We start from the raw sequence: 42,771 nt of genomic DNA, 5'->3' as shown, positions 1-42,771 counted from the left end.
TTGGTGCGCCGTCTACTGATGAATTCAATCGCGAGGATTCCGATTTCGTTATGGGCCTTCAGGTTCTGCTCAAGAGGGTCTCCTGGGACCGGTAATGCATCTATCAGAAGTGTTCGTTCATCAATCGCACGAACGAACCCTTCGGGTCCGGTAAGTAAAGAGGCCCACGAGCGGTCTTTCGAGTCTAAGGTGGCGGCAACAATCAATCGCTGAACGGATAAGAACTGCTGTGCAATTTGTGGAATTGTCGAACGCATGACTCCAGACACGCGGTCAGCCATGTCCTGGACGCCTGCCCGCCTCTGTACTTCCAGTTCTCCTGAATGATATTTCAAATCAGAAAAATCCACACGAAGGTGCAACCGGTTTAGCAGCAGGATGAGAATCTGCGCCAGTGGGACTAAAGATTTCCAGACGGATTCCGTCTGGATCCTGAAAGAAAACTCCTCCAGACTTCGATCCTTCCAGATGAGCCACAATCCCATCATATAAAAACCGAACTTTCATTTCCCGTAGTTTCCGTTCAACTGCTTTGACTTCTTCGATGCTGTCCACTTGAAAAGGAAAGATGATGAAGGCCGGGTTTCTCTTTTTCAAAATGCTCCGGACTCTGACGCTGTTGCCATAAAGTCAGAACCGTACGAGGGCCAAGGCCCAGAAATGCAAATCGCCGTCCCTCCTCACTAGATTTGCGTAGAATTTCAAATCCGAATACATCCCGGTAAATCTCTTTGGACCGCTCGAGGTCTGTAACATTCAAACCGATATGTCCTGACTGAAAAGCCATGAACTCCTACTCTGTCGAAATTTTATGATATGGATCACATTAATCAAATGATTTATTTTTACGTGATCAATGAAAATCATTCATGCATTCAGGGATCAGGAATGGATTGCAAGCTTCTCACCTTAACGAGCTGTTCGGCGGCATCTCTTAGTATGGAATTACTAAAGGGATATCTGTCCGGAAATCTAACGTCTGACCCGTAGACCGGTTATGTATAGTTACCCTGGCGGTCTTCGCTGCGATTTGGAACGTTTGCGACACTGTGCGAATCAGCAGCCAGCATCATGGGTATGCTTTTCGAAATGCGTTCTTTCGTCTGATCTTGTCGCCGTCGAATTCGAACAAATCGCAACCACGAATTTCCACCTTACGTCCATCGGGCCGGGTGATTATATACGACCATTCCGCGACAGCGCGACTTCCTAAAACCCACACCGGTCCGGCTTTCGGCTCTCCCCCTGACTCATAAGCGAGTACCTCAGCGAAGCCCTTCCTTACTGCTTCTCTTCCCACATAGGTTGTCCCAGGATCAGGGCCAACGGAGGCCTTATAGACACAATCATCGGTCATGAACTCCATCAACGCGTCAATATCAGCTCTTCCCCATGCCTCACCAAACTGTTTCAGGCGCTCCGGCGACATTGCTCGTACTCGTGTTTTCCGCGCCTTGCGCTTTAGTCCTTTCATAATGTAACCTCCAATGGCCATGACTTCGCGGGATACCGATAATGCGCCTCCCATAAAAGGAAACAGTTTCCGACTGCCTTATTCTAATCGGCAGTCCTGGACAGGACCAATTAATTCTCTTCATTACTTCGATGAACTTCGTGCTGTTCAATTCGAAGATCGCGCTCTTCAATAAACATTCTAAATTAGAAGTATTTATTATTAACATGACGATAGTTCATTTGCGCTGTCGAGGTTGTCACTTTAATAACTTGAACCGCGTGCTGGCAACCTAAAACATGAAGCCGAAGCAAAGTGTATCGCCGTGGATTTGGAGGCCGATTTTTATCGCCGCTGGATTGTTTACATTAGCCTTATTCGTGTCAGCCATTTTCGATCCACGAATCCGGGTTTTGCATGCGCTGCATGGTTGCGCGAGCACATCCATTAGTCCTTTACAAATTCCGCAAGCTTACGCAAACGCAAAGTTGGATCGTTGGCCACCTGTTGTCGCAACCATCCAAGATGTCCAGCTCCATAGATTACAAGCACCCGCTCTTTGGGAGAATCTATGATTCGAGTGATGTTGCTATAGATCCGGATATTTCGGCGGAACCAATCCGAGACCAGATCGGCTCCCGCCCAATCGCCGGGCTCGCCGAAATGCACCTGGCGAAAGTAGAAGCCAACATCCTCAGCCACCTTATGCTCCTCGTTCATGTAGAGAAGCGTTTCTAATATGGTGTGCGTTTGCAAAAACGCATTCTGTTCCTTCACCATCGTTTCGATTTCGCTCATCAGATTTTCCAGTTCTTTCGAACGGCCGCTGGCTTTGGCATGATTAACGAGACGTTGGAACGGAAACTCACTATCCACATCTACGGCATACACCTTTTTATGTCCAAGTTCCTTTGCGAAGCGATATCCGATTTGATCCACTTCGTTACGCGACAAGGTATATTTCCCTGCAAGGTAATCAGAATACTCCTGGGTTACCCTGTCCCTGTACACATCGGCTTCTACCGCGATCTTCGTTGGTAAGAATCTTTTCAAGACTTGTAGAAGCTCCGCCATTTCCCTCTGCCGTTTGGGTGCAAAGACATCATCAGCCTGTGAATTGAAAATATCCCGGCCAGGGTTAGCCATGTGATAAACACCCAGGACCAGGACCTCGGCCCTTTCGTCGGGTGCTTTGGCTGTAGGCGACTCATCAACCGCAGACGCATGGATTCCATTCAGTGCTATCAAGACCAGGATCCCGAGAATCATCATCGCTCGATTCACCATACTTTATTTTTCTCTTCTTTTTTACCCCGCCAATCACGGCGGAAATTTCGTACTCAACACAGACTCGAATTAGCATCAGATGGTTGCGTAGTCCTGCAGAAACCACGACAGACATGTCCGCTGAAGCTTACCGGCCTTGAGACTTTCTCATCGGAATATTGAAAACAGCTAATTGGACAAATTGTGACAAATAGGACTAATCTGTTTCCTCATGAAGCTGTCTCCTTTCAAATTGGAGCACTATTTTGCCAAATACGAGTTTACAGCTCCCTATTTTCTTTGCGGTTCCGACTGCGAGACCTTGTCGATCTCCGACCTTATGAAAATGGACCCGGAGGCGGGAAAAGATTTTGGAAACGTCCGGCTCGGTTATACAGAAACCCTGGGGAATCCGATCCTCAGGAAAGAGATCGCACAACTCTATACCTCAATAACTCCGGATCAGATTCTCGTTCACGCTGGAGCGGAAGAAGCGATATTCAACTTCATGAATTCGACTGTAGGTCCCGGCGATCATATGATCATCCACTGGCCCTGTTACCAGTCACTATTTGAAGTGGCTCGAAGCATTGGGTGCAATGTAACCAAATGGGAGTCGCGCCATGAGCAGGAATGGGAGCTTGACCTGAGTTTTTTGAAAAAAAATCTTCAGCCAGGGACCAAAGTGGTGGCCGTGAACTGCCCTCATAACCCTACTGGCTACTTAATGTCGCGCGAGAATTTTCTGGAGCTGGATCGGCTATCGCAGCAGCATGGGTTCATTCTTTTTTCCGATGAGGTGTACCGCTATCTCGAATACGACGAGAAGGACAGACTGCCGGCAGCTTGTGATCTCAACGAAAACGCCGTATCGCTCTGTGTCATGTCAAAATCTTTTGGTCTTGCTGGGCTCCGTATCGGCTGGATCGCAACTCGCAATAGACGTGTTTACGAATCCATGAACTCTTTCAAACACTATACGACAATCTGCAATAGCGCGCCGAGCGAGTTTCTCGCTGCAGTGGCTTTGCGCAACAAGAATCGAATACTCAGCCGAAATCGGGAGATTATCGCTTACAATCTTGAAATTTTGAGCCTCTTCTTTGAAACGCACTCGCGTCTGTTCTCATGGCATAAACCGAAAGCAGGTCCAATTGCATTTCCATTGATTCTCGATACGGATACAGACCAATTTTGCTTTGACCTGGTGAATCAAGCTGGGGTGCTGCTGTTACCAGGTAGCATCTATGACATTCCGGGAGGGCATTTTAGGATCGGCTTTGGTCGAAAAAACATGCCGGAGGCGATCGAGCGCCTTCAGGAGTACCTTCGACTCCGAAACATTCCAGCACGATTTTCGCGAGAATCCCCGAAGTTCTATTAATCCGCTTGCTAGTAATCATTTGGCTCAACAAGAGCGCAGCCTCGCATGCCAATTTATGCTGGAAAAACAACATGGCCGGTTTCAAAAGGTTCTTCTTTTAATCGAGGTCATTCTCTTCGGGCCCAGAACGTTTAACGCGGGTTTTAAAAGGTTCTTCTTTCATTGGGGTCTTGCGCTTCGAGTCCACAACCGAACTGAGCCAGATGATGACACAAACCAATCCTCCGACGATGATCGCCATCAATGTGAGAGCATAATCTTGCATCGAAGAATTCTCCGCAGGTCACGGTCTTTTTAGGGAGTCAGAAACGAAAAGTCCAGGCACGGAACTCTCAACCACATCGCCGATAATGGCGGCATCACGAACTCCTCTTTCACACAGCAAAGAGACCAGATCATCGGCCTTTTCTGCTGCGACAGAAATGGCGAGTGGGCCTGAGGTTTGTGGATCGTAAAGAATCATTTCTCTTTCCCGCGGCAATTCTTTTTCCAGAGAAACGCATCCAGCGGCAGACTGTTTATTAAATAAAGTGACTCCTGTTCTTAAGCCCCTGCCGAACAGCTCAATGCTCACGGGGTAAACCGGCACCGCGCTAAGATTCAACTGTATGCCGACTTTGCTACCCACGGCCATTTCGCAAACATGACCGGCGAGTCCGAATCCGGAAACATCCGTACACGCGTGAACGCCAATTTCGAGCATTGCTTCGCACGCCACCTTATTCAAAGTGGCCATGCTCGCCATCGCTTCCTCTGCCTGCTCCCAGGGAATCAGATCGTTTTTTACACCTGTTATGATCACGCCAGTGCCCATTTTCTTCGTCAGAACAATTTTATCTCCCGGCCTGGCTGTGCTGTTTCGCAGAATTTTTTCTGGATGAATCAGTCCGGTAACCGACAAACCATATTTCAGCTCTTGATCCTTTACGGTATGTCCGCCTACGAGTGTCGCTCCCGCCTCCAGAATCTTAGAATGCCCGCCTTTCAAAATCTCTGCGAGTATGGCGTCATCCACACCTTCTTGCGGGAAACAACAGATATTCAAGGCATTGACCGGACGACCGCCCATTGCAAAAACATCGCTTAACGAGTTGGCTGCAGCAATTTGCCCAAACAGGAATGGATCGTCACAAGTAGGTGTAACGAAATCGACTGTTTGTACAAGCGCTAGCTCGTCAGTCAATTTGAACACACCTGCGTCGTCTGAAGTCTCAAATCCAACGAGCAAATCAGGATTTTGACTTCGCGCGCCCAAGTGTTTCAGTATTTCGGCCAGGTCCAACGGACTGAGCTTACCTGCTCAACCGCCCGATTTCGCAAGCCTCGTCAGCCTGAACTTTTCCTGTTCCATCCGACACTCCAAAATTTCTTGATAGATCTGATTGGACGTAAGAAATCACTTTAATACTTGTTATACGGTCATTTTAGAGATCCATTGATAATGTCACAAATTGATTGTTTGCATAGCAACCATTAGGAGCAGTCATGGAACGCATTTCGCGTTCTTGCGCCCAACGAAATAAATGTTAATTGATTTATCCTGACTAGCGCAGAGTTGGAAGCTGTTTCTCCCGCTTCCTAACAGTAATTGCAGATCATTTCAGCGATCTATCGCACGAACGGCCGTTTGAACAAGCGTTACCTGTTCTCCCCAAATAGATCCGCTGAGTTTCCCAGCTTTCCAGGAGACGAACTCAGTCGTAGTAACCTTTGCGGTGGCGCAGTTTCAACCCTGAACGGGCCGTTTTGACCTGAATCTTGTGATACCCTTCTTTGGAATGCTCCTGCGGTTTGTAGCAAAGCATGTATTGGTGGTTGAGATCCTGCAGAATTGCATCGTATCCCCTTTTGAAGTTCAGCGAGTTTTCAAAATGGGTGCCTCCGCTATCCTCGGCCATTAGAACCAAAAAATCTTGATAATCTTTCAAAAAATGCAGATCGCTCATCTTGAACTGGCGATCCGATTCTCGAACCGTTTCGAGCAGATCGTTCAGCGGCCCTCGTGAATTAATTGTATAGAACGTGATGTTGTTAGCATTCAATTTACCAACCAGCTTTTCAAAATCTTGATTTAAACTGGAATCGTACCGAATTCGGCATTCCGGAAACGCAGCAAAGAATTCGAGTTCATCAGCGAACATCGCCCGAATCAAGTCAGAGTTTTGTATCACATCGTAATACTGCTTTCCAGGAGTCGATGAAATGCCGCCTGAAAGAAAAAGGACGACCGTATGAGCGCTCTCTTCCTGCCGCCGGACGTATTTGTCGAACTGCCGTAGGGAGTTTAGCCACATTCGCGATTCAGCTCTTTCCAGTTGAGCAAATTCTTCCGCAAGTGCGCAAGCTTCGTTCACTACTCGCTCTTGCTGCTCCCTGCGCCCTCCTGCTGTTCGCAATACACTTGCTACCTGCCTGCGACGGTTCAGTAAATCGATGTCGCGCCTGTTGTTCGCCTTAATTTTTTCGAATGCAGTTTGCCAGACATCCGCGTTCTTTGTACCCTCCACGTTGATTTCGACGATCCCATTAAACAGACTCAGTAGACTGACTTCCCAGCTTCTCGATAATTCCGACAGGAACTCCGTCGTCTTTTGTTTAAGATGTAAGAATTCGCTTTGCGATGTGTTGCTCAAGTCCATAAGCAATACAACTCTCTTTTGTGGAGGATCACTCAGCGTTTTCGCGTTCGGTGCAATTTCCAAAGGCGTAGTTTGAGCAATTTCCTGAGGGTCGATGCGTATTTCTTCGAAACAAGTAAGATTCATTCGCCGGCCGTCTTCATACAGCTCAAAGTCCTTTTCTGTGAGCCCGGCTACCGGCTTGCCGGATTTTTCGGTGGCCTTCACCCATACAGTAACTCTCGTAACAGTTACTTCTTCCTGTGACTTCACGGAAGTAAAGAAACTGCAAGCAACCAACAAGGAGCCGCCAACTTTGAGAAACGCGATTCGCGTGCATTTTGACACTTCTGCTCCGGTTATTTATTGAAACCGACAAATGCATCCCGGTAGAACCTTTTGGACCCTTTGAAGTCAATAAGATTCAGACCAGTATGTCCCTGTTGAAAAGCGATCACACCTCTGTTGCCGAAATTTCATAATACGTATCGCTGGGCTCGATAATCAAATGATTTGTTTTCAGTAGATTGATGATCACAGTTCATGAAAATAACATGGAGAATTCCGAACCCTGATCGAACTGCTGAATACCTGCGAAAAAGGAGGCTTCACCTCGTCGGGGACTATTATGTGCAGCGCTTATGTGGCGTCTTAAACTCAACGAACAAAATGGCCTCGGCGATGTTCATTGCAACACAGTGGAGGACAGACCGTAACCTGGACTGCCTGAAACAACCTCCCTTATTGACGTTGCTCTGCCATAAACCAATCTCATCACTTCAATGAGATTCTTTCATTTGACCGATCCCCTTTCTAAAATCTAGCATCTTGAAATGAATCCTTTCAGCAATTCGAAACTGATGAGAAACGCTACGATGGCGTTTCTCTTTTCGTCATTCGCGCTGGCTGCACAAGATTACAAGGTTACAGTCAGTCAGGTTACAATCTGGGTTAAAGCCATTGATAACTCCGGCATTCCTGTTAGGGGATTAACCCAGGCAGACTTTGAAGTCTTCGAAGATAGAACAAAACAAATGTTGACCTGCTTTGAAGAAATCAAGACCGCGCCGCCAGATACTGCAACAGAAAAGACATCTTCTGGATCTATCTCCGGGAAAAAATTCGTGTTGTTTCTGGATCTTTACAACATGGCGCCGCAGGAGTATTCCCTGATAAAGCCGAAGGCAAAAGAGTTTTTAAAACAACTTTCAGACAGGAATAATGAAGTAATGCTGGCCGCAATGGTTCCTTCGGCAAAACTGGGCGTCGTGGCTCCCTTTACGAAAGATATCCAGCGTGTGATCGGCTTGCTTGAGATGGCAAAGGGCAATCCAAATCGCGATGCGTCATTAAGAGGGAATGAAGCACAGATTATTTCAATTCTGCAGGATCTCCGTCCGGAGGGAGAGAATACCGTAGATTCTCTGGATGATTTAACCGCCCACAATCCCGACCGGGATGTTAACACGAAGATATTAAGAAACGCTTATCAGCTTGCTATGAGTTATTCCAAAGAGGAAAACTCCGTTTCCACACTGTCCTTAAAAGCACTCGAGAGTTTTGGTTCTTATCTCAACAAACTCAATCAGCAGGACCACGCCATAATCCTGTATTTATCCGGAGGCTTCAACGCGGATCCTGGTAGACGCTACTATGAATTGATAGAGAATGTTGCGCAGGCAAAAGGTTTGAGCCCGGAATCCTTTGCCTACACTATCCGGGTCTCATCCCGCAAAAGGGAGAATGTGTTTGACCTGCAACGAATGGTGCGGGAAACGGTTGGCAGGCTAAACCGGCTGAATGTAACCATCTACTCCATTAGTACAAGAGGGCTCGGTTTGATGAGCAGCAACACAGCTCAAGATTCCTCCTACAATATTGATGAAACAAAAATCCTACCCGATTTTGTTGATTCGTTGCGCCGGATTGCTGATGAAACGGGAGGCCTTAGTTTTCAAAACTCCCAGAATTTTAAGGTTGGCTTTGATCGTGTTTTAAATGATTTAGAGCATCAATATGTGCTTTGTTATTCGCCACCAGTTCATTCAGAAAAAGGCAAGTACCATGAAATAAAAGTCACGACAAAACGGCCAAATGTTAATCTTCGTCACCGCACAGGATATATGGAATAGAACTGGAAATCTGGACTCTTCGCACCCTGCGCGGAACCCTTGCCGAAACCCCGATGATAAGGCCACTTAAAACTCTCCTCTATATTCCCGGTGGCCGTTTGGTTTGATCGCGATTGTGCTGATTATCTGGTCGGTGATGTACCCGGTGGAGTTTCTCCGCCAGGATCATAGCTTGACGGGATGCCGATGTTTATGGCTGTCAGAAGTTCCCCGCGCGGAAGTTTCTGGCCAGTAAAAGCCTTTCTACTTCCAGCAGCCCAACGATCGTTAATCAGCAGGGAGCCGAGGTGTTGGAAAGCGTTTTCCTGCAATGATGTCTTGGGGGAAGATCTGAATACATTTCTGGCGGCAAGTGGAACCCAGGCATTCATCGTAATCCGCGACGATGTAATTCTGTATGAGTGTTACTTGAATGGCGCACAGCGAAATTCCGTCGTAACCTCGTTTTCTGTAGCCAAGACATTTGTCTCAGGGGCTTAGGTGCCACCGCGCGATGACACACTACTTCCTTGATCTGCGCGCATTGGCGCTGGAACGTACTGCGTATACAAGAGGAACCCGGCAAGACGTGGCTGTATAACAACTATAATCCGCTGCTGCTCGGCGCTCTATCTCCATGGGAGAAAACTGGGAGGGCGAGCAGATCGTGCCTGAAAGATTGCCATTACATCGGATCTGGGGAGTGTAACCAAGAAAAGCTAAGTTGCTGATATGGCGAGGACGAGAGGCAGTGGTCTCTGTGAAAGCATTTTCTTGAATCTTACAAAGTGCTTATCGCCATTTTGCGACAGAAGGAAGTCTTTTTCCACGAAACGCGCCGGTCCGTTTCGTTTCCCGTTAGTGAAAAGCAGTTCTAAAAAACTCGTCGATGATCTGATCGAGATCATGTGATCAAAGTGCCGGGGCGTTTCTGGCGCGGAGGTAGTACAGTGCGCCGACTACACCAATCAAGAAGGCCGTGTAAAATGGAATCGTGGGGTCAAGTGTCCAAAGCCATCCTCCCAGTAGAGACGCGGGAAAAACGATCAGTCCGCGAATTAAATAGTACAGACCTACCGTTCTTCCACGCAGGTGAGCCGCAGCCAGATCCACAATCACCGCTTTTCGCGCCGGTTCTCCCACTTCACGAAGTCCTCCAATCACAAAAGCGAGAATTAACCAGAAGAAGGAGTTCGATAAGACTACGGACAGCGGAAAGAGCGCAAAGAATACAAAGGTTAGAAAAACAAGCGGCTTGCGTTCGAACCGGTCCGCAACTCGGCTCAGGGGAAGATAAAACAGGATCGACGCAATCATTTGAATGCTGGTCAACCATCCAAACTGAAACGCATCGAGTTTCAGGATATTCATCACATAAAGCACAATGAAAACTTTTGGGATTCCTTCCGCCCATCTTGCGAGGATGTCCGAAACCAAAAGCTGCTTCAGTCTGGGATGAAGCTGACGCCATACATCCACAATCCGAATCCCTTCCGTCCGTTCCCGTAACGGTTCATTGTAAAAACTTCTAATAATGTAGAGTGCCAGGAGAGCAAGTGAGATCGCAACCATCAGTCCGCTTTTCATGCCCTCCGATAAACCATTACGGGCGATCCACCATCCGCCGATTGCCGGAGCGATGATGATGGGAATCCGCTTGATGATGGATTGCACGCCGAAGCCCGTTGCGCGGCTTGTTTCCGGAAGATGGTCTCCAATGATCGCAAACAGGGCGGGCAGAGTGAGACTGCTCCAGGCCATAACAAGAAATGTGCCGATGAGGACCCAGAGCCAGGATCCGGCCAGCAGATAAACCAAGTAGCCCGTCATCGAAAGGAAGGTGAACAGCAGCAGTGAATTTTTCCGTCCTATCCTGTCCGCCAGCCAGCCGCCTGGATACTGATAAACGGCATCCAGTAAATCTTTCAACGTTCCATAAATTGCGATGATCCATGCCGTGGCGCCAAGCAATTCCAGATATTTTGGAACGAAGCGGCTCCAGAGCTCTTCAGCCATTCCAAGAACAAGCACAGAGGCGAGCATCACCAGGATGTTTCGTTTCGATTCAACCCAGGTTAGGAATGGCATAAAGATCATTTCATTTTAAAGTGGCGGGCAGGTTAGTCTCCTTAGAAAATCTGAACTAAAGTAAAGAACCGGTGCCGTTTCCCAACATCACTTTGCGAACCAGGGGGACAGGAGGGCCGCCATACGAGAGGAACCTGTCGTGGAACTCGGGCCAGGCCTTCCTTCCGCCGCGCGAAGCACACCAGTCATCACGAAGTTTTCTGATCATTAGCTTTCCCAAAGTGTAGTTCAGATATGCCGGATCAAACGTTCCACGATTCGCCTGCTGCCTTGAGTTGCCCGTGTCTTTGAATGCCTTTTCGCGGAAAATTTTAGCCGACTCATCAACGCTCATGCTTTTCGCATGTAAACCGATTGCAGAAACGTAGCGGACGTTTCGCATCAGTGCATTGATGAGTTGTCCGATCCGCACTTCCGGATTCCCTCCTCCAAGCCCCGCTTCCAACATCATTTCTTCGGTGTAATGCGCCCATCCTTCCGAAAAGGCGTACCCTACAAAGATTTGTCCAAGCCTGGATTTCGAACGGTTAGCGTGAAGAAACTGCAAGAAATGTCCGGGCCATACCTCATGAACCGAAGTTGCGAGTAATTCATTCTCTGAAGGGATGTATGCAGCCTGTTCCTGCTCCGACCAGGCAGGATCCGGAGGAGCAATGTAGTAGATTGAAGGGAGTCCTTTTTCATAGGGTCCCGGAATCTCGATATATGCTGGGTTGAAGCGCCGGTAGGGTGGGGATTCTTCAACACCGGCATCTTCAGGGCCCGGTATGGTTACAATTTGATTGTCCTGAACGAACTTCTTCAGGGCAGTCAACTGTCTTCGAGCGGCGCGAACAGGTCCTTCTGACGGCTTCTTTGCCTGGACTTTTGCAACACAGGCGGCGACAGAAATCTCAGGAACGTACGAGGCGCAAGCTTTTTTCAGCAAAATTAAATTTCTTTCAAGGTCCTTCCTTCCGATTTCCTCCAGACGATCCAAAGGAATATCAACTCGCTCTGTTGCCACGAGCATCCTTTGGAAGAGCTCAGGTCCAAGCGCGTAGTTGTTCGTCGATTCCGATAATTGCGAATCAAGCCAGGAGGCAAGTTCCTCCATCGCTTTAGCCGCAAGTTCGTTTGCCTCACGGAGTTCTTCCTGTAGCTTCGCATCTTCCACAGAAGCAAAAATCGCTGAAGCATCTTTCCTGTAATATCGGGCAAGTTCGCCGTAAACTCTTCGACTGACTTCAACGTGCGGCCGTGCCAGGGGCCTGCTTAGATTGGCACGGATTTGCGAAGTCGCAATTGGAATCCGCTTTGCGTAATCAACATACGCGCGCATTCTCTTCGGTAAAGAGGCATAAGCGCGAGTCAGATAGATGCTTGGATTGGTCGATCGCGAATAATACATCGGATTGCGGTGAGGCCACCGTGCTTCTTCCAACCAGAACAAGTCGTGATCGATCCTGTTGAGTAAATACTCTCGTTCGAACCGCTGGTTTGCATCAAGCATATCCACGTCAAACTCATGCGCACGTGTCCGGTTTTGTTTCAGCCAGATTATTTGCTTTGACAGACCTTCCTTGCTCCAATCCGGAAGCCGCCCATCGTATTCATGTCTTCCTTTATCGATTGCCTCATCAGGATTGAAGCGGAAGTAGCCTTCAATGTATTCTTCGAGAAATCGATCCCATTCCCTATTGCCTGCCCCGGTTAAGCTTAGGGCGCTGGTAAGAAGGATCAACGAATAAAGGATCATTGTCTTGAACATGAACACTCGTTGCCTTCCACGAAACCATTTGAGCGCTTCGCTCATTCGCTTATTCTAGAAATCCATTGACAATGTCACAAATTGAATGTTTGCATAACATCGATTAGCCGCAGTCATGGAATGCATTCTGGCGTTCGAGGAAGCCAAAGATTGGATGACAGCCAGCGATGCGGCGCCGGCGGGCTCAGCCAGCGTTTTTGCCTTCTCCAAGTATAGTAGGACCGCGCGCTTCATTTCGTCATCTTCTACAAGAATGAAATCATCGAGATGTTCCCACAGAATCTGCTGTGGCAGCATAAAGGGAACCCGCGTGGCAAGGCCTTCAGCGAAAGTTTCCATTCCTGACTCGGTCGGCAAGCTATTGTTGTTCCATCTGATTTGACTCTAGCATTAGTCAAAAGAAGACGAAGACCGGCGCTATCTGACAAGAGGAGGTGGTGATAAAAACGCCGGAAGGTGCAACGATAAACGTACTTGCACATGTGAGATTTTTTCGAACGCGAAAATCCAGTACTGTTGTTACCCTAGTGTTCCAACCAGAGCCAAAAGTAGGGGAATACTTCTGTATAAAGTCTTCCCCTTCTACCCCACATCCGGTTGCGATGATCTCCATTGTACTCTTCAAAGACATGGTCGATTCCGAGGATGGTTAGCTCATGGGACAGCATTCGGCAGCCTGCCGGAATATGACTGAATTCATTTTCGTAGCCTGAATCGAAACGGAGTCCTCGTAGCTTCAAGAGGTTCTCTTTGTACTTCCGAACCATCATGATCGGGAAGTTTTCTTCCCACTTGCTGAATGCCGGCTCGGCCGTAACTTCCCATTCACTAATTCGAAAGGAAAATCGGCAAGAAAAGGCCGTCGCTCCGGATTCGGTGAAAACGCCAGTGCAACGGCTACAATGCCTCCAACCATCAGATTTCCCTTTGACATTTCACTGGATAAGTCGTCAAAACTCTTGGCCTTTAATATGAAGGCGAATGCGGTATTTCCTATCGAGAGATCGCCAGCCCAACCGAGCGCCGCGGGATTCATCCCATAGACAACGCTGTAAACATTTGGGTGTTTCATTCCTAACTTAATTGCGGCGTAACCGCCCATGGAATGTCCTGCTAGGCCTCGACTTTCAGTCCTGGCGATAGTCCTGTACTTCTGATCGATGTACCTGACAAGATCCCGCGTCGTAAAATCTTCCCAGTTGCCTGTCACCAATGAATTCGTGTACATACTTCCCAACCAATTCGTTTTTTCGTCCGGCATCACGACAATCATCTGACCGAATTTCCCTTCGGCAATGCCTTGATTCATGAGCCCCTGGATGGTGTCCATGGGATCATTCCGATCCGATGATCTCGTCCATTCTTCGTCGGTATCGCCGATTCCATGAAGCAAGTACACAACGGGGAATCTCTGGCTGGGCGATTTATCGTAGCCTGGAGGCAAGTATATGGAAATGCTGCGGTCGGGCGATTCCTGTGTCACCGTCTTCTCCAGCGAAACGCTATGCAAAATTTCACGGACGATCCTTCCTTCCTCCGTGAAGGCATTTTCCACAACTACAAAAAAGAAGAAAGGTACATAAACGAGTCGGATGAGAGCCGAAGTATTTTTCCCATTCTCCTTCCTTTTCATGTTGCCTCCGTTTCAGTTCGCAAGTATGTCTTTTGCTTTCTTAATTTGATCGACCAGTTGTTCCAGCGTATCCGCTACGACCTGAATCTGTTCTTCTGCAAGTTTCCAGTTCCGTTGTTCGATTGCTTCCGCTACAGAGGGAATGGCTGTTCCTTCGTAACCACCATAGACACTGGGGGCATAGATCTGGTGTCGGAACCATGGACGGCCTGGCAGTCCATTTTTTCTGGTCAAAGCACGTTCCGATCTTTTCAAGATTCCATTTAAATCGCGAAGCTTTTCTACGGAAAGATGAGCCCCGGTTTTGTCCAAATGATCTTTCAGCTCTGAGGCACACCGTTCCAAGTTTTCCGCCGCATTTTTCAAAGGCGAAAAATTCAAGTGCGGAACAGGCGGAAGCACTTCTGGCACGGTCAAGGGTTTCCTGGAATCAGAAAAGGATTCGTAGATTCTTTGCTGAACGTTTCTATTCTTGTCGTCAGTCTCTTCACGCATTCGGGCGGTCAAGTTCTCCAATTCCGTTACGTATGAAGTAATGTGCTTGGAAAATGCTTCGAATTCAAAAGGCAAAATATTGGCGTTAGCGAATCTCAACATGCATCGGCCTGCAGTCTTGGCCAGAGCGATCCCATATTCAAATTTTGGATCCATGAACCGGATGTAATGATCGAAGGAATCGTAGGCGGAATGATATTGCCCGTATTCTGTTTCGCCGTTAAAGAACATATACAGCGAAGCAATGCCTGCAAATTGAAGAAAAGGGGAATGGTCCGATCCTGATCCTCCTGGCCGCAGCGGCAAGTCCTGATGGCTCTGTGCTGTTTTCTTTAGCTCCGGTGGGCCTTCCATCAAAAGATACGCGCGCAAACGCTCACGCACGCTGATGCCCTTCTGAGGATCGGAAACGTTTCGAATGACTTGGTTCAAGAATTTCTCCAGCGTCTGAGAGCCTTCCACAAAAAAGAACCCGCGGCCGGTGCTGTCCGAATTAATGTAAGCAACCGCCTTTTGTTGGAGTTCCTCATAGTGTGCTTCCACCCATTCGGTTGATCCGAGTAGCCCCGGCTCCTCGCCGTCCCATGCTGCATAGATTAAGGTGCGCTTGGGTCTCCAACCTGACTTGGCCAGCTCCGACACAGCCCTCGCTTCCTCGAGAAGCGAAACAATTCCGCTGACCGGATCTGTTGCGCCGTAAACCCATGCGTCATAATGGTTTCCTCGAATGACCCAGTCGTCCGGGAATTCGGTTCCAGGCATGCGTGCAATCACGTCATAAATAGATGTGAGGTTCCAATCAAATTGAAGTTTTAGATGGACTTTAGCGGGACCGGGGCCAAAATGATAAGGGATCGGAAGGCCACCGCGCCAAGAGACAGGAACAACCTGGCCGCCAAGATTCCTTAAAAGGGGAAGCGCATCCTGATAAGATAACGGCAAAACAGGTATGCGGGTAATACCTGGGGCTTCCTCTCTCGAAATTCGATTTGCGTTTTTGAACGCAGGATCAAACGGAGTAAGCGGATCTCCATCTTGCCGGGTTGTATCCAGGACAGACCCCCTCTGCGCGCTCAATCCGTTTCGCCATCCACCCTTCGGATAAACGTCCCCCTGGGAATAGCCATCAGCGGCAGGATCGGAAAAAATGATGCAGCCAATTGCGCCATGTTCGGCAGCGACTTTCGGTTTTACTCCACGCCATGATGCGCCATACCTTGCAATAACAATCTTTCCTTTTACATCAATCCCTCGATGTTTTAATTCTTCGTAGTCGCCGGGAAGTCCATAATTCACATAAACGAGCTCAGCCGTAACGTCCCCATCTCTTGAATAAGCGTTGTATACAGGGAGCTGTTCCGAATGTTCTTTTGAGTTGACATCAATTTCCAATGGTGGCTCAGATAACTGCGCACTGAATTTTTCCGGGTAAATCATCTCTAACAAACGGATTTGCGGAATCGGAAACAAAACTTCAAATTGCTCCACTTGGGTCTGATAGCCCCAGGATTGAAATAATCCTGCGATCCATTCCGCGTTCTCTTTTTGTCCCGGCGAGCCGACATGATGCGGCCTCGCGGTCATCCTTTTCATCCAATCACGCAAATGGTCTGCCTTTAGCAGTGTATCGAATCGCGATTCGAGCTCATGTTGCTTTCTGGATTCTTCCGGCCAAAACCCGTAAAGTGAGTCCTCTCCTTGAGCGAATGAGATTGATCCAAAAAGCACCCAACCGGTGATCACAACAGCAGTCATCAAGTTCATAATGAATCCTCATATCTGTCTGATAGAATTTTCTTGAACTCCCTTCATTTTTTCCCGTTCAAGCCCGCCTGCATACAAGTTTGAACTGAAATGATCGGAATTGCGCGCATTTCGGTCTGAATGATTCTTGAAACGTCCGGAATCATTCCATTCCGGCGTTGCCGGCCCTCCCAGAATCATTATGGCCTTACGGTACGATGGTAAGATTTAGCAAATGAGTATCAAAAGTCGTTGGAGAAGCACCGTACTGATTCTTGCTTGCTGGATGTTCGTTGGTTTCCTTTTTGATGTTGATGCACTACTCAGCTACACGAATGGGGATTTGCCGAGCATAAAAATGTTGATGGTCTGGGAGATGCCCAGCTGGATTTTGTGGGCTCTATTGTCTTTGCCGATCCTCCGTTTTGTCAGGAATTTTCCGATTCAAGCTCCCCATATCGTCAGAAACTTCTTGTTACATTTTTTCATAGGTATATGCGTAGCAATGGCGCATGCGGCATCGAATCTGGTCCTTTCCTGGGTATTCGCGCAAATCATTCGAGTTCAGACTCCTCCATTTTCGTCCGTTTTCATGGAGCTGTTTCTGATGAGAACACCCTGGAGAGTGATGATCTATTTTTTAATCGTAATGGCATGTCACGGGCTCATTTTCTATCAAAGAATGTTGGATCAGCAAAGAGAAGCTGGAGAATTAAAAGTCCGTCTGGCAAGAGCCGAGCTGGAAACATTGAAAATTCAGCTTCAGCCTCACTTTTTATATAACACACTCAATACGATTTCCGAGCTGATTCATGACCAGGCGGATACAGCAGATCAAATGCTTGTTTCTCTTGCGGAACTGTTACGGCGTACCGTAAAGTCGTCAAAAGAGGAAGAAATCTCATTGGCTGAAGAGCTCGAGCTTCTACATCTTTATCTGTCCATCCAGCGTGCACGTTTTGAAGATCGGCTTCGAGTTGAAATGTCCATTGGTCCGGAAACAATGAAGACAAAGGTGCCAAGCCTGATTCTTCAGCCGCTGGTGGAAAACGCGCTGAAGCACGGAGTAGCGTCCAGGAACGACGTTTGCCAAATCGGTCTTTCCGCGACCGTAGAAAACTCGACCCTCGTGTTGAATGTACTGAACAACACAAACTCTTCCAGCAACAAGTGTGGAACGGGGGTTGGACTTTCCAACACACGGGAACGGCTTCTTCGTTTGTATGGTTCCGACAACTGCCTGCATTATGAAACTTTACCGGCAAATCAATTCTCCGTCACGATCCGCATCCCGATCCGATCTTCAGACCATGACCAGTCAATATCTTGATGTGATGATAGCCGACGATGAGCGCGTCGCGAGAAGACGTCTTCGTCGCATGCTCTCAGATATACCCGAGCTCCGAGTGATTGCCGAAGCCGAAGATGGTGAAGAAACAGTTTCCATGATCCTGAAGCACAATCCAGACATTGTTTTCCTGGACATTCAAATGCCCGGAAAAAATGGTTTCGAGGTGCTTTCCAGTGTTTCGGAAATGCAGAATATTCCCGCAATCATCTTCGTAACGGCATTTGACAACTTCGCGATTCAGGCTTTCGAAGTGGCTGCTGTTGATTATGTCATGAAGCCATTTAGCAAGGAGCGAATCAAAAAAGCAGTTACCAGAGCAGAGACTGTGATCAGCCAGGGAAAAACTGCAGATGTCACAAAACGATTTGTCGCAATCATGGAGAAGCTGGTATCGCAGGATAGAACATTCAGCTTCAAAGAAAATGGAAGAATCGTTGTTTTGAGACTATCCGAAATTGGCTGGATCGAGGCGAAGGAGCACTCCAGCTGCATTCGCAAAGGGAAAGAAAGTCACATATGTCGAATGTCGCTCTCAGAAATCTTAGAACAACTTCCATCACCTCCCTTTCAGAGAGTACACAAGTCTTACATAGTAAACCTTGATCATGTGAAGCAAATGGATCCGCTTTTTCATGGGGACTACGTTTTGATAATGAAGGATCAGTCACGTGTAATGATGTCCCGCAGTTACAGCCATAAGATCAAGCGGCTTCTGGGGTACAGCTCTTGATCAGGAGATATCAGAATTGAAGCCCTATCCCAAAACGGGCTTTGCCTGCATCCGTTGCGGTCTTGTCGGGAGGAGTACCTGCTTCCGTTTTCCTGCTAAGGCCGCGGATTTTCTCGAAGCGCTGATTCGCTCTGCCTGTCATGTGATCAAAGTCGCGCGAGGATCTCGCCCGCGCGGAGGTACTTGGGAAGATAAAACAGGATCGACGCAATCATTTGAATGCCGGTTAACCATTGATCATGTCACAAATTGATTGTTTGCATAACAACGATTAGCCGCAGTCATGGAAAACATTTTGGCGTTCGAGTGAGCCAAAGATTGGATGGATTTGTTTGCTCAATTCGTTCCTTCCAGGTGTCTTAGAATCTCTAACGCGCTTGTTTTGAATGGATCTATCTCCAGGGGTTTCTGGTAATAGCGAATCGCTTCCTTCCGGTCTCCTTTGACCAAAGATGCATCCCCTGAAGAATCGTATACATTCGGATCGTCAGGGAAAAGACTCTGCATTTTCCTTGAAAATCTGGATGGCGCAGAAGCTCGGGTTCCTGCATTCTTTTTCCCGTATATCAGAGTATCGATCGAAGTTGCTCGGGTGAGATATTTCCTCCGCTAAGGATCAAAGCCACTTTGCGTCGTCGCAATCGTTCGCGCAGCTTCAATGCAGCTGCCAGCGATGCGGCGCCGGTAGGCTCAGCCAGCGTTTTTGCCTTCTCCAAGTAGAGTTCACACCTGCCTGTCGCTCCGGATCGGAAAGCTGAGAGACAAGATTGATGCCTCCGCGAATCTTAAAGGCGCCAATCGGTTGGTAGTTCTCATGTTTCATATGCACGCTCGCATCGAGCAGTGAGTCTAGAGCGGGATAGCGGTGTAGAGGCGTAGGGGGAAGCCGATCTCGAATTCTCTTATACGCATCAAATACATCTTTCAAAGTCGGAATGAACATACAGAAAAACTCTTACGCAGAGTGCAGGCGGTGGCATCAAACTGTCAAAACAAAATTGTATATGAATGCGTTCAATCTGCGATGCCGTTATAGATGCGTTTGTGTCAATGGATTTTTCTAAAAGCGCCCTGGAAGTCTTCGACCAAATCATCAGGATTTTCGATCCCAACGGAGACCCGGATCAAACTATCAGAAATCCCGGCGCGCAGCCGGTCTTCGCGTGACATTCGGGAATGCGTGGTTCTTGCAGGAAGCGTGATTAACGTCTCTACCGCACCCAGGCTGCCGGCAAGAATTGGTATTTGCAATTGCGTCAGGAAATCGTTCAGGTGAGCTTCATTCTTCAGTTCGAAGCTGAGCATTCCACCGTAGCCTTTGAATAACCGTTTGGCTCTCTCATGGCCCGTGTGCGATTCGAGTCCAGGATAATACACTCCTTTCACTGCAGGTTGCGAAGACAGAAAGTGAGCCAATTTGAGCGCATTAGCATTTTGCCAGAGCACTCTCAGCACGACAGTTTTCAATCCACGATTCAAAAGGAAAGCGGCATGAGGATCCAGGCAGCCACCCAGATGAAGAGCACGATCCCTCACCTGTTCTACAGCACTTGCCTTTCCAACTACGACGCCGCTCACGATATCAGAATGACCATTCAGATATTTCGTGCAGCTATGAACAACGAAATCAAACCCTATATCGATCGGTTTAAAATTTACAGGCGATGCAAAGGTATTATCGATGACCGTAATCAATCCATGTTCTTTTGAGAATGAAACGATCGCTTCAAGATCCGGAACATCCAGAAGCGGATTCCCAATGCTTTCGGCATAAAAGATCCGGGTGTTGTTTTTTAAATGTGACTTCCATGTCTCCGGTTTCGTTCCGTCAACCAGTGAGTAAGCCAGGCCCAATTTCGGAAAATCCTTACTGAAAAACGTGTGAGTTCCAGCGAATAGTTTGTCTTGAGCCAGGATATGGCTTCCTGCCGGTAAGAACGTTAAGAGGAGAGTGCTGATCGCAGCCATGCCACTGCTCGTCACAAGCCCCGCCTCCCCATTTTCCAGCGCGGCTAACTTCTTATGTAGCAATTCCTGATTCGGAGTGTTGTAGTAACGGATGTATCGCAGATCATGGGAGTCCAGAGGGCTTTCAAAATTCGCCGTTTGAAATATGGGGAAAACCACTGCTCCATCGACTCTTGATTCTCCTTCGTGAATTGCAATCGTTTCAATCCTGTAGTTGCTCATTCATTTTCTCCTGACTCTTTGTGCATAGCTTTATTGTAGAAATCCGGTGATGACGTACAAATGGATTCTTTGCATAACAACGATGAGTAATGATCATCGAACTGGCGTAGCTATGTTTCGAAAGTTTGATTGGCAATGAGTTACGTTAATCATCATGATGCAAAGAATTTATTTCTTGATGAGCCACCCGCTGATTAAAATGTTTTGGATAAACACACATGCAAGGGAAAACCTCGCCGCCAGATTTTTCCACGGTCCGCGAGATGTTTCCTTCTCTCAAAATGAAATACAAAGGAATGCCGGTTATCTATCTTGACAATCCTGCCGGTTCACAGGTACCGCAGATGGTCATCGACGCCTATCGACAGTACTGGTCGATGTCGAATGCTTATGGTGACGGTATGTTCCTGACAAGCCGCCGAACGCGCGAAATTTGGGAACAAGCAAGAATCGGAATGGCTAACCTTTTGGGAGCTGCTTCCGCGGATGAAATTGTGTTTGGGCCAAACATGACCTCTCTTACTTTCCAGCTCTCTCGATCAATAAAAAAACTGATACGCGCGGGCGATGAAGTGATTGTTACGTTGCTGGATCATGATGCAAATATTGCACCGTGGGAATCCTTGCGGGAAAGCGGCGCTGTCATTCGATATGCCGATATTCACATTCCCGAATGCACTCTCAACTTGGAGAATCTTCTGAGCAAGATTCAACCTAAAACCAAACTTGTTGCCGTCACACTGGCTGCAAACGCCACTGGTACCATAAATGATTTATCTCCCATAATAGCCAGAGCTCATGAAGTCGGAGCATGGGTATTTGTGGATGCGGTTCAATATGTACCGCATGCGCCGCTGGATGTGCAATCGCTTCAGTGTGATTTTCTTGTGTGCTCAGCATACAAGTTCTTCGGTCCTCATGTTGGTGTGCTTTACGGACGGCAGGAGCTACTGGATCAGCTTCCTGCTGAGAATGTCAGCCCTGCACAAAAGGATCCCCCATACAAATTCGAAACGGGCGCGAAGAATAGCGAAGGTCTCGCAGCGCTTGTTGCAGTTGTAAAATATCTGGAAACTCTGGGCCGGCGTTTTGGTGAGACTTATGCGGTTGAAATCGCAGGAGGTTCTTTTCAAAGAAGGCAACTGATCGCAGCTATGATGGCGATTCGCCAATTCGAAAAGAAACTCACGGTGAGAATGATCGAAGGGTTACAACAAATCGACGGATTACGGATTTGGGGAATCACCGATCTGAACAGAATCCATGAGCGAGTGCCGACAGTCTGCTTCACATGGCCCAGAATGAGTCCTGATCAGACTGCTGCCCATCTTGCAGAAAACGGAGTATTCGCGTGGTCCGGTAACTATTACGCGCCCGCGCTGATGCAGCGTCTGGGGCTCGAAGGGACCGGCGGAGCTGTACGGCTCGGCGCGGTTCATTACAACACAATCGATGAAATCGATCATACTGTGAATTTGTTGAAACGCGCTCCGGATTCAAGAGTAATTTAGACTCGCTGATGGACTTGAAATGAGGAGGTTCATCGATGGACTTTGAAACATCAGTGAAATTGACGATTTATCAAACGATCGTAGAAACGACGAAAATGCCCACGGCAATGGACATAGCTGCTAAGGTAAACAGCAACGTAAAAGAGGTGCTCGGTGCGTTTGAACGGCTTCATAAAAGGCGACTGCTCGTGCCGGAACCCGGAGACCCGACCCGCATTCGAATGGCTCCCCCCTTCTCCGGCATTCCAACATCCTTTCTTACGGAAGTAAAGGGAAAGTCCTACTACTCGAACTGCGTGTGGGATGCGTTTGGAGTGCTTGCCGCATTGCATGAGGACGGCATGGTGAAAGCCTCCGATGCACAGACAGGATTGCCCATTACAGTCGAAGTAAAGAATGGAAGGCCGGTTCCGGAACCATGCGTGATTCACTTTGCAGTTCCCGCTGCGCATTGGTGGAACGATATTTTCTATACCTGAGCCACGATGTTGCTCTTCCGGTCGGAAGAGACATTGAATCAATGGTGTAAAACAAGGGAAATCCCAAGAAGACCACTGGTAAATCCGGACCAGTTGTGGCACCTTGCCATCCGCTGGTATGAAAACAGACTAACAACCGAATCGCGCCGTCCTGCTCCCGATGAGATGGTCAGGATATTTGCAGAAACCGGTCTAACAGGACCATTCTGGGACCCTGCAGCCGATCAGTGGAAACCAGCCAGTTAAAGCCTGACTAGAAAGCCACTCGGATCATCCATTTCAATTTTGTATCGAGCGCTAACGCGAAACGATTTTCATCAAAGAAGACTTTTGAATTAGCAGTAAAGAAACCGAGCTTACAGCAAGCGCAGATAGCAGTGCAGACAGATAAGTGAATAACAATCCAAAGCGGGAAATAGCAACCGCCACAACCAAAAAGAATATTGCGAATGCAAACGTTCCGATTACAACGCTTCGCAGAAGCCGAATCGCTGCACCCGGACCTTCCAGAGTTTGCGAGAAGCCAGAAAGAATCAGAGCAAAGACTGGGAACGGCGACAAGAGTCCACTCAAAGAAGGACCGAGCAGCCGTGCGAATCCTGTAAGGAAAAGCACCATGGAAGTTGCGACCAACATTCGAACAGGAATATCCCAGTTGGGAGAACGAATGATCGTAATCGCGTCCGTAGGCGTGGGGAAAAACAAAAGAACCAGGCTCAAGATGAGGCAAATCAAGATGAAAGAGAGTGGCAAAGATAACGATATTTCCCGCAAAACGAAAGTTGCACAAAAATAAAACAATAAACCGATCAGTGCGCTGCGTGTCCACGTCTTTTGCTTGGCTGCCATGCTATAGCCGTAACAAAACATTGCAACAGAACCGAGGCCCAGGATTGCTCCTTCCGAGGCGCGGGCAGCAAACTCCGGACCCTGTTCCACTGCAAGAAAGATGGAAACGGGCCCGGATGTCAGTGGAAGTCCAATGAATAACCCACTAACTTTTGGACCCCATCTGCGGCCAACCAGAGTTACAGCGGCGATCAGCAGCGGAGTCAATACCAATTTCAGCAAGACAATCTGAAAATCCATATATCGAACGTCTCTTTGCCGATCATCGGCTTATCACCGCGCCGCTTTCACAGGTTAGAGCAGCCATGAAGAATTGTCGAATGAACTGTTTTCAGTAATTCAATGAGAACCCTTCATTCGCAGTGATCGCCAAGGTTTTCAATGACCAAAATCCCCGGGAGTGTTACTATTTTTGAGATGGATATACGTTTTATTGCCGGGTCGCTGTCGTTGGATTTTCTCAACACGGTGCACAACTATAATGCTTCAGATCCCAGGGAAGAATTAAAGGAGATGAAAGATCTTGTTATCTGGGCGCGGAGAGCGGGGATACTGAACGCAAAGGATGCACGCTCCATTCTTTATGAGTCGCGCAAACGTCCTGGTGAAGCCGAAAGATTTTTGCAGGAAACTCAAAAGCTTCGTAATTCCATTTACAGTATGTTTTTTGCGATTTCGAGAAACCATCCCATAGACTCACGGGCCCTCAAACGAATCAGACGGCATCTATCCAGGTCAATGATGCAGATGACTGTTCGACGAGATCGGGGCAGATACAGGCTGCTGTCCAGCAATGAGGAGACGCCTGCGAATCGGTTCTTGTTCATAATTCTGGAATCCACGCTTCGGCTGTTAATGTCACACCAGGACCTTCTGAGACTACGACAATGTGAAGGAGAAAATTGCACATGGCTGTTTCTGGATCGCAGCAAGAACAGAAGCCGAAGATGGTGTGAGATGCAAAGCTGCGGCAGTCGCGCTAAATCCCGGCGATACTATTCCAGAAAAAAGAAACGGGAGTGATCTCCTGCCCTGAATTTGCAATGACTCTCTGCTGCATTAACGACTTGCATGATCACTATGAAAAACTTCCATTGGACAGATGCTGTTTCGTGAAATACAAACAAGAGCTACTATGATTACTTGTTTCTTAAAATACATCATCGATCCCGATAAGATAAAAGAGTTTGAAACTTATGCAGGGATGTGGATCAAGCTGGTTGAGAAGATGGGCGGCAAGCATCATGGATACTTCCTCCCGCATGAAGGGGCTAACAATGTCGCTTATGCGCTGTTTAGTTTTCCAAGTTTAGCTGCCTATGAAGAATATCGAATAAGATCAGCAAAAGATCCGGAATGCCGGGCTGCTTTGGCTTACTATGATCAAACCCGGTGCTTCTTTAGTTACGATCGCACGTTCCTTCGGCCATTGCTGGGAACCGATCTAAAAACAGAACTATAGATCTCACCAAGCAGTCTGCGCTCTTACCATTTGTTACCGGTGTTCTTCGCTCTTGAATGGATATACTTTTCCCGGACCGCCAGCGCCTGATTCAAGCTATCGATTGTACCGGGGATGCCATGCGCCGGAATGATCCGTTGCACGGACAATCCGAGCTCTTGAATCTTAGTCGCAAGAATTTTAGTAGCGCTGTAAGCAAGGACCAGATCAGGTGAGGAGATATCCAGAAGATCCGCCTGAAATAAAAGTCTCTCTTTCGGAAAATAGGCAACCAGAATCTGGTCGGCGTGAACGGTTGGTCCGATATCATAGATTTCCACGCGATGTTGTCCATCATCAAAGATTTTCTCTCCGGAAAAAGTTTCGATAACCGGAGACTTAGGATTTTGAGAAAGTTTGTCGGGACGCATTGTGTGGCGGCTGGACAGGGCCTGTTCGATGATCCTCTTTGGATGGGATGTGGTGAGTATGGGAATTCCTTCCGCAATATATGTTCTCACGCCGGCGATATGATCGAAATGGAAATGAGTTAAGATAACTTGGCGTATCGGTTTTCCGGGCGCAGTTGACCGAATCAATCTCAAGCACTCTTCCGAATAGCGACTGCTCTCGGGTGCTTCGAAGACGAGTACAAAATCCCGAAACACGGCAAAAACGACATTGTAAGATCCACGAATCACAAACAAATCCTCTCCGAGTTTTTCGATCGCAGGCTTGGATGGATTTTCTTGCACGGTTACGAAGGCGTCAGGCGGTCGAAAGTGATCCTCCGGAAAATTTCCGTTCACTTGGATTTCGCTGGCGAGCAGACGCTCAGTCGGAATACCGGCCAGCCGATCAACGTAACCAAAAGGAAGCTTGAGCTTTCCAACATCACGGTAATCGGAATAAATCACTTCGGCATAAGTATCGCCGTAAACAGAATGAGCTCGCAGAGTTTCCGACTTTGTTAAGAGATGCGTTTTCGCATCAAAAGAGAGCAAGACGTGAGCGCCGTTCGGGTCAGTAAAGGAGATGACGTCCTGTGGTCTGTCCGATTCGATGGAGAACCCGATCCAACTTAAAGTCTCAGAACGCTCCAGGGCCATCAAAAGCGACCCTTCGGGGAACCGTCTGAATTTTTCGGTTCGCATGGAAGGGAGGTCTTCCACCGCGAATTTTCTGTACAACGGTTTTTCCTCAAAATATTTCTGCATTGTAAATCCTTCATTCTCCATGACGACATCGCTCTGAATTGCGGAGTCTCCTAAGGAATCAGAATACTCAACGGATTCGTACCACCGTTTTCCGGCATAATCCAAAAAGCTTGTAATGTTGTCACGCATGATTGCTGGTGGAATTTCCGTTGATGGCGTAAGAAAAGGCCTTTTGCCCTGTCCAACGCTAAGCCAATCACCGCTCAGCTTGCGGTGCACGGTTCGTATTCCGCGCAGCTGATCCAATCCGCCGATTGCCTGAATGCCTCGATCTAAAATGGCGCGTGCCTTGATGTACGACCGCAAACCAGCGGAACTCGGTCCGGGTGGCGCCTCCTTTTCATTTGAAAAGAGCACCTGAGTGAAAAGGATCAAGAACGCGAAAAGAAGTTTTAATCGCACGACTTTACCTCTTGAAGATTTAACGGGAAGAAACACGCACGAGTCAAATGAATTTTCTGAATTCATTTGATCAATATTTCTTATATCTGGAGTCGGATGGATGAGCGTGACGCAAAACTTGTAAATTAGATTCTCTCATCCAAATGCTGAAAACAAATCATTAGACGGCTAGTTCCAATGATCTTAAGCTTGCAGCATGAGCATCCGCAAACCGCGCGCTCTCCTAACCTTGCTAGTCATTGTCTCTGCAATTGAAGCAAATGGATCTGACGATTGGCCAGGTTACCGCGGGCCAACATTTGACGGTTCTGCAGCAGTTTCTCATTCTTCCCCTTCTCCATCGCAAAGCCTGAGCGTTTCCTGGCGCGCGAAGGTAGGATCTGGTTACTCCGGCATCGCCATTGCAGAGGAAAAAACAGTAACGGCATTTTCGGATGGAAAAAACGACGTGGTGATCGCGTTTGACTCCACGTCCGGAAAAGAATTATGGCGCGTCCCTATTTCTTCTACACATAAAGGACATGATGGTTCGCATGATGGTCCGATTTCGACTCCAACAATTCACGAAGGAAAAGTTTTTGCGCTGAGTGCTTTCGGGGACCTCACAGCAATGGATTTGTTAACTGGCAAAAGGTTGTGGTCTGTAAACGTGACCAAAGTAGGCGGACGTTCTCCATTTTATGGATTCAGCGCCTCGCCACTGGTCTCGAATGGAGTCGTGGTTTTGCCAATTGGAGGCGAGAACGGAAAATCGATTACCGGATTTGATGCTCAGACAGGCAAAATGAAATGGTCCATGGGAGATGATATGGTGAATTATCAATCTCCGGTGTTGATGTCCATTTCAGGAAAACAAAGAATCATCGCAGCAAACGATAAGAAAATATTCGTCATTGATCCTGTCACTGGAAACAATCTTCTTGAATACGAACATGGAGGGGATGAAAACATAGCAGCAACCCTTGTCCCGTTACCACTCGATCAGGACAGGCTTCTTCTAAGAAATAAAAGAGAAAGTACCGATTTGATCAAGTTTTCGGTCAATGGCCAGGGCTCTCTCACTGCGAACAAGCTTTGGTCCGCAAGTATTTTCAAATACAGTTATGATCCTCCGGTTTACTACAAGGGCTATCTTTATGGGTTGAACGGCAGGATCCTCTCTTGCGTGAACGCTGAAAGCGGCGAGACGAAATGGAAATCCAGAGGCGTTGGCGATGGATTTGTGATTCTTGTGAACGGACTGCTGGTGATTCAAACAAAGACAGGAAAGCTGCACGTCGGTTCTGCGACCCCTGAAGGATGGAAAGAATTCGATCAGGTAACGCTATTTAAGGATGTTTCCTGGTCGGAACCAAGTTACAGTTGCGGAGCGATTTTTTCACGAAGTCATGGGGAAATTGCGCGGCTCGATTGGAACCGTACTGCTCAAGCCACCGCTGTTTTGAAACGTCCGATATCAACCTTACCGCCCGGTTCAAAGTTTGCAGCATTGGTTGAGGAACTTGAAAAATCATCCGAGAAGAAAACAATTCTAGATCGATTCTTTTCCGAGCAAAAACAATTTCCCATTGTGCAATGGCCGGATCAGGTCATCTTCGTTTATCGTGGGCCCGGGGAAGACATTGCATTCAGGAGCGAAATCGATGGCTGGGAAAATGAAATTCCTATGCAACGAGTTGCCGGTACTGATTTGTTTTTTTACACCGCCCGACTGGAACCTGATGCACGGATTCAATATCGGTTTGTCCGTAATTTTCATGAGAATATCGTGGATGCTTTCAATCCTCAAACGTCATCGGATCGAAGATTCTCTTCATTTGCCATGCCTGGATGGCTGGAACCATCGCACATCCAGGAAGCTCCCGAATCAAAACGAGGACGGTTCGAATCGCAAGAAATCAAGAGCCGAAAGGCGGCTTCCTCCCAGGCGAAACTAGAGGTTTACCTGCCCGCCGACTATGATGATTTGTCGCACGCCTATCCGGTTCTTTATGTGATGGATAGTGAGGGGGCGCGGACGCAATCTGCCATCAACCACACAATCGACAATTTAGGCGGAACACGTTTGCAAACGCCCATTCTCGTTTTTATCACCGAACTAATGACTTCAGAAAAACCACCTGATCCGATTGGAGGGCACCGGGAAGAAATGCTCGAACAAGCGAAACGAAATTCGAGATTTTTAGCAGATGAAATTGTCCCTTTCGTTGATTCGCATTACCGAACTTTGAAAAAGCGACAACACCGCGCGATCGCAGGACATTTTGAAAGGGCCGCTGAAGCTTTATTCATCGCTTTTGAGAACTGGAATCTCTTTGGTGGGATCTCAGTTCAATCTATGTGGATGTTGAATCTGCAAGATCCTTTACGACAATTGATTACGAGCCCAAACGAAAAACCGATGCGAATCTATGTGGATTGGGGAACCTATGATGAACGCTCCAAATCGCACGGCTGGGACCTGCGCGAGGAGAACAACAGGTTTTACGCGTATCTCAAAGAAAAAGGCTACCTTCCCGCCGGCGGCGAAACTCATGAAGGCAATGGCTGGACAAGCTGGCGAAATCGAAATGACAGGCTGCTAGCTTGTCTCTTCCCAAAGGAGATCGGGAGATAAGAAAAGTGAGCTGCGGCATTGTTTGATTCCCTCCGCGTAAAGCCCACCGGGGAGGCGGAGGCTGTATGAAACGCAAAATCCACCGGAGCAAGAAGTCTTTGCCAAAATCCCAAACGGCAAAACGGAGGGAAGCTACCTCCACGAAACTGGATCGGTGTGTAGCGGACGCCATACTGGGTATCGACACGCTCTGGGGAGGCGATGTGATGAACCCGTCCGGAATGGGCCGCTTTTTAGCGGATTGCTGGTTTTCCGATGAACCGCTTCCGAGAGCGTACACCCATCCCGCCGCCGCCAGACTTCGGGAGACGGGAGGAGTATCAGCAAAACAACCGGATCACGACACCATCCATCAATATCTTGACAGTGTCGATATCCCCGGCGCGATAAAGACGATCGCCGGCGAGGCAACGCGCATTGGCGGCATGCGCGGGAAATATCTGGAAGGTCTTTCGCTGAGTCTCAAAGTGATGTGGAATCTGATCCAGGAGATCCTTGGCAAAGGAGCGCCGGTACCATATTCCGAATGCGTTCTTGCATCGATTGGAATTTCTCCGGAACCCTCTCAGCCCGATGAAAAGCGCAGGCGGCTCAAAGAGTTGCTGAAAAGCAGCGGCTTTGACGTGAGTCAAAATCTTATGACCGCCGTGGATGCATGGCGCGCAGCGCGCTTGGCGCCTTCTAGATCTGCGAAGATGATTGCCGATGCATTTATCGCCCAACTGGACGCGCTAACCGTCAAGAACATGCTTCCCTACATGCCGGCAAGACTTCGTACTGTGCCGCGATCCAACATCGAATTTCTGCTGATTGAAAATGCCCGGTTTTCAGGATCCATGAACTACATCGGCAGAGCGCGGACCTCTAACAATCGGTCTCTGTACGATGCTACTTACGAAATGAATGCATCCTTACAAATTTCGATTCCGGAGTTCATTCATCAGGTCAGCCACGAAGTGGTTCCCGGGCACGTCACGACGTACGCGTATATCCAGGATCTGTACATACACGGGAAGGTCGGTTTTGAGGCGACGGTTCAAACGATGAATACGCTGTCTGCATCTTTGTTTGAAGGGATTGCCAATAACGCCATTTTGATTGCTTACGGAGTGAAAGAAGTGGAAGAGCTTCCGAGCGTGGACCTTCAGATCGGAGTGTTGTTGTCGACTTTGCAGGATGACGGGAAGAATCAATCCTCCTATCTGACATGGCAGGAGAAGTTGCCGCAAAAGGAAGTGGCCGACACGATTCGCCGTGACTTCTTGCTGAGTGAAGAGCGAGCCGACAAACTTTCAGGCGCCTGGGGGCGGCACCCCCTTCTCGGCCGGATGTGTCTGCCCGCATATCGAGCAGGCACCGAGTTAATCGCGCAGGCACGCCGTAAGTTCGACCCAGAAAAAATCCTGCCGCTCATCTATAGCTGCAACGGGCTAATGGATCTTTCCATCCTTCGGGAGATTGTAAAATAATCTTCACCGCATAGACTCACTGCGGCCGGGCCGCAACCAAAGTGAATTCCTTAAATCATCCACTTCCCCCGTAATCTTTGAAGTCAGTTGTCCGTTGTCAGTAGTCAGTTGTATTGAGATTCACTTGTTCCGGGAACAACTGACCGCAAGATTACAGGTAAATCTTTGCTGAAAAAACAACGATTGAACAATTAGCAACGCAGATTACAAAAGATTTCTTTAATTCCGCGTCTGCGGTGAATCCTTTACTCCACTTTTTTGAAATTCCAGTTGACACCGAGAGCGAGAAACACTGCAAGCCCTAACCAGTTGCCTCAAACGTAGAGAAATATTCCACAAGCTCACGCAAGACTGGAACAGCCGGCGGGCAGAGTGCTGGAAGGTAAATTCGATTTGGATACGGGGAGCAGGCTCTCGCCCGAGCGCCTCCGCACCTCTGACACCACGAGTAATCCTTCTGCATTGGTGTCTTCCGATAGAAGGAATTTTTCGGGCGTTAGTTCTCCCATCAATCCAGTTGATCCGGCATGTGTTTTCTCCAATAGCGATGACTTACCCGAACCGTCGGTAACAGGGGATCATTTTTTTGTCTTCGAATCGATCACAATGGGTTGACCCAAAAGGGAATGGGTCTGCTGATACTAGATGGAATTGGGAGTCCCTTAGCTTCAAACTGCTGCACAGCATTTTGGCGGCAACGTTCTATCTCTGCGTCTACGCTGATGCCTAAAGACGTATAACCATTAATAACCTCAACTGATCTTGCGAGGGGAGTTGTGAGTACTGGGATTTTTCCCTCACCCACCTTAAACTTAAAAAACATTTCGTTCATCGCGAACATGAATTCTTGATGTGAAAACGGTTCTGTTCCACCTCTTAGATCGCTGTGGAATTTAGCGACTCTCTCGCGCTGTATCCCTAGGCAAGCATTGAATCCCGACATAATCGATTTGGTTTCTTCAAATACGTAACTGTTCCAGATATTCTCCAGAGTGTCCCTAGTATGCTTTGCTCGCTCTTCTGCTGCATGGTTATATCTGCTAATTAATTTGACCAAAGCCTCAATTTCACTACTGTAAACTTTTTCGATTGGATGAGTCTTGGGTGTAATGACGATAGGTATTGATCGAGTTTTCTTATTTTTGTTATCGTCACGAACTTCGACACGTTTGCCGTCGATAAGTATCCATCCCCCTGGAGTGGTATCTTTTTCCTCATCAAGCTTGACCTTGTCGGATTCTGGGTCCTCAGCTACAACCAGCGTTAAGTGCATTGCGCCAATGAAACCGTCCGCTGCAAGAGGAGTGAAAGGGCTTGACGGCTCCTCCTTCTTCCTTTTATCTTTTATCGCGTTGGTTGCATCGAAAAAGCCATTAATCTGATCAAAAATGTCCAAGTACTCAGGGTTGGTGTCTTGCTCGAACGCGTCTTCATTATTGGCAAAGCTTGCTGCCACGCTACAGGGAGCCCAGCCGCCATCGATCGTGCAGCCTTTGTCAAGGTCGGTTGGGTCACCGCTTCTGGGGTAGAGCAGGTCGTCAGATGTGCCGTCACCTTCGGGCCCATGAGGCGGAGGCTCGAGGCCCACACTGTTGTGCAACGGGTCGTACTCCGCTCCTCCGAAAAGAACTCCGTTTCCGTTGACCTCCCGTTCACTGCTGTTGGTGGGACTCTGGAAGACCCAGAGCAGGGGTCTCGAGATGGTTTTCTTTGCAATCAGTTGACCGTTTGCATAAACAAATCCCAGCGTCTTTCCCCCTGTATCGCCCAACTCAGTAATCACCTGTCCTAACACACTGGAGCGAAGGAAATAAGTTGCGATTCCATTCTGGGTACGCCGGACGAGCTTACCGTCGCCATCATGGCGATTCCCCAATGTAATCTGTTGTGGCGGTAACGTACCGATGCGCCTTTGAGACGCATCAGTCGATTTCTGTCGTCCAGCAGCATCATATGTGGCCGTAACAGTTCCCATTTGAACTGGTTGTCCTGCGGCATTGTATATCCAGCGGACATCGCGATTATTTATGTAGGTTGTATCAAAACCTTCGAAAGGAGCCCCCCATAACTGAGAGGTCCGTGAAGTCAAGTTATTCCAGACATCATACGTGTATGTATCCACGTGCGGTCCAATTTTATCGCTTCCGAGTTCTGCGTCCTTGCCACTCTTGGAACCACTGAGCCGCCCGACATCATCATAAACCCAGGATCGATCAAATTCATCCTGAATGCTGCTCTCCGAACTCCTTACAAGGCCGTCGGCGTAGTACTGAAAGCTCGCCCCGATGACGTCAGGTACGTTGAAGTTGGAAATCTGGAGCCGGAAGTTGTGACTTACAGTGAGGATTTTAGCGTTCCCATATGTAACCCGCTTTGGTGCTCCCCACGCTCTGTATTGAATCTGTTGGATGTATGTAGGGACACTATCCAGCCCAGACCCCGTTACAGTACGGAGTCGGCCTGTGTGCTCATAGGAATACGTGACAATTCCGCCGAAAGGATCCGTGATGCTCTTCACAGCACCGGCAAGATTGTAGTCATAAGTGATTGAGAATGGGTTAGGAAGGCCATTGAATGTTTTCGTTTCGGACATCATGCGAGACAGAGTATTATACGTATAGCTGGTTATGCCACTCCCGTCCGTCATCGACGTGCGGTTGCCCGCTGAGTCGTAACCGAAGCTCACATCAGAAGTCGCCGGTACGTTTGGGTCAGTCGCGCCGTAGGTAATTCCGCTAACCAGATGCCTTGCATTATAACTGTAGGTGGAAACTGCTCCTCGCGGATCAGTTACAGTTTGGAGAGTACCATCTGAGTTATATGTGTAGATGGTCGGGCTTGACTCAATAGGCCACTTTCGAGATTGAAGACGTCCGAGCCCGTCGTACGTGAATGTTGTATCCTGGAATGTGCCGTTGGCGCCCTGGAACTGTCTGATGTTTGTAACTTGGTCCCGGACATTGTATGCGTTGATCTTTGTGGAATAGACACTCCTTTGTTGATCAGAGTTCAGAGCCTCCACCTTCACTTCTCGGCCAAAGACATCCTGCGTTATTCTTTGTTGTCGACCCACTTCATCTTCAAACGTTATGATTGTGCCGCCCGCGCAACCGCACCCACTGTAGGTAATGCTTCGTCTAGTGCCGTCTGCATTCGTGGTAATTCTCGGACGTCCCTGCCAATCGTATGACTGTGAGATGAATCGAGGGCTTCCTGAATCGTCTCCTGCACGATTCCAGTTTGCATCTGCCTCGAATGGAGTATCCTGCTGGACGACCCGCCCCAGAACATCATATGCGGTGAATCGCGCGCTGAAGCCACCGACACTTCCGGGAAAATCACTGATGGTTCCTCGCACACGGCCCAGTCCATCAAGAGCCTGAGTGACTTTGAATTCCGGAAACCCGGTTTCCAACAACGAAAATGTGTTTACGGTTGTCTGAGCGATTGGATATTCCCACCGAGTGTATCCACCACTTGGCGAGGTTTCGATCCGAGTGAGCCTTCCTGCGCTATCGTACAAACTCGTTCGCGTGGCACCTTTGGGATCGACAGTTTCCTGCACCACTCCGATGTCGTAGTGATATTTGACCGTGGACGAGAATCCATCTTCATCTGTCACCGTTGTCGGATAAGCAAGCGTTCCGCGATTTACACCATCCGAGAAAGAGTCCGTGTAACTGGTGTTGTTTTGATGTCCAAGCGCGTCGCGTTGGAAAATGGCGCTGCCAGTCGTGTTGTAGCCAATCTCGGTCTTGACGGAGGCGCTCTCATTATTTGGATCATTTACGTTCCATCCTTTCGTCCGGCTCAGGTTGCCTCTCCCCACAGTGAGGCCGATTCCATAATTCATGGAATCGTGCTGGGTAACAGTTCCGGTATCGGCCAGAAATTCGCTCGTCAAGTCGTATTCGAAAGTAGTTTTTCCAAACAATGTTCCATTGCCATCTCGTAACAACACAGCGCTAGGCAAGCCGATGATTCGACGGCTCAAATATGCCGAATCCAGGTTAAAGTCCGTATGCGTATGCCGTAGTACATCGATGCCATTCGTTGCATATTCTCTTATATCGCTGACTAACCCGAACGAAGTAGGAGTGAAGGCTGTTTTGCGGCAGTTACCTGCATCATCGCAAGTGTTGGTTTCCACCAGTCGCGGGTTTTTGGGGAAAGTGATGGTCTCATCATCCTGCGTCAAGGTAAAATCAGTTGACTTTTTCACGATACCCTGGGACAAGACCTCGTTCCGCACAACGAGCCCCTTTTGCCAGTTTGAAGAGCTACCGAATATCTCCTTATATATTGTGTTGTCGGGGGCTACAATCTGGCCTTGCCCATTCACAAAACCAAAGACATAGTTCGTTGTTACCTCAGCTCCTCCAACCCAGTTCTCGGCGGCAACTTTCTTCTCTGTGAAGCGTGGAGAATCCTGTTGAGTCGCGGTTCCATCCAACGGCAGATTGTAGGAAACATGATTTAGCTCGTGACCATCTGCCGCGAAAGTAGTGATTCTATGGACCTGTCCCCATGACGTGTAATCAAAGCCGACACTCGATCCGTCCGCAAGTGTAACTTTTGTGAGCACTTTGATCGTAGTGCCGTCCTGAGGCCCATCCACTGAGACGCCGAAAGGAAAATTTGTGTCGATCATTTGAAGACCATATTGAAAGGAAGCCCATATGTGAGTAGCCCCATCCCAAATTTGAGTAATTGACTCAAGGTTGTTATTTCCGTCGTAGATGAAGTTGATGGATCGCCCGAGGGTGTCAGTAATCGTTGTGATCTTCCCAAGATTGTTACGGCCAATGGTTATGAAATTCCCGTTACGGTCCTTAATCTGAGTGCAGCGGAATTCTGAATTGATCAACGAATAGGTCATCCGTGTACCGTTAGGATATAGCACAAGCAAGTTGCTGGAGCTGATTTCCTTGGCTTGAATATTAGAAGAGTCAAATGCGTCATAAACATTTGTTGAGCCGATTTGGCGCAATTCAACTCGAGCCCCAGAAGAGAGTATCAATAGATAGGCATTCACTCCGATTTGTGAGTTCACGTACTTTTGTTGAATCGCCGGGAAGCCCAGTCGGAAGCCTGCGCTTGGGAAGCCGTTATCGGCATTGAATTTGATTGAGTTCCCAGCTCGCGTCCATACCAACGAGTTATAAGTGAGTGCGAGACTCAGATCCAATCCAGCACGACCAGCGAGACCGACAACCGGCAGCCTCCAGTTGTAGTTGCCTGAAAACAGGTCTTCGCCTGCTCCTCCGATTCGATTGTTCGGATCAACCTGGGCAGTTGGAATATTCCCTGGAGGCGTTGGGGCAATCGGTTGAGTTGGTATTGCTCGAACCTTAGGTGTTGGCACATCTCCGCTCACGCCACCAAACCCAACTGTTCGCGTGGTATTGTTTGTGCTCTGGAAAATTCGCCAGATTCCATCCGACGGACGCCATGTTGCTTGATCTGCGCGGCCGTCTCCATCGTAGTCTGCTGGAACCAGGATGTCCCCCTGCTGTCCGAGTGCGATCGTTGATCGTGCGACATTGGTTGAGCTATCAATGATGTACCAGATGCCGGTAAGATTACTTTCAGCCGGTCGCCAGATGGCTATGTCAGCCTTTCCATCACCGTCATAGTCAGAGGGCGCCGGCAAATCATTGTATGGGGATAGTCCACTGCCCCACTGTACCGACCGGATAGTGCCGGTGGAACTTTGGAGAATACTCCATACGCCAGTGGAAGGACGCCATGTTGCGGGATCCGTTTTGACATCGCCGTCGTAATCCGCAGGCACCAGCACATCGCCAGGCTGACCATGAGGACCGAACGTTCCGGTTCCACTCGCAGAATCCACAGAGCGGAAATACCATTTGCCATCGGTTGGACGCCACACTGCAAGATCACTATTGCCGTCACCATTATAATCACCCGGCACAGGCAGATCGGTCGGCAAACCCCATTGAATTTGAATCCCCTGATCACCAGAGATGCTGCTTCGAAGAATGTACCAATTTCCTTCCGATGAACGCCATATGGCAAAATCGGTCTTGCCATCACCATCATAATCTGCAGGAACAATCAAGTCTCCACTCACTCCCCATGGCTGTATCGTCGTTCCGCCGCCACTACTGCGATTGATGTACCAGAAGCCTTCAGATGAACGCCACACCGAGAGATCAGCTTTAGAGTCCACATCATAATCGAAAAGAGTTCTGTTCCCTGATGGCGGGGGAGTCGAATCAGCAACAGAGATATCAACCACTGCTGATGTTGCAACCGCTCCCAGGTTATCCGTTGCTCTGGCGGTAATTGCGTAATTACCTGCACTTACATCGCTCCACTGAAAGCTGTATGGCCCTGCGGCATCCTCGCCGAGCTTCACGGTTCCCTGAAAGAATTCCACCCTGGTGATCGAACCGTCGCTATCAGAAGCATCCGCGCTGATCGTGATATTTGCGGGTGCAGTAAATGTTGCACCACTCGCAGGTGAGCTAATATTGACCGACGGAGGCAGGTTGGGGGCGCTAACGGAAATATTCACAGCACTGGACGTTGCACTCGCTTGCAAATTATCAATCGCTCTTGCAGTTAATGAATAGTTTCCCGCCGAAACGTTACTCCAACTGAAGCTGTAAGGCGCTGTGTTGTCTTCACCCAACTTAATGGTTCCACGGAAGAATTCTACCTTGTTGATCGAACCATCGCTGTCGGCGGCGTCTGCTGTAATAGTAATATTGGCTGGGGCTGTAAAGGTTGTTCCGCTTGCCGGAGAGGTGATACTTACGGATGGTGGCTGATTTGTGGAAGAAACCGTAACAAGAATTTGTGGAGAGGTGGCTGTTCCCAGCAGGTCATTCGTGGCTCTGGCAGTTAAGTTATAGTTTCCGGCTGCAACGTTTGTCCATAGAAAACTGTAAGGGGGATTGATGTCCTCTCCCAACTTTAACCCATCTCTAAAAAACTCAACCTTCTGTATATTGCCTTCAGGATTATTCACGTTTGCTTCAATGTTTATACTGGCCGGCGCCGCGAATGTTGCGCCGTTAGGTGGGGCGGTAATATTAACCGTGTACGCACTGGTAAATCCGCCGGGTACATCTCCGGAGAATTTCCAGGAACCTTTCAGAACTCCATGATTGCCATTCCCCGAAGAATCGTTGGCTGTCGAATTATCAAATTTCCATAAACCACGAGTTTGCCCCGCGATAGAATCTAGAGTGTTGGCAAGCGGGAAACTCTGAGTTGTATAGAGTGCGCTGGCAGTTACCCTGGCTTCATCAATCTTTCCGTGGAAGAGACCTGCTCCGTCAGCTCCGGATCCAATGAAGAGATCTGAAGTGCCGGTGGCTGGAAAAAAATTGCTCAGTGGTTTAGGATCAGCTGCCAAATTTCCATCTATATAGATTCGCAACTGAGTTCCGTTATAGACCCCTGCTACATGGTGCCAGGCATCAGTGCTGACCAGTTGATCGCTGTCTATGAATTGGAAATTCGAGCCGTTTTTGAAAATGAAGAACCGTAGCTTTCCGGTAGAAACAATCCGAAGCGCAAATCCTCCATTTGAACCCGATGTCGAGCCGCTCGCGTAACGCTCAATAATGCCCTGCCGCGTAAGATTTACCGTTGTCTTAATCCATGCTTCCACCGTAACAGAACCTGTGATGTCTAAAGTTGAACTCTTTGGGGCAAACACCTTTACCCAGCCGGCACCGTCCAACTCCAATGAACGCTTGACCGTCTGCAAATCTGAGTACCTGGAAGGGAATATCACGAACAATACTACGATCAGAGAAACCAGCAGATATTCCTTATGGCAGTAACTTGAAATATTTCCAATCGATTGCATTCCTTCGCGATAGTGCAACTTCTCTCTAACCGAAACGTTCATACAATTCTCCTCAATTTTAGGAATGACTGTTTTTTATCAGATAAATGATTGCCATGTGAAATCATCAAAAAGGCGATTCGCATGTTCCATCAAAGGATTGCTTCATCCGGAAGATCCTCAAACCTTTGTTCTGCCATGATCTTCAAGTTCCGTTTATGAAAAATCGTTTCGAAAGGAGTTCCCTTTACACCTTCCGGCAAACACTCTTGCAATTCGAGTTTTGAAAAGGTTTCCTCTTGATAGTCGAGCTCTTTTGCTTTTCGCTGAAGCGTGCGCAAGTAGTACAGCGCATGATCGACAGCATCTGTGGAGCGAGCGGCAAGATGGCTCGAAATCAGAGTTTTCCTGTTTCGCCTTTTGATCTGCTCCAATGCCGGGAAAAACAACGCCGGTGTTGAATAGGAGATATAAACCATGTTCCCAACGACGGTATCGCCAACATGGATCAAATTCGCCTGAGGAATATCGACATTGACCGTGCTCATCGTATGCCCCGGATTGTAAAAAAGATTCAGTCGGAACCGTCCCCATCGAATCGACAACTCATCAGAGATTAAGATCGTCGGCTCCGCAAAAAAGGATTTTTCCTCCTCCGATCGATAACGTTCCTGGTCGAACGTATGCCTGTAATTTTTATGTGTGATGATTTGACTTTCAGGAAAGAATTTCAACCCGGCCAGATGATCACTGAAATAATGGGTGCAAATGATATATCGCACTCGATCTTTCAGATCTGTTTCTACATATTTCTTTAAATCTTCCGCATCCTTTTTGCTTGCCATCGCTTCAATCAAAATAGCTTCACTCCCGGAAACCAGGATTGTAGAATTCGAATCGTAGGCATCTCCAATTGCCAGGTGAACATCCGGCTCTAAGCGTTGAACTCGCATCGGCCCTCCTTATTTGGAGATAGATTAAAGTTCAACCGATCATTTGTCTAATTAATTGTTTTCAATGAATTGATGAGAAATGATCATTTATTGGAAGGAAGGAACTGATCGATGCCACGGACCAATCCAAGGCAGCCGGAAACGTTGCGGATCGCGATCAAAATTCCGGACAAATAGGGAGCGGCGCTTGCACCTGCGTCGTACCGGATGCTCAACCGCTCATCCTTTTCTCCAAAGATCACTTCCATTCCAATGACGTAACCCGGCAAACGGATGGAGTGAACTTGCATTTCATTTAGCGTGGCGCCCCGACTCTCCACCAGTCCTACAGTTTTCTGAATCGGAAACGGGATCTCCGGTTTTCGAATCTGAGAAAGGCGGAAACCCAGCTGTCGAGCCATACCGCTGGGCGCATCCGGTTTCAGCGCAGACGCATAATCGATCACTTCCCAGTGCGAAAGAAATTTGGCAGCTTCGCAGGCAAATCTTTGAAGCAAAATCGCGGAAATTGCAAAGTTTCCGCAAGCAATCACTCCAACACGATTTTGCAGAGCTGCCTGATGAATCTCTTCGTAGTCCTGATCGCTCAAACCCGAACTTCCCACTACAACATGAATTTTTTTGTTAACTGCTTCCAATACGTGGGTCTTGACAGCTTCCGCACCGGTGAAATCCACATAAACATCCGGCGCTGTTGTCAGGGCTTCAACAACAGATTCCTGGATCTTCAAATCCACATTCGGCTGATCCAGAATCTTCCCAAGATTTTCATCGGCGCGACTGCGAGAAACCGCTCCAACTAAATTCATGTCCTGGGCTTGAAGAATCTCTTTGCATAACGGCAGCCCGGTCCATCCGGTTGCACCACCAACGCAAACTGTCAGGCTCATGCTTTGTTCCTGAACGATCTCAGCGACTCCCGAAGGTCTTTTGCCAGCAATTCCGGTTCTTCCCATGCTGCAAAATGACCGCCGGATGGCAAGTGAGTCCAGCGCTGGATATTGTATCCGCGCTCGGTCCAATCTCGCGGCGCCATAGGATCCTCTTTAGGAAAACAAGCAACAAAACCAGGGACTTCCACTCTCATTCCTTTGGACATGTGTACAGGAGCTTTGAGTGCTTCCTGATAGAGACGAGCGGAAGAATGAAACGTCTCCGTAAACCAGTAAATACTGATGTTGGTCAACAATTCATCCTTTGAAAATCGATTCTCGACATTGCCGTCACAATCGCTCCAACCTTGAAATTTTTCAACGATCCAGGCTGCAAGTCCTGCCGGTGAATCATTCAAAGCATAGGCAAGCGTTTGCGGTTTGGTGGCTTGAATATGAGCGTACCCCCCTTCCTTCTGATACCATTCTTCACGATGCTTTAAAAACTCCTGCTCGGATTCCGAAAGCGTGTCGTTTGATTCCACGTAAGGCCTGTAAGAACCGGGAATGTAATTGAGATGGATCGCAGTCAAGCTTGCCGGATGATGCAACCCGAGCCACGTTGCGACTGTTGCTCCCCAATCGCCGCCTTGAGCAACAAACTTCGAATAGCCAAGCTGTTTCATCAGCTTTTCAAACAAACTCGCGATGAATGGTCCGTTCATTCCGTGTTTGGCAGGGCGATCGGAAAATCCATAACCGGGCAGTGATGGAACCACAACATGAAAAGCATCCGATGGATCTGCACCATATTTATCGGGAGTGGTCAGCATCGGAATAATCCGCTGCATTTCCCAGAAGGATCCCGGCCATCCGTGAATCAGAAGCAAAGGTAAAGCATCGGGATCTGAACTTCGCTCATGAATAAAATGTATGCCGAATCCGTCAACCACAGACTTGTAGTGGGCAAAGGAATTCAGCAGTTCCTGCTGTGCAAACCAGCCGTATTCATCCTTCCAGTAATCAACAAGTTCCTTCAGGTAATTCAGGGGCACGCCGCTTCCCCAGTCATCAGCATCAATAGAATCGGGCCAACGCATCTTCTCAAGACGCCTTCGTAAATCCGTGATTTTTTCCTTTGGAATCCGAATCTTAAATGGTTTCATTTGTTATCACCAGCAAAAGTCACTTTGTAGGTAAGAATATTCCTGTTTCCTGTCGCTTGTCAACCCGCAAAATCCTGCTGTATAAGTTGCGGTCATCGGATGAATGAAAAGATTTCATTGGATTAATTCAGCCGAACTCCCGTAACTTTAACTCCACAGAAAAATGGGATCTCAAAAACGGGTCTTGGTGATGCTTGCGGTTTCCGGAACGGTTTTGTTTTGGGGCTCTGCCTTTGTGGCCATCAGAGCAGCGCTCAGAGATTATGACGCCGGACAGCTTGTGAGTCTGCGTTTCATGGTCAGTTCCGTCATTCTAATCGTTGTCGCGGTTCTTCGGCGCTCTACTCTGCCCAGGCTGCAGGACCTGCCGTCTATTTGTCTCTGCGGTTTCATTGGCATATCTGTCTATCAACTCGCGCTCAGCATGGGCCAAAAATCGGTTACTGCGGGTGCCGCATGCCTGATCATCAACACAGCACCGATCTATACGATTCTGCTGGCGAACCTTTTTTTGAAAGAACAGTTAAGAAAAGGGATCTGGTTCGGAACGGCGATCAGTTTAACTGGAACAACTTTGATTGCGCTTGGTGAGAGTGGAGGCATTACCTTTAACCGGGGCGCCATCCTGATCGTCATCGCAGCTCTGTGCCATGCAGGTTATTTTGTAATCCAAAAACCTCTTTTAAAAAAGTACGCACCGGCGGAGCTGGCCTCTTATATGATTTGGGCAGGATCACTTTTCCTGTTTCCATTCTTTCCTGGCGCTGTCATCAAAACCGAAACAGCCGGCATCGCTGCGATTGGCGCGATTCTTTTTCTAAGCATCTTTTCCACTGTGATTGGCTTCTTTTGCTGGTCCTATGTGCTTTCAACCCGGCCGGCAAGCCATGCTGTCTCTTTTCTTTACATGACTCCGGTTGTTGCTGTGCTTCTGGAGTGGATCATTTTCCATGAGCTGCCGAGATTCCCGACAGCGTTCGGTGGTCTTCTATCTCTCGGAGGAGTGATTGTTGTCAACAGTCCGCGGCGCTCCTAAGACGAAAAAAATCTCGGATCCGGCATGGTCCAACATAAACAGGTCGGACAATCCTGCGATCTCTCACCGAACGAAATTATGAAGCAGGGTATAGAATTCCTTCTGACGTTCAATCATCGGCC

Annotated in this window: 34 protein-coding genes and 1 pseudogene; 12 read left to right on the top strand and 23 right to left on the bottom strand. The window is 48.2% G+C overall.

Going from position 1 to position 42,771, the window contains the following annotated elements; genetic code table 11:
- The 4 genes and pseudogenes from L0156_28060 to L0156_28045 all read right to left on the bottom strand — a co-directional run.
- Positions 1-335: pyridoxamine 5-phosphate oxidase (locus L0156_28060; GenBank protein MCI0606856.1), on the bottom strand; the 335-nt coding region annotated here is incomplete at its 3' end.
- 1 nt (position 336) lies between these two features.
- Positions 337-787 (bottom strand): annotated as a pseudogene (locus L0156_28055) (VOC family protein).
- Between the two features lie 282 nt (positions 788-1,069).
- A complete protein-coding gene (locus tag L0156_28050) occupies positions 1,070-1,474 on the bottom strand; it encodes a nuclear transport factor 2 family protein (protein ID MCI0606855.1) in 405 nt (134 codons plus the stop codon).
- A gap of 426 nt (positions 1,475-1,900) precedes the next feature.
- On the bottom strand, positions 1,901-2,740 hold the full coding sequence (locus tag L0156_28045; protein ID MCI0606854.1) for a DUF5694 domain-containing protein: 840 nt from the start codon (positions 2,738-2,740) through the stop codon (positions 1,901-1,903).
- 211 nt (positions 2,741-2,951) lie between these two features.
- Here L0156_28045 and L0156_28040 point away from each other — a divergent pair, with 211 nt between their 5' ends.
- Positions 2,952-4,103 (top strand): aminotransferase class I/II-fold pyridoxal phosphate-dependent enzyme, encoded by a 1,152-nt coding sequence (locus L0156_28040; protein MCI0606853.1) that lies wholly within the window; start codon positions 2,952-2,954, stop codon positions 4,101-4,103.
- 97 nt (positions 4,104-4,200) lie between these two features.
- Here the strand turns inward: L0156_28040 and L0156_28035 are convergent, their stop codons facing one another.
- The 3 genes from L0156_28035 to L0156_28025 form a co-directional block, all read right to left on the bottom strand.
- Positions 4,201-4,368: a hypothetical protein gene (locus L0156_28035; GenBank protein ID MCI0606852.1), complete on the bottom strand. Its 168-nt coding sequence runs from the start codon at positions 4,366-4,368 to the stop codon at positions 4,201-4,203.
- A gap of 18 nt (positions 4,369-4,386) precedes the next feature.
- Positions 4,387-5,454 carry a selenide, water dikinase SelD gene (gene selD / locus L0156_28030; GenBank protein MCI0606851.1) on the bottom strand — a complete coding sequence of 356 codons (1,068 nt, stop codon included), beginning with the start codon at positions 5,452-5,454 and terminating at the stop codon, positions 4,387-4,389.
- Positions 5,455-5,797: 343 nt separating this feature from the next.
- Complete coding sequence (locus tag L0156_28025; GenBank protein ID MCI0606850.1) at positions 5,798-7,069, bottom strand: VWA domain-containing protein; 1,272 nt, start codon at positions 7,067-7,069, stop codon at positions 5,798-5,800.
- A 485-nt stretch (positions 7,070-7,554) separates the two neighbouring features.
- Here L0156_28025 and L0156_28020 point away from each other — a divergent pair, with 485 nt between their 5' ends.
- Positions 7,555-8,853, top strand: coding sequence for a VWA domain-containing protein (locus tag L0156_28020; protein MCI0606849.1), 1,299 nt, complete (start codon positions 7,555-7,557; stop codon positions 8,851-8,853).
- A 122-nt stretch (positions 8,854-8,975) separates the two neighbouring features.
- Here L0156_28020 and L0156_28015 read toward each other — a convergent pair whose 3' ends face one another.
- From L0156_28015 to L0156_27985, 7 genes are all read right to left on the bottom strand, one after another.
- Positions 8,976-9,224 carry a hypothetical protein gene (locus tag L0156_28015; GenBank protein MCI0606848.1) on the bottom strand — a complete coding sequence of 83 codons (249 nt, stop codon included), beginning with the start codon at positions 9,222-9,224 and terminating at the stop codon, positions 8,976-8,978.
- Between the two features lie 520 nt (positions 9,225-9,744).
- Positions 9,745-10,920 carry an MFS transporter gene (locus L0156_28010; GenBank protein MCI0606847.1) on the bottom strand — a complete coding sequence of 392 codons (1,176 nt, stop codon included), beginning with the start codon at positions 10,918-10,920 and terminating at the stop codon, positions 9,745-9,747.
- Positions 10,921-10,975: 55 nt separating this feature from the next.
- The gene (locus L0156_28005; GenBank protein ID MCI0606846.1) at positions 10,976-12,715 is read right to left on the bottom strand and encodes a DUF885 domain-containing protein; all 1,740 of its coding nucleotides are present in this window, start codon (positions 12,713-12,715) and stop codon (positions 10,976-10,978) included.
- A 9-nt stretch (positions 12,716-12,724) separates the two neighbouring features.
- A complete protein-coding gene (locus L0156_28000; GenBank protein MCI0606845.1) occupies positions 12,725-13,009 on the bottom strand; it encodes a pyridoxal-phosphate dependent enzyme in 285 nt (94 codons plus the stop codon).
- 185 nt (positions 13,010-13,194) lie between these two features.
- Complete coding sequence (locus tag L0156_27995; GenBank protein ID MCI0606844.1) at positions 13,195-13,440, bottom strand: hypothetical protein; 246 nt, start codon at positions 13,438-13,440, stop codon at positions 13,195-13,197.
- The gene (locus L0156_27990; GenBank protein MCI0606843.1) at positions 13,437-14,303 is read right to left on the bottom strand and encodes an esterase family protein; all 867 of its coding nucleotides are present in this window, start codon (positions 14,301-14,303) and stop codon (positions 13,437-13,439) included. The genes L0156_27995 and L0156_27990 overlap by 4 nt, the downstream gene beginning before the upstream one ends.
- A 12-nt stretch (positions 14,304-14,315) precedes the next feature.
- Entirely contained in the window at positions 14,316-16,562 is a 2,247-nt protein-coding gene (locus L0156_27985; GenBank protein MCI0606842.1) for a M28 family peptidase, read from the bottom strand.
- A gap of 214 nt (positions 16,563-16,776) precedes the next feature.
- On the opposite strand from L0156_27985, the gene L0156_27980 reads away from it, so the two are divergent.
- Together L0156_27980 and L0156_27975 are read left to right on the top strand one after the other, a co-directional pair.
- Positions 16,777-17,871 carry a histidine kinase gene (locus L0156_27980; protein MCI0606841.1) on the top strand — a complete coding sequence of 365 codons (1,095 nt, stop codon included), beginning with the start codon at positions 16,777-16,779 and terminating at the stop codon, positions 17,869-17,871.
- Positions 17,852-18,622, top strand: coding sequence for a LytTR family DNA-binding domain-containing protein (locus tag L0156_27975; protein ID MCI0606840.1), 771 nt, complete (start codon positions 17,852-17,854; stop codon positions 18,620-18,622). Before L0156_27980 ends, L0156_27975 begins: the two co-directional genes overlap by 20 nt.
- 336 nt (positions 18,623-18,958) lie before the next feature.
- Here the strand turns inward: L0156_27975 and L0156_27970 are convergent, their stop codons facing one another.
- The 3 genes from L0156_27970 to L0156_27960 form a co-directional block, all read right to left on the bottom strand.
- Positions 18,959-19,129, bottom strand: coding sequence for a hypothetical protein (locus L0156_27970; protein ID MCI0606839.1), 171 nt, complete (start codon positions 19,127-19,129; stop codon positions 18,959-18,961).
- A 59-nt stretch (positions 19,130-19,188) separates the two neighbouring features.
- Complete coding sequence (locus tag L0156_27965; GenBank protein MCI0606838.1) at positions 19,189-19,338, bottom strand: hypothetical protein; 150 nt, start codon at positions 19,336-19,338, stop codon at positions 19,189-19,191.
- Positions 19,339-19,669: 331 nt separating this feature from the next.
- On the bottom strand, positions 19,670-20,812 hold the full coding sequence (locus L0156_27960; protein ID MCI0606837.1) for an aminotransferase class I/II-fold pyridoxal phosphate-dependent enzyme: 1,143 nt from the start codon (positions 20,810-20,812) through the stop codon (positions 19,670-19,672).
- Positions 20,813-21,030: 218 nt separating this feature from the next.
- Here L0156_27960 and L0156_27955 point away from each other — a divergent pair, with 218 nt between their 5' ends.
- From L0156_27955 to L0156_27945, 3 genes are read left to right on the top strand one after another with little or no spacing between them, the layout of a single operon-like run.
- Complete coding sequence (locus L0156_27955; GenBank protein MCI0606836.1) at positions 21,031-22,323, top strand: cysteine desulfurase-like protein; 1,293 nt, start codon at positions 21,031-21,033, stop codon at positions 22,321-22,323.
- Positions 22,324-22,358: 35 nt separating this feature from the next.
- Positions 22,359-22,802, top strand: coding sequence for an alkylmercury lyase family protein (locus tag L0156_27950; protein MCI0606835.1), 444 nt, complete (start codon positions 22,359-22,361; stop codon positions 22,800-22,802).
- A 6-nt stretch (positions 22,803-22,808) separates the two neighbouring features.
- A complete protein-coding gene (locus tag L0156_27945; GenBank protein ID MCI0606834.1) occupies positions 22,809-23,048 on the top strand; it encodes an alkylmercury lyase family protein in 240 nt (79 codons plus the stop codon).
- Positions 23,049-23,099: 51 nt separating this feature from the next.
- Here the strand turns inward: L0156_27945 and L0156_27940 are convergent, their stop codons facing one another.
- A complete protein-coding gene (locus L0156_27940) occupies positions 23,100-23,891 on the bottom strand; it encodes a DUF3147 family protein (protein ID MCI0606833.1) in 792 nt (263 codons plus the stop codon).
- 177 nt (positions 23,892-24,068) lie between these two features.
- Here L0156_27940 and L0156_27935 point away from each other — a divergent pair, with 177 nt between their 5' ends.
- Both L0156_27935 and L0156_27930 read left to right on the top strand, forming a co-directional pair.
- Complete coding sequence (locus L0156_27935) at positions 24,069-24,674, top strand: CGNR zinc finger domain-containing protein (protein MCI0606832.1); 606 nt, start codon at positions 24,069-24,071, stop codon at positions 24,672-24,674.
- A 112-nt stretch (positions 24,675-24,786) separates the two neighbouring features.
- Positions 24,787-25,113, top strand: coding sequence for an NIPSNAP family protein (locus L0156_27930; GenBank protein ID MCI0606831.1), 327 nt, complete (start codon positions 24,787-24,789; stop codon positions 25,111-25,113).
- Positions 25,114-25,136: 23 nt separating this feature from the next.
- Here L0156_27930 and L0156_27925 read toward each other — a convergent pair whose 3' ends face one another.
- Positions 25,137-26,711, bottom strand: coding sequence for an MBL fold metallo-hydrolase (locus L0156_27925; GenBank protein ID MCI0606830.1), 1,575 nt, complete (start codon positions 26,709-26,711; stop codon positions 25,137-25,139).
- Between the two features lie 196 nt (positions 26,712-26,907).
- Between L0156_27925 and L0156_27920 the strand changes: the two genes are divergently transcribed.
- Both L0156_27920 and L0156_27915 read left to right on the top strand, forming a co-directional pair.
- On the top strand, positions 26,908-29,328 hold the full coding sequence (locus L0156_27920) for a PQQ-binding-like beta-propeller repeat protein (protein MCI0606829.1): 2,421 nt from the start codon (positions 26,908-26,910) through the stop codon (positions 29,326-29,328).
- A 65-nt stretch (positions 29,329-29,393) separates the two neighbouring features.
- Complete coding sequence (locus L0156_27915; protein MCI0606828.1) at positions 29,394-30,797, top strand: hypothetical protein; 1,404 nt, start codon at positions 29,394-29,396, stop codon at positions 30,795-30,797.
- A 601-nt stretch (positions 30,798-31,398) separates the two neighbouring features.
- On the opposite strand, the gene L0156_27910 is transcribed toward L0156_27915, so the two are convergent.
- The 4 genes from L0156_27910 to L0156_27895 all read right to left on the bottom strand — a co-directional run bounded on the left by L0156_27910 (position 31,399) and on the right by L0156_27895 (position 41,613).
- Positions 31,399-38,685, bottom strand: a complete 7,287-nt coding sequence (locus L0156_27910; GenBank protein ID MCI0606827.1) for an Ig-like domain-containing protein — start codon at positions 38,683-38,685, stop codon at positions 31,399-31,401.
- 89 nt (positions 38,686-38,774) lie between these two features.
- Positions 38,775-39,575: an MBL fold metallo-hydrolase gene (locus tag L0156_27905; protein ID MCI0606826.1), complete on the bottom strand. Its 801-nt coding sequence runs from the start codon at positions 39,573-39,575 to the stop codon at positions 38,775-38,777.
- Positions 39,576-39,658: 83 nt separating this feature from the next.
- Positions 39,659-40,465, bottom strand: coding sequence for a 4-hydroxy-tetrahydrodipicolinate reductase (gene dapB / locus L0156_27900; GenBank protein ID MCI0606825.1), 807 nt, complete (start codon positions 40,463-40,465; stop codon positions 39,659-39,661).
- Positions 40,462-41,613 carry an epoxide hydrolase gene (locus L0156_27895; GenBank protein MCI0606824.1) on the bottom strand — a complete coding sequence of 384 codons (1,152 nt, stop codon included), beginning with the start codon at positions 41,611-41,613 and terminating at the stop codon, positions 40,462-40,464. Before L0156_27895 ends, dapB begins: the two co-directional genes overlap by 4 nt.
- A gap of 163 nt (positions 41,614-41,776) precedes the next feature.
- Here L0156_27895 and L0156_27890 point away from each other — a divergent pair, with 163 nt between their 5' ends.
- The gene (locus L0156_27890) at positions 41,777-42,649 is read left to right on the top strand and encodes an EamA family transporter (GenBank protein ID MCI0606823.1); all 873 of its coding nucleotides are present in this window, start codon (positions 41,777-41,779) and stop codon (positions 42,647-42,649) included.
- Positions 42,650-42,771 lie beyond the last annotated feature (122 nt).

This window comes from bacterium, assembly GCA_022616075.1.
In the GTDB taxonomy this organism is placed as follows: domain Bacteria; phylum Acidobacteriota; class HRBIN11; order JAKEFK01; family JAKEFK01; genus JAKEFK01.
Note: the sequence above shows the minus strand (reverse complement) of the source record. Positions and strands in the feature narration are given on the sequence as shown.

Excerpts from the sequence above, each read along its gene's own strand:
- L0156_28035 (MCI0606852.1), bottom strand. The coding sequence starts at position 4,368 with ATGCAAGATTATGCTCTCACATTGATGGCGATCATCGTCGGAGGATTG.
- L0156_27930 (MCI0606831.1), top strand. The coding sequence starts at position 24,787 with ATGATTACTTGTTTCTTAAAATACATCATCGATCCCGATAAGATAAAA.
- L0156_27940 (MCI0606833.1), bottom strand. The coding sequence starts at position 23,891 with ATGGATTTTCAGATTGTCTTGCTGAAATTGGTATTGACTCCGCTGCTG.
- L0156_27945 (MCI0606834.1), top strand. The coding sequence starts at position 22,809 with ATGTTGCTCTTCCGGTCGGAAGAGACATTGAATCAATGGTGTAAAACA.
- L0156_28050 (MCI0606855.1), bottom strand. The coding sequence starts at position 1,474 with ATGAAAGGACTAAAGCGCAAGGCGCGGAAAACACGAGTACGAGCAATG.
- L0156_27905 (MCI0606826.1), bottom strand. The coding sequence starts at position 39,575 with ATGCGAGTTCAACGCTTAGAGCCGGATGTTCACCTGGCAATTGGAGAT.
- dapB (MCI0606825.1), bottom strand. The coding sequence starts at position 40,465 with ATGAGCCTGACAGTTTGCGTTGGTGGTGCAACCGGATGGACCGGGCTG.
- L0156_27990 (MCI0606843.1), bottom strand. The coding sequence starts at position 14,303 with ATGAAAAGGAAGGAGAATGGGAAAAATACTTCGGCTCTCATCCGACTC.
- L0156_27895 (MCI0606824.1), bottom strand. The coding sequence starts at position 41,613 with ATGAAACCATTTAAGATTCGGATTCCAAAGGAAAAAATCACGGATTTA.
- L0156_28000 (MCI0606845.1), bottom strand. The coding sequence starts at position 13,009 with ATGGAAACTTTCGCTGAAGGCCTTGCCACGCGGGTTCCCTTTATGCTG.
- L0156_27995 (MCI0606844.1), bottom strand. The coding sequence starts at position 13,440 with ATGATGGTTCGGAAGTACAAAGAGAACCTCTTGAAGCTACGAGGACTC.
- L0156_27920 (MCI0606829.1), top strand. The coding sequence starts at position 26,908 with ATGAGCATCCGCAAACCGCGCGCTCTCCTAACCTTGCTAGTCATTGTC.
- L0156_27985 (MCI0606842.1), bottom strand. The coding sequence starts at position 16,562 with ATGAACTTGATGACTGCTGTTGTGATCACCGGTTGGGTGCTTTTTGGA.
- L0156_28005 (MCI0606846.1), bottom strand. The coding sequence starts at position 12,715 with ATGAGCGAAGCGCTCAAATGGTTTCGTGGAAGGCAACGAGTGTTCATG.
- L0156_27890 (MCI0606823.1), top strand. The coding sequence starts at position 41,777 with ATGGGATCTCAAAAACGGGTCTTGGTGATGCTTGCGGTTTCCGGAACG.
- L0156_27975 (MCI0606840.1), top strand. The coding sequence starts at position 17,852 with ATGACCAGTCAATATCTTGATGTGATGATAGCCGACGATGAGCGCGTC.
- L0156_28020 (MCI0606849.1), top strand. The coding sequence starts at position 7,555 with ATGAATCCTTTCAGCAATTCGAAACTGATGAGAAACGCTACGATGGCG.
- L0156_27950 (MCI0606835.1), top strand. The coding sequence starts at position 22,359 with ATGGACTTTGAAACATCAGTGAAATTGACGATTTATCAAACGATCGTA.
- L0156_27970 (MCI0606839.1), bottom strand. The coding sequence starts at position 19,129 with ATGCAGAGTCTTTTCCCTGACGATCCGAATGTATACGATTCTTCAGGG.
- L0156_27955 (MCI0606836.1), top strand. The coding sequence starts at position 21,031 with ATGCAAGGGAAAACCTCGCCGCCAGATTTTTCCACGGTCCGCGAGATG.
- L0156_27915 (MCI0606828.1), top strand. The coding sequence starts at position 29,394 with ATGAAACGCAAAATCCACCGGAGCAAGAAGTCTTTGCCAAAATCCCAA.
- L0156_27960 (MCI0606837.1), bottom strand. The coding sequence starts at position 20,812 with ATGAGCAACTACAGGATTGAAACGATTGCAATTCACGAAGGAGAATCA.
- L0156_28015 (MCI0606848.1), bottom strand. The coding sequence starts at position 9,224 with ATGAATGCCTGGGTTCCACTTGCCGCCAGAAATGTATTCAGATCTTCC.
- L0156_28040 (MCI0606853.1), top strand. The coding sequence starts at position 2,952 with ATGAAGCTGTCTCCTTTCAAATTGGAGCACTATTTTGCCAAATACGAG.
- L0156_28045 (MCI0606854.1), bottom strand. The coding sequence starts at position 2,740 with ATGGTGAATCGAGCGATGATGATTCTCGGGATCCTGGTCTTGATAGCA.
- L0156_28010 (MCI0606847.1), bottom strand. The coding sequence starts at position 10,920 with ATGCCATTCCTAACCTGGGTTGAATCGAAACGAAACATCCTGGTGATG.
- L0156_27935 (MCI0606832.1), top strand. The coding sequence starts at position 24,069 with ATGGATATACGTTTTATTGCCGGGTCGCTGTCGTTGGATTTTCTCAAC.
- L0156_27980 (MCI0606841.1), top strand. The coding sequence starts at position 16,777 with ATGAGTATCAAAAGTCGTTGGAGAAGCACCGTACTGATTCTTGCTTGC.
- L0156_27910 (MCI0606827.1), bottom strand. The coding sequence starts at position 38,685 with ATGAACGTTTCGGTTAGAGAGAAGTTGCACTATCGCGAAGGAATGCAA.